At 59.8% G+C, this 55,873-nt stretch carries 58 protein-coding genes and 2 riboswitches (2 of these 60 cut by a window edge); of the genes, 28 read left to right on the forward strand and 30 right to left on the reverse strand.

Features of this window, described 5'->3' with window-relative positions:
* The 6 genes from HGP17_RS04970 to HGP17_RS04995 form a co-directional block, all read right to left on the reverse strand.
* Positions 1 to 947 carry the 5' portion of an acyl-CoA carboxylase subunit beta gene (locus HGP17_RS04970; protein ID WP_168806444.1) on the reverse strand. The gene continues 586 nt to the left of window position 1, outside the view, so the window shows 947 of its 1,533 coding nt (coding positions 1-947); its start codon is at positions 945 to 947; its stop codon lies off the left edge, out of view.
* A gap of 63 nt (positions 948 to 1,010) precedes the next feature.
* Positions 1,011 to 1,481: a hypothetical protein gene (locus HGP17_RS04975; protein WP_168806446.1), complete on the reverse strand. Its 471-nt coding sequence runs from the start codon at positions 1,479 to 1,481 to the stop codon at positions 1,011 to 1,013.
* A gap of 69 nt (positions 1,482 to 1,550) precedes the next feature.
* Positions 1,551 to 2,336, reverse strand: coding sequence for an ATP12 family chaperone protein (locus tag HGP17_RS04980; RefSeq protein ID WP_168806448.1), 786 nt, complete (start codon positions 2,334 to 2,336; stop codon positions 1,551 to 1,553).
* Between the two features lie 9 nt (positions 2,337 to 2,345).
* On the reverse strand, positions 2,346 to 2,999 hold the full coding sequence (locus tag HGP17_RS04985; protein ID WP_168806450.1) for an HAD-IA family hydrolase: 654 nt from the start codon (positions 2,997 to 2,999) through the stop codon (positions 2,346 to 2,348).
* The gene (locus HGP17_RS04990; protein ID WP_168806452.1) at positions 2,996 to 3,994 is read right to left on the reverse strand and encodes an RluA family pseudouridine synthase; all 999 of its coding nucleotides are present in this window, start codon (positions 3,992 to 3,994) and stop codon (positions 2,996 to 2,998) included. Before HGP17_RS04990 ends, HGP17_RS04985 begins: the two co-directional genes overlap by 4 nt.
* 185 nt (positions 3,995 to 4,179) lie before the next feature.
* Positions 4,180 to 4,713 carry a copper chaperone PCu(A)C gene (locus HGP17_RS04995; protein WP_168806454.1) on the reverse strand — a complete coding sequence of 178 codons (534 nt, stop codon included), beginning with the start codon at positions 4,711 to 4,713 and terminating at the stop codon, positions 4,180 to 4,182.
* A 168-nt stretch (positions 4,714 to 4,881) separates the two neighbouring features.
* A riboswitch (glycine riboswitch) is annotated at positions 4,882 to 4,965 on the forward strand.
* Positions 4,966 to 4,968: 3 nt separating this feature from the next.
* Positions 4,969 to 5,046, forward strand: a riboswitch (glycine riboswitch).
* 71 nt (positions 5,047 to 5,117) lie between these two features.
* Between HGP17_RS04995 and gcvT the strand changes: the two genes are divergently transcribed.
* The 5 genes from gcvT (at position 5,118) to HGP17_RS05020 (ending at position 10,562) form a co-directional block, all read left to right on the forward strand.
* Positions 5,118 to 6,254, forward strand: a complete 1,137-nt coding sequence (gene gcvT, locus HGP17_RS05000) for a glycine cleavage system aminomethyltransferase GcvT (RefSeq protein ID WP_168806456.1) — start codon at positions 5,118 to 5,120, stop codon at positions 6,252 to 6,254.
* Between the two features lie 25 nt (positions 6,255 to 6,279).
* Positions 6,280 to 6,642: a glycine cleavage system protein GcvH gene (gene gcvH, locus HGP17_RS05005; protein ID WP_168806458.1), complete on the forward strand. Its 363-nt coding sequence runs from the start codon at positions 6,280 to 6,282 to the stop codon at positions 6,640 to 6,642.
* The gene (gene gcvP / locus HGP17_RS05010) at positions 6,642 to 9,506 is read left to right on the forward strand and encodes an aminomethyl-transferring glycine dehydrogenase (RefSeq protein ID WP_168806460.1); all 2,865 of its coding nucleotides are present in this window, start codon (positions 6,642 to 6,644) and stop codon (positions 9,504 to 9,506) included. Before gcvH ends, gcvP begins: the two co-directional genes overlap by 1 nt.
* Before the next feature lie 149 nt (positions 9,507 to 9,655).
* Entirely contained in the window at positions 9,656 to 10,276 is a 621-nt protein-coding gene (locus HGP17_RS05015; protein WP_168806462.1) for an alpha/beta hydrolase, read from the forward strand.
* A gap of 1 nt (position 10,277) precedes the next feature.
* Entirely contained in the window at positions 10,278 to 10,562 is a 285-nt protein-coding gene (locus HGP17_RS05020; protein WP_168806464.1) for an addiction module antidote protein, read from the forward strand.
* Between the two features lie 33 nt (positions 10,563 to 10,595).
* Here HGP17_RS05020 and HGP17_RS05025 read toward each other — a convergent pair whose 3' ends face one another.
* From HGP17_RS05025 to HGP17_RS05065, 9 genes are all read right to left on the reverse strand, one after another.
* Positions 10,596 to 11,288, reverse strand: coding sequence for a transporter (locus tag HGP17_RS05025; RefSeq protein WP_168806466.1), 693 nt, complete (start codon positions 11,286 to 11,288; stop codon positions 10,596 to 10,598).
* Between the two features lie 130 nt (positions 11,289 to 11,418).
* Positions 11,419 to 11,808: a Fe-S cluster assembly scaffold SufA gene (sufA, locus tag HGP17_RS05030; RefSeq protein WP_168806468.1), complete on the reverse strand. Its 390-nt coding sequence runs from the start codon at positions 11,806 to 11,808 to the stop codon at positions 11,419 to 11,421.
* Positions 11,809 to 11,884: 76 nt separating this feature from the next.
* Complete coding sequence (locus tag HGP17_RS05035) at positions 11,885 to 12,265, reverse strand: SUF system Fe-S cluster assembly protein (protein ID WP_168806470.1); 381 nt, start codon at positions 12,263 to 12,265, stop codon at positions 11,885 to 11,887.
* Between the two features lie 11 nt (positions 12,266 to 12,276).
* Positions 12,277 to 13,518, reverse strand: a complete 1,242-nt coding sequence (locus HGP17_RS05040; RefSeq protein ID WP_168806472.1) for a cysteine desulfurase — start codon at positions 13,516 to 13,518, stop codon at positions 12,277 to 12,279.
* Between the two features lie 15 nt (positions 13,519 to 13,533).
* Positions 13,534 to 14,808 carry a Fe-S cluster assembly protein SufD gene (sufD, locus tag HGP17_RS05045; RefSeq protein ID WP_168806474.1) on the reverse strand — a complete coding sequence of 425 codons (1,275 nt, stop codon included), beginning with the start codon at positions 14,806 to 14,808 and terminating at the stop codon, positions 13,534 to 13,536.
* A 22-nt stretch (positions 14,809 to 14,830) separates the two neighbouring features.
* Entirely contained in the window at positions 14,831 to 15,586 is a 756-nt protein-coding gene (sufC, locus tag HGP17_RS05050; RefSeq protein WP_168806476.1) for a Fe-S cluster assembly ATPase SufC, read from the reverse strand.
* A gap of 71 nt (positions 15,587 to 15,657) precedes the next feature.
* Positions 15,658 to 16,020, reverse strand: a complete 363-nt coding sequence (locus tag HGP17_RS05055) for a hypothetical protein (RefSeq protein ID WP_168806478.1) — start codon at positions 16,018 to 16,020, stop codon at positions 15,658 to 15,660.
* Positions 16,020 to 17,489, reverse strand: coding sequence for a Fe-S cluster assembly protein SufB (gene sufB, locus HGP17_RS05060; RefSeq protein ID WP_168806480.1), 1,470 nt, complete (start codon positions 17,487 to 17,489; stop codon positions 16,020 to 16,022). Before sufB ends, HGP17_RS05055 begins: the two co-directional genes overlap by 1 nt.
* Positions 17,490 to 17,635: 146 nt before the next feature.
* Positions 17,636 to 18,802, reverse strand: coding sequence for a cysteine desulfurase family protein (locus HGP17_RS05065; RefSeq protein WP_168806482.1), 1,167 nt, complete (start codon positions 18,800 to 18,802; stop codon positions 17,636 to 17,638).
* A 233-nt stretch (positions 18,803 to 19,035) separates the two neighbouring features.
* Here HGP17_RS05065 and HGP17_RS05070 point away from each other — a divergent pair, with 233 nt between their 5' ends.
* Positions 19,036 to 19,713, forward strand: a complete 678-nt coding sequence (locus HGP17_RS05070) for an alpha/beta hydrolase (protein ID WP_168806484.1) — start codon at positions 19,036 to 19,038, stop codon at positions 19,711 to 19,713.
* 12 nt (positions 19,714 to 19,725) lie between these two features.
* Here HGP17_RS05070 and HGP17_RS05075 read toward each other — a convergent pair whose 3' ends face one another.
* Together HGP17_RS05075 and HGP17_RS05080 are read right to left on the reverse strand one after the other, a co-directional pair.
* A complete protein-coding gene (locus HGP17_RS05075; protein ID WP_168806486.1) occupies positions 19,726 to 20,244 on the reverse strand; it encodes a GNAT family N-acetyltransferase in 519 nt (172 codons plus the stop codon).
* A gap of 177 nt (positions 20,245 to 20,421) precedes the next feature.
* Positions 20,422 to 22,935, reverse strand: a complete 2,514-nt coding sequence (locus HGP17_RS05080) for a caspase domain-containing protein (RefSeq protein ID WP_168806488.1) — start codon at positions 22,933 to 22,935, stop codon at positions 20,422 to 20,424.
* 298 nt (positions 22,936 to 23,233) lie between these two features.
* On the opposite strand from HGP17_RS05080, the gene tyrS reads away from it, so the two are divergent.
* Positions 23,234 to 24,490, forward strand: coding sequence for a tyrosine--tRNA ligase (gene tyrS / locus HGP17_RS05085; protein ID WP_168806490.1), 1,257 nt, complete (start codon positions 23,234 to 23,236; stop codon positions 24,488 to 24,490).
* Between the two features lie 96 nt (positions 24,491 to 24,586).
* Here tyrS and HGP17_RS05090 read toward each other — a convergent pair whose 3' ends face one another.
* Entirely contained in the window at positions 24,587 to 25,432 is an 846-nt protein-coding gene (locus HGP17_RS05090; RefSeq protein ID WP_246703953.1) for an alpha/beta hydrolase, read from the reverse strand.
* A gap of 153 nt (positions 25,433 to 25,585) precedes the next feature.
* Between HGP17_RS05090 and HGP17_RS05095 the strand changes: the two genes are divergently transcribed.
* Positions 25,586 to 25,912, forward strand: coding sequence for a hypothetical protein (locus tag HGP17_RS05095; RefSeq protein WP_168806491.1), 327 nt, complete (start codon positions 25,586 to 25,588; stop codon positions 25,910 to 25,912).
* A 25-nt stretch (positions 25,913 to 25,937) separates the two neighbouring features.
* On the opposite strand, the gene HGP17_RS05100 is transcribed toward HGP17_RS05095, so the two are convergent.
* The gene (locus tag HGP17_RS05100) at positions 25,938 to 29,357 is read right to left on the reverse strand and encodes an AsmA-like C-terminal region-containing protein (protein WP_168806493.1); all 3,420 of its coding nucleotides are present in this window, start codon (positions 29,355 to 29,357) and stop codon (positions 25,938 to 25,940) included.
* A gap of 130 nt (positions 29,358 to 29,487) precedes the next feature.
* Here HGP17_RS05100 and HGP17_RS05105 point away from each other — a divergent pair, with 130 nt between their 5' ends.
* The 5 genes from HGP17_RS05105 to HGP17_RS05125 all read left to right on the forward strand — a co-directional run bounded on the left by HGP17_RS05105 (position 29,488) and on the right by HGP17_RS05125 (position 34,435).
* Positions 29,488 to 29,970 carry a peroxiredoxin gene (locus tag HGP17_RS05105; protein ID WP_168806495.1) on the forward strand — a complete coding sequence of 161 codons (483 nt, stop codon included), beginning with the start codon at positions 29,488 to 29,490 and terminating at the stop codon, positions 29,968 to 29,970.
* 4 nt (positions 29,971 to 29,974) lie between these two features.
* Positions 29,975 to 30,805, forward strand: a complete 831-nt coding sequence (locus HGP17_RS05110; RefSeq protein ID WP_168806497.1) for a ferritin-like domain-containing protein — start codon at positions 29,975 to 29,977, stop codon at positions 30,803 to 30,805.
* Between the two features lie 114 nt (positions 30,806 to 30,919).
* Complete coding sequence (locus HGP17_RS05115; RefSeq protein WP_168806499.1) at positions 30,920 to 32,230, forward strand: peptidoglycan DD-metalloendopeptidase family protein; 1,311 nt, start codon at positions 30,920 to 30,922, stop codon at positions 32,228 to 32,230.
* 197 nt (positions 32,231 to 32,427) lie between these two features.
* Positions 32,428 to 33,945, forward strand: coding sequence for a DEAD/DEAH box helicase (locus HGP17_RS05120; RefSeq protein ID WP_168806501.1), 1,518 nt, complete (start codon positions 32,428 to 32,430; stop codon positions 33,943 to 33,945).
* A gap of 67 nt (positions 33,946 to 34,012) precedes the next feature.
* Positions 34,013 to 34,435, forward strand: coding sequence for an NUDIX domain-containing protein (locus HGP17_RS05125; RefSeq protein WP_168806503.1), 423 nt, complete (start codon positions 34,013 to 34,015; stop codon positions 34,433 to 34,435).
* A gap of 3 nt (positions 34,436 to 34,438) precedes the next feature.
* Here the strand turns inward: HGP17_RS05125 and HGP17_RS05130 are convergent, their stop codons facing one another.
* Genes HGP17_RS05130 through HGP17_RS05160 form a run of 7 tightly spaced genes read right to left on the reverse strand, consistent with a single transcriptional unit; the run spans position 34,439 to position 40,116 of the window.
* A complete protein-coding gene (locus tag HGP17_RS05130) occupies positions 34,439 to 34,759 on the reverse strand; it encodes a TfoX/Sxy family protein (RefSeq protein WP_168806505.1) in 321 nt (106 codons plus the stop codon).
* Positions 34,760 to 34,762: 3 nt separating this feature from the next.
* Entirely contained in the window at positions 34,763 to 36,397 is a 1,635-nt protein-coding gene (locus HGP17_RS05135) for a molybdopterin-binding/glycosyltransferase family 2 protein (RefSeq protein ID WP_168806507.1), read from the reverse strand.
* On the reverse strand, positions 36,394 to 37,101 hold the full coding sequence (locus tag HGP17_RS05140; RefSeq protein ID WP_168806509.1) for an XdhC family protein: 708 nt from the start codon (positions 37,099 to 37,101) through the stop codon (positions 36,394 to 36,396). The genes HGP17_RS05135 and HGP17_RS05140 overlap by 4 nt, the downstream gene beginning before the upstream one ends.
* Entirely contained in the window at positions 37,101 to 37,430 is a 330-nt protein-coding gene (locus HGP17_RS05145; protein ID WP_168806511.1) for an XdhC family protein, read from the reverse strand. The genes HGP17_RS05140 and HGP17_RS05145 overlap by 1 nt, the downstream gene beginning before the upstream one ends.
* 7 nt (positions 37,431 to 37,437) lie before the next feature.
* Positions 37,438 to 38,685 carry a VWA domain-containing protein gene (locus HGP17_RS05150; protein WP_168806513.1) on the reverse strand — a complete coding sequence of 416 codons (1,248 nt, stop codon included), beginning with the start codon at positions 38,683 to 38,685 and terminating at the stop codon, positions 37,438 to 37,440.
* A 2-nt stretch (positions 38,686 to 38,687) separates the two neighbouring features.
* Positions 38,688 to 39,620, reverse strand: a complete 933-nt coding sequence (locus HGP17_RS05155; RefSeq protein WP_168806514.1) for a MoxR family ATPase — start codon at positions 39,618 to 39,620, stop codon at positions 38,688 to 38,690.
* A 19-nt stretch (positions 39,621 to 39,639) separates the two neighbouring features.
* Complete coding sequence (locus HGP17_RS05160) at positions 39,640 to 40,116, reverse strand: flavin reductase family protein (RefSeq protein WP_205925870.1); 477 nt, start codon at positions 40,114 to 40,116, stop codon at positions 39,640 to 39,642.
* A gap of 187 nt (positions 40,117 to 40,303) precedes the next feature.
* Between HGP17_RS05160 and HGP17_RS05165 the strand changes: the two genes are divergently transcribed.
* The 4 genes from HGP17_RS05165 to purB all read left to right on the forward strand — a co-directional run bounded on the left by HGP17_RS05165 (position 40,304) and on the right by purB (position 44,076).
* Positions 40,304 to 41,386 (forward strand): ABC transporter substrate-binding protein, encoded by a 1,083-nt coding sequence (locus tag HGP17_RS05165; protein ID WP_168806518.1) that lies wholly within the window; start codon positions 40,304 to 40,306, stop codon positions 41,384 to 41,386.
* Between the two features lie 80 nt (positions 41,387 to 41,466).
* Positions 41,467 to 42,153 (forward strand): ribulose-phosphate 3-epimerase, encoded by a 687-nt coding sequence (gene rpe / locus HGP17_RS05170; RefSeq protein WP_168806520.1) that lies wholly within the window; start codon positions 41,467 to 41,469, stop codon positions 42,151 to 42,153.
* Positions 42,154 to 42,247: 94 nt separating this feature from the next.
* A complete protein-coding gene (locus HGP17_RS05175) occupies positions 42,248 to 42,661 on the forward strand; it encodes a hypothetical protein (RefSeq protein ID WP_205925871.1) in 414 nt (137 codons plus the stop codon).
* A 113-nt stretch (positions 42,662 to 42,774) separates the two neighbouring features.
* Complete coding sequence (gene purB, locus HGP17_RS05180; protein ID WP_168806522.1) at positions 42,775 to 44,076, forward strand: adenylosuccinate lyase; 1,302 nt, start codon at positions 42,775 to 42,777, stop codon at positions 44,074 to 44,076.
* Here purB and HGP17_RS05185 read toward each other — a convergent pair.
* A complete protein-coding gene (locus tag HGP17_RS05185; RefSeq protein ID WP_168806524.1) occupies positions 44,057 to 44,572 on the reverse strand; it encodes a low affinity iron permease family protein in 516 nt (171 codons plus the stop codon). The two genes, purB and HGP17_RS05185, sit on opposite strands and share 20 nt — an antisense overlap.
* Before the next feature lie 88 nt (positions 44,573 to 44,660).
* Positions 44,661 to 45,458 (reverse strand): DUF2189 domain-containing protein, encoded by a 798-nt coding sequence (locus HGP17_RS05190; protein ID WP_168806526.1) that lies wholly within the window; start codon positions 45,456 to 45,458, stop codon positions 44,661 to 44,663.
* Positions 45,459 to 45,626: 168 nt separating this feature from the next.
* Between HGP17_RS05190 and HGP17_RS05195 the strand changes: the two genes are divergently transcribed.
* The 7 genes from HGP17_RS05195 (at position 45,627) to HGP17_RS05225 (ending at position 49,845) form a co-directional block, all read left to right on the forward strand.
* The gene (locus tag HGP17_RS05195; protein ID WP_168806528.1) at positions 45,627 to 46,181 is read left to right on the forward strand and encodes an alpha/beta hydrolase; all 555 of its coding nucleotides are present in this window, start codon (positions 45,627 to 45,629) and stop codon (positions 46,179 to 46,181) included.
* Positions 46,182 to 46,445: 264 nt separating this feature from the next.
* Positions 46,446 to 47,210, forward strand: coding sequence for a phosphoribosylaminoimidazolesuccinocarboxamide synthase (purC, locus tag HGP17_RS05200; protein ID WP_069613005.1), 765 nt, complete (start codon positions 46,446 to 46,448; stop codon positions 47,208 to 47,210).
* 17 nt (positions 47,211 to 47,227) lie between these two features.
* Positions 47,228 to 47,470: a phosphoribosylformylglycinamidine synthase subunit PurS gene (gene purS, locus HGP17_RS05205; protein ID WP_168806530.1), complete on the forward strand. Its 243-nt coding sequence runs from the start codon at positions 47,228 to 47,230 to the stop codon at positions 47,468 to 47,470.
* A gap of 8 nt (positions 47,471 to 47,478) precedes the next feature.
* Positions 47,479 to 48,036: an RNA 2'-phosphotransferase gene (locus HGP17_RS05210; protein WP_168806532.1), complete on the forward strand. Its 558-nt coding sequence runs from the start codon at positions 47,479 to 47,481 to the stop codon at positions 48,034 to 48,036.
* The gene (gene purQ / locus HGP17_RS05215) at positions 48,033 to 48,704 is read left to right on the forward strand and encodes a phosphoribosylformylglycinamidine synthase subunit PurQ (RefSeq protein WP_168806534.1); all 672 of its coding nucleotides are present in this window, start codon (positions 48,033 to 48,035) and stop codon (positions 48,702 to 48,704) included. The genes HGP17_RS05210 and purQ overlap by 4 nt, the downstream gene beginning before the upstream one ends.
* Before the next feature lie 124 nt (positions 48,705 to 48,828).
* Positions 48,829 to 49,236, forward strand: a complete 408-nt coding sequence (locus tag HGP17_RS05220) for a hypothetical protein (RefSeq protein WP_168806536.1) — start codon at positions 48,829 to 48,831, stop codon at positions 49,234 to 49,236.
* A 75-nt stretch (positions 49,237 to 49,311) separates the two neighbouring features.
* Positions 49,312 to 49,845 (forward strand): AAA family ATPase, encoded by a 534-nt coding sequence (locus tag HGP17_RS05225; protein ID WP_168806538.1) that lies wholly within the window; start codon positions 49,312 to 49,314, stop codon positions 49,843 to 49,845.
* 40 nt (positions 49,846 to 49,885) lie between these two features.
* Here HGP17_RS05225 and HGP17_RS05230 read toward each other — a convergent pair whose 3' ends face one another.
* Positions 49,886 to 50,131 (reverse strand): DUF1127 domain-containing protein, encoded by a 246-nt coding sequence (locus HGP17_RS05230; RefSeq protein ID WP_168806540.1) that lies wholly within the window; start codon positions 50,129 to 50,131, stop codon positions 49,886 to 49,888.
* Positions 50,132 to 50,236: 105 nt separating this feature from the next.
* Between HGP17_RS05230 and HGP17_RS05235 the strand changes: the two genes are divergently transcribed.
* The 4 genes from HGP17_RS05235 (at position 50,237) to HGP17_RS05250 (ending at position 55,043) form a co-directional block, all read left to right on the forward strand.
* Positions 50,237 to 51,655 (forward strand): PLP-dependent aminotransferase family protein, encoded by a 1,419-nt coding sequence (locus HGP17_RS05235; RefSeq protein WP_168806542.1) that lies wholly within the window; start codon positions 50,237 to 50,239, stop codon positions 51,653 to 51,655.
* Between the two features lie 120 nt (positions 51,656 to 51,775).
* Positions 51,776 to 52,390 carry an acyloxyacyl hydrolase gene (locus tag HGP17_RS05240; protein WP_168806543.1) on the forward strand — a complete coding sequence of 205 codons (615 nt, stop codon included), beginning with the start codon at positions 51,776 to 51,778 and terminating at the stop codon, positions 52,388 to 52,390.
* Positions 52,391 to 52,561: 171 nt separating this feature from the next.
* The gene (purL, locus tag HGP17_RS05245) at positions 52,562 to 54,793 is read left to right on the forward strand and encodes a phosphoribosylformylglycinamidine synthase subunit PurL (RefSeq protein ID WP_168806545.1); all 2,232 of its coding nucleotides are present in this window, start codon (positions 52,562 to 52,564) and stop codon (positions 54,791 to 54,793) included.
* A 16-nt stretch (positions 54,794 to 54,809) separates the two neighbouring features.
* On the forward strand, positions 54,810 to 55,043 hold the full coding sequence (locus HGP17_RS05250) for a BolA family transcriptional regulator (protein ID WP_004108912.1): 234 nt from the start codon (positions 54,810 to 54,812) through the stop codon (positions 55,041 to 55,043).
* On the opposite strand, the gene HGP17_RS05255 is transcribed toward HGP17_RS05250, so the two are convergent.
* A protein-coding gene (locus HGP17_RS05255; protein ID WP_168806547.1) for a hypothetical protein crosses the window boundary here: on the reverse strand, positions 55,029 to 55,873 show its 3' portion. 355 nt of this gene lie beyond the right edge of the window; only the last 845 of its 1,200 coding nucleotides appear in the window; the start codon falls outside the window, past its right edge; the stop codon is at positions 55,029 to 55,031. The two genes, HGP17_RS05250 and HGP17_RS05255, sit on opposite strands and share 15 nt — an antisense overlap.

Here is a 55,873-nt window from a genome sequence, read left to right on the forward strand (position 1 = left end):
CCCTCGATGCGGCCGAAACCGCAGACGATGTTCTTGGCGAAGCTTTCCTGGATTTCGAAGAAGTCGCCCTCGTCCGCCACCTTCAGGATCAGTTCCTTGATGTCGTAGGGCTTGTTGGCGTTGGCTGGGATCAATGTGTCGAGCGATGTATCGGGCTCGGTCACCGATTGATAAGATTCGATCTCGGGAAGAGCGGCCGTATTCGATTGCGGCAGGAAATCGATAAGGCGGCGCACCTGGAGAAGCGTGTCGACATCATTTTCATAGGCACCGTCGGCGATGGACGATTTCATGGTGTGCACCGCGGCGCCGCCTAGCTGCTCCGATGTCACGGTCTCGTTGGTGACGGTTTTTACCACATCCGGCCCGGTGACGAACATGTAGGAGGTATCGCGCACCATGAAGATAAAATCGGTCATGGCTGGCGAATAGACGTCGCCGCCGGCGCAAGGCCCCATGATGACGGAAATCTGCGGGATGACGCCGGAAGCCAGCACATTGCGCTGAAACACCTCGGCATAACCGCCAAGCGCTGCGACACCCTCCTGAATGCGGGCGCCACCGGCATCGTAGATGCCGATGATCGGCGCGCGGTTCTTCAGCGCCATATCCTGCACTTTGGTGATCTTTTCCGCATGTGCCTCAGAAAGAGACCCACCGAAGACCGTGAAATCCTTGGCAAAAATGAAAACCGTTCGACCGTTGACCGTGCCCCAGCCCGTCACCACGCCATCGCCGGCGAATTTGCTCTTTTCCATGCCGAAATCGGTCGAGCGATGCTCGACGAACATATCGAATTCCTCGAAGGAGCCTTCGTCGAGAAAAATGTCGATGCGCTCGCGCGCCGTCAGCTTGCCACGCGCATGCTGCGCATCTATGCGCGCTTGCCCGCCCCCCAGCCTTGCGATCTCGCGGCGACGTTCCAGTTCCTGCAGGATTTCCTTCATGCGGCCCTCTCTCCTTCACTGCCTGGGCTTAGCATGGCCCAGGCATGGTTTGAACCCGCAGGTTCAGTTTGCCAGCCGCGGCATGGTCAGCGAAAATATGGAGCGGACGCGAGCGGCAATATCTTCCGCCATCAGCTCGTCGACAGTCGCCGGGTCGGGTGCGGTTGTCTTTACGTCGAAAGACGCCATGGCGATGACCGGGCCGCCGTCAATTCCGGCGGCATCTATGTTGATCTTGGCACTGCTGCGGTCGCGATTGAACCCGCGAGCGTTGCGAACATCGGTCAGCCGAATGGTGAGTATGACGGGCGGGAGTTGCGCGCTATAGGTCGTTGCCGCGATAGCGGCATTCACCTTGTTGTTGACGGCGGCAATCAGCGCCGGCGAGACTGGCGGCAAGACCTTGTCGGCCACGACGGTGGCGCTACGAACGGCATAGGTCGGAGGTGGAGGGTCGACGGACCAGCTTGAGCAAGCGGCCAGTCCCATACATCCAACGAGCGCCAAAGCGACACCCGACCTCAACAACACCATGATACCCTGCCCGGCTTCCGAACTTGCAAGACGCGAAGATCGATATAAAGGACTGGAATTCAACAATATTCAACTGCGAAGAGCAGAAAAAACATCGGTTGCCGCCTGAAAATCCTCAAAACGCTGTGCACGACGCTGCTCTGCTTCTTCGTCGCTGCCCCAATGCTCGATCGTCCAATCTTCGTCGAGATGGGCGAGCGACCATACGTCGGAAAGCGATAAGAAACCTTCAGCAAAAGCAAGCGCGAGGATAGCCGATCCGGTCAGTGTCGTGATCGTATGCAGGCTCGCAAGTTCCATCGGCGTGTCGTATTTGCGCAAGGCAACAGCGAAAGCCGCGATAGCCTCGCCCGGCTGCTCCTGGTGCATCACGCCTTCAGCCAGGATGAAGCGCGCACCGATTTCTCGCGCCGCCCATTCGATCACCGGATTCCAGCGCTCTGACTGCCGTTCGACGAGCCGCTCAGGCCCGTCGGCGCGATAGCAAAGCAGATCGCTGCCGGAGAAGCGTACGATTTCGTCAAACACCGCGTCGTTTTCCGCCGCAACGCCATCAATCGCCGTGTTGACGAGACGGGTCAAAGGCATGGTCGCAGGGTCGATGACGTCTGTTTGACGCGCCCATTCGGCGGCAACGAGCTTGGCAAGGGCTTCCGTCGGCAGGGCTAGCGAATGCCGTGCCGGCGTCTTCACGATTTTGCCGTCAAGCGCGATGGCGTGACCGTCGTCACCCTTGCTGATCGTGACATCCTTGTAGAAGCGCTTGGGAAGCGGCTTCTTCATCTGGATCTGCGCACGGCGGATCGGGTCGGGATGGCTAAGTCCCTCGGAAAGATCGTTCAACAGGTCGCGCATGGCGTCACCTCAGAGAATATGGCTCAACAGGTCGTTCGGATGGTGGGCGATGGCATCGGCGCCGGCAGTCAGCAGTTCCTCGACGGAGGCATACCCCCAGGCGACACCGATCGCTGTCGCACCCGCCGCCTTCGCCATCTGCATGTCGTAGACCGCATCGCCGATCACGATCGTATCACGCGGATCCATGCCCGTCTCATCGCAGCATTCCGTCACCATCGCCGGATGCGGCTTTGACGGGCAATCGTCGGCAGTCCGCGAAACGATGAAATAGGGCGTAAACTCGTTGACCTCAAGAATGTGGGTCAGGCCGCGACGGGATTTACCCGTGACCGCACCGAGCAGAAGTTCGTCATGTGCAGCCAGCGTTTCGATCAGCGGCTTGATGCCATCGAAAAGCGGCGTCTGCATGTCGGCTTCATCCCGCACACCCGGGAAGATCGACTTGTAGTGCGCGGTCATCGCGATCGCTTCCTCGTCGACATGGGGCTTGTCCTGCATGCGGGCAATGGCGATGTCGAGCGAGAGGCCGATGATCGACTTTGTTACGGACACATCAGGGCGCTTGTAGCCGAAGGCGACGAAGGTTCGTGCCATGACTTCATGGATCAGCCGCACGCTGTCGACCAGCGTGCCGTCGCAATCGAAAAGGACAAGCTTCATTCGTCGTCCGGCTCCCCTGCCGATTCCATGTCAAATCCGAGAAGGTTCCAAGTCTGCACCATATGCGGCGGCAACGGAGCCGTTACGCGCAGGCGCCCGCCGCTCGGATGCGGGATATCGATATGACGCGCGTGCAGATGCAGGCGCTTCTGGACGCCGCCCGGAAAATCCCAGTTCGGATCGTCATCGAAATATTTGGGATCGCCGATGATCGGGTGGCCCATATTGAGCGCGTGAACACGCAGCTGATGGGTACGGCCGGTATAGGGCTCCATCTCGAGCCAGGCGAGGCTCTGGGCTGCCGTCTCAAGCACGCGGTAGTAGGAGATGGCATGATCCGCACCCTCTTCGCCGTGCCTGGCGATGCGCATGCGATCGCCATCGTGCGTCGCTTCCTTCACGAGCCACGTGGAGATCTTATCCTCGTGCTTGCGCGGCACACCCTTCACCAGAGACCAATAGGTCTTCTTGGTGTCGCGTTCGCGGAAGGCCGCGGTCAATTTCTGCGCAGCACCGCGCGTACGGGCAACGACGAGGACGCCGGACGTGTCACGGTCGAGACGATGCACCAGGCGAGGTTTTTCGCCCTTCTTGCTCGTCCATGCCTCCAGCATCTTGTCGATATGGCGCGTGAGGCCCGAACCGCCCTGCACCGCAAGGCCCGCCGGCTTGTTCAGCACGAAGACCTTGTCGTCTTCATGCAAGAGCATGCGCGCAAGAAGTTCGGCATCGCCCGAATGCTTCAATTCGCTCCCGGCGATCGGACCGTCCTTGACACCTTTGGCATCGACGTCGAGCGGCGGCACGCGCACCGTCTGTCCCGGCTGCACGCGCGCATCGGTCTTGACGCGGCCGCCGTCAACGCGCACCTGGCCCGAGCGCAACAGCTTTTGCAGCTGACCGAAGCCGAGCCCCGGAAAATGCACCTTGAACCAACGGTCGAGGCGCATGCCGGCCTCGTCAGGCTCGACCTTAATATGCTCAATCCCGGCCATTCTTCTTCTTTCAAACACCGCAGCATGCCCATGAGATGCCAAACGCGCGTCGGGCGGGGTCATGCGAATTCAAACGACGGGACGATTGGCCCCGCGGCCGGAGATATCCCGGCCTTTTGACGTGGCTTTAGAGCATTTCGACGAAAAGTGGAAACCGGAATTGCAGCGCCGAATAATTTTCTGGCTCAGTTTCCCTTTACCGATACAACGGGCAGATTGATGTCGATCATGCCTGCCTTGTCGAACATCAGCATAACGGGCACCGTCCCACCCTGTTTGAAGGGTGTCTTCACCTGCTTGAACATCATGTGCATCGTATTGGGCGAAAGCATCACGGTCGCGCCGGCGGGAATAGCGATACCACCCTTGATCTCGCGCATCTTCATGATCTCGCCGTCCATCTTCATCTCATGCAACTCAACCTTGCCTGCGGATGACGAGGTGACAGAGGTCAGCTTGTCGTCGGTCTTGCCCGTATTGTGGATGGTAATGTAGCCGCCGCCGACGGGCTGGCCGGGAAGCATGGCGCGAACATAGCCGCCGCTGATATCGAGATCACCAAGCTTGGCCGCGGCCGAACCGGACGGCGCCGCACCGGCATCCATATGCATCCCAGGCATGGCTTTCATCGCGCCGCTGTCCTCAGCCATAGCTCCGTTGAGCGGAAGCGAAAAAGCGCCGATCGAAATCAGCAATGCGGCGGCGTGGTTGCGGTTCATGTTCATCTCCTGCCCGTCTCCTCGATCGATGAGAAGGGATAGCCTCTCGCATCCCCGTTGCAAAGGCCCGTAATCATTGCCAAACGCAGGATTGAACGGCGCGACAAAAATTTGTTCAACGGCGACATTTGCCCCTTGCCATCTCGGACCTGGACCGGATAATGGCTCTCGACCTTGTTGGGAGAATCCGGTGCAAGCCGGTGCCGAAGGAGCAACCGCCCCGGAAACTCTCAGGCCAAAGGACCAGCAAGGGGCAGACGGAACTCTGGAGAGAAGCGCGCAAGCGTTCGCCGAAGGGATAACAATCTCAGGCAAGCAGACAGAGGGGGCTCATCGTCAGGCGCAACCGTGCCGAAATTGTGAGCTCTGCGCTTCAAAATGAGCGCGAAACCCGGAGGCGTCATTTGGACGAGACCGCTGCCCTCAAGACCACCCCTCTTCATGCCCTGCATGTGTCGCTCAGTGCCCGCATGGTGCCTTTCGCAGGCTACGACATGCCCGTGCAATATGCGCCCGGCGTGCTGAAGGAACATCTCTGGACCAGATCCTCCGCCGGCCTGTTCGACGTGTCGCATATGGGCCAGGTGACGATCCGCGCCCGTTCCGGCAGATATGAGGACGCGGCGCTGGCTCTCGAAAGCCTCGTGCCCGTCGACCTTCTCGGCCTCGCCGAAGGCCGCCAGCGCTACGGCTTCTTCACTGACGACAAGGGCGGCATCCTCGACGATCTGATGATCACCCATATGGACGACTATCTTTTCGTCGTCGTCAACGCAGCCTGCAAAGAGCAGGACTTCAAACATCTTCAAGACCATATCGGTGATAGCTGCGAAATTACTTTACTCGATCGCGCCCTCATTGCGCTTCAGGGACCGCGCGCCGTCGACGTGCTTGCCGAGCTTTGGGCCGATATCGCCTACATGAAATTCATGGATGTGCGCCATTGTCGTCTCCACGATGTCTCCTGCCTCGTGTCGCGCTCCGGCTATAGCGGCGAAGACGGTTTCGAAATCTCCGTGCCGGCTGACAAGGCCGAGGATATCGCCAAGCGGCTGCTGGAACACCCAGACGTGCAGCCGATCGGCCTTGGAGCCCGCGACTCCCTTCGCCTCGAAGCCGGCCTCTGCCTCTATGGCAACGACATCGACCAAACGACGACGCCGATCGAAGGCGCGCTGGAATGGGCCATTCAGAAGACTCGCAAAACGGGCGGCGCCCGCGCCGGCGGCTTTCCCGGAGCAGCTCGTATTCTAGACGAACTCGATGGCGGCACCTCGCGCCGCCGCGTCGGCCTGAAGCCCGAGGGCAAGGCGCCGGTGCGCGGCCATGCCAAGCTCTATGCCGATGTGGAAGGCAAGACCGAAATCGGTGAGGTCACCTCGGGCGGCTTCGGCCCGAGCGTCGAATCCCCCGTTGCCATGGGCTACCTGCCGACCGATTTCACGGCACCCGGCACCACCGTTTACGCTGAGGTTCGCGGCAAATATCTGCCTGTCGTCGTCAGTGCGCTGCCTTTCATCAAGCCTACCTACAAACGCTGAACGTCTTTTCCAGAGAGGATTACCCATGCTGAAATTCACCGAAGAACATGAGTGGCTGAAGGTTGAAGGCGATGTCGCAACGGTCGGCATCACCGCGCATGCCGCCGAGCAGCTCGGCGATCTCGTTTTCGTGGAATTGCCTGAAGTCGGCTCCAGCTTCTCCAAGGGTGGTGACGCGGCGACCGTCGAATCCGTCAAAGCCGCATCCGAAGTCTATTGTCCGCTCGACGGAGAAATCACCGAAGTCAACGAAGCCATCACCGCCGATCCTGCCCTCGTCAATTCCGATCCGATGGGTGCCGGCTGGTTCTTCAAGCTCAAGCTGAAGAATATCAGCGATCTTGATGGTCTTCTTGATGAATCCGGTTACAAGGAGTTGATCGGATAATGACGACGCCTACGGAATTCACGTTCACCGACTACCAGCCATATGATTTCGCCAATCGTCGCCATATCGGCCCGTCTCCCTCCGAGATGACCGACATGCTCAAGGTGATCGGCTACAAGAGCCTCGACGGCCTGATCGACGCGACTTTGCCGCCGGCGATCCGCCAGAAGGCACCGCTCGCCTGGGGCGCACCCATGACGGAGCGCGAGGCGCTCGACCGCCTGCGCGAGACCGCGAACAAGAACAAGGTTCTCGTTTCGCTGATCGGTCAGGGCTATTACGGCACGATCACGCCGCCGGTCATCCAGCGCAACATTCTGGAAAACCCTGCCTGGTACACGGCCTATACACCCTATCAGCCTGAGATCAGCCAGGGCCGCCTCGAGGCACTCCTGAACTACCAGACGATGATCAGCGACCTCACCGGCCTCGACGTCGCCAATGCGTCCCTGCTCGATGAAGCAACGGCTGCAGCCGAAGGCATGGCAATGGCGGAACGCGTCGCCAAGTCCAAGGCGAAGGCCTTCTTCGTCGACGCCGCCTGCCACCCGCAGACCATCGCGCTGATCAAGACCCGCGCCGAGCCGCTTGGCTGGACCGTCATCGTCGGAAATCCATTCACGGATCTGGATCCGGTCGACGTCTTCGGCGCGATCTTCCAGTATCCGGGCACGCATGGTCACCTCAACGACTTCAGCGGCCTGATCGCACGCCTGCATCAGACCGGCGCCATAGCCATCATGGCGGCTGACCTCCTGGCACTGACACTGCTGAAGTCACCCGGTGAAATGGGGGCGGATATCGCCATCGGTTCGTCGCAGCGCTTCGGCGTTCCTGTTGGTTACGGCGGTCCGCATGCAGCCTATATGGCCGTCAAGGATGCCATCAAGCGCTCCATGCCGGGCCGTCTTGTCGGCGTTTCCGTCGATGCACGCGGCAACCGCGCTTATCGCCTGTCGCTGCAGACGCGCGAACAGCATATCCGCCGCGAAAAGGCGACGTCGAACATTTGCACCGCACAGGTGCTGCTCGCCGTCATGGCTTCGATGTATGCCGTGTTCCACGGTCCGCAGGGCCTGAAGGCAATCGCCCAGCAGGTCCATCAGAAGGCCGTGCTGATGGCCAAGGGGCTGGAAAAGCTCGGCTACACCGTCGAGCCGGAAACCTTCTTCGACACGATTACCGTCGAAGTCGGCCACATGCAGGGTCTCATCCTGCGCGCGGCTGTCGCCGAAGGCGTCAACCTGCGCAAGGTCGGCGAAACGAAGATCGGCATCAGCCTTGACGAGCGCACGCGCCCGGCAACGGTGGAAGCGGTGTGGCGCGCCTTTGGTGGCGATTTCCGCATTGCCGATTTCGAGCCGTCCTATCGTCTGCCGAAGACCCTGCTGCGCACCAGCGAGTACCTGGCGCATCCGATCTTCCACATGAACCGCGCCGAAAGCGAGATGACGCGCTACATCCGTCGTCTGTCGGACCGCGACCTGGCCCTCGACCGCTCCATGATCCCGCTCGGCTCCTGCACCATGAAGCTGAACGCGACAGCGGAAATGCTGCCGATCACCTGGCCGGAATTCTCCGACATCCATCCTTTCGTGCCGGCCGATCAGGCACTCGGCTACCGCGAAATGATCGACGACCTGACGGACAAGCTCTGCGCCGTGACGGGCTATGACGCCTTCTCCATGCAGCCGAACTCCGGTGCGCAAGGCGAATATGCCGGCCTGCTGACCATTCGCAACTACCATATTGCCAATGGCCAAGGTCATCGCGACATCTGCCTCATTCCGACCTCCGCGCACGGCACCAACCCGGCCTCGGCACAGATGGCGGGCATGAAGGTCGTGGTGGTCAAGGTCAGCGACGACGGCGATATCGACATGGCCGACTTCCGCGCCAAGACCGAGCAATATGCCGACAACCTCTCCTGCTGCATGATCACCTACCCTTCGACGCACGGCGTGTTCGAAGAGACGGTGAAGGAGATCTGCGATCTCGTGCACAAGCATGGCGGTCAGGTCTATCTCGATGGCGCCAACATGAACGCCATGGTCGGCCTCTCGCGTCCCGGCGATATCGGCTCCGACGTCAGCCACCTGAACCTGCACAAGACCTTCTGCATTCCGCATGGCGGCGGCGGTCCTGGTATGGGTCCGATCGGCGTCAAGGCGCATCTGGCAACTCACCTGCCCGGCCATCCGGAAACGGACGGCCGCAGCGGCGCGGTCTCGGCGGCAGCCTTCGGTTCGGCCTCCATCCTGCCGATCTCCTGGAGCTATTGCCTGATGATGGGCGGCGAAGGCCTGACGCAGGCAACGAAGGTGGCGATCCTCAACGCCAACTACATCGCTGCCCGCCTGAAGGGCGCTTACGACGTGCTCTACAAGTCCAAGGACGGACGTGTAGCGCATGAATGCATCATCGACACCCGCCCGCTGGTCGCAAGCGCCGGCGTGACCGTCGACGATGTCGCCAAGCGGCTGATCGATTGCGGCTTCCACGCCCCGACTATGAGCTGGCCTGTTGCCGGCACGCTGATGATCGAGCCGACCGAATCGGAAACCAAGGCCGAGCTTGACCGCTTCTGCGAGGCAATGCTGGCGATCCGCGAGGAAGCCCGCGCCATCGAAGACGGCCGGATGGACAAGGCCAACAACCCGCTGAAGAACGCTCCGCACACGGTGGAAGACCTCGTCGGCGAATGGGATCGTCCCTATTCGCGCGAGCAGGCCTGCTTCCCGCCGGGCGCTTTCCGCGTGGATAAATACTGGTCTCCGGTCAACCGTATCGACAATGTCTATGGCGATCGCAACCTGATTTGCACCTGCCCGCCACTGGAGTCCTACGCCGAAGCGGCAGAATAGGATTTTCCGCGAAAAAGCGAAGCGGTTCAGTCGCTTCGCTGGAAACAGACATAAATCTATTGTGAAACTTGTCTATGAAAGCGCCGCGCGTCCGAAAGGAGGCGCGGCGTTTTTCGTAACGCGGCAATGGGGCCCTGGAATTCAGATTTATGCCGGAACAACCGGAATTTCATTTCGTCGTCGGGCGAGCAGGACACTCGTCCCGCCCGCTGCTTCTGCTGCATGGCAGTAGCGGCGATGAAACGTCGTTGGTCCCTCTTGCCGACGCCATCGCGCCTGAACGGACCTATCTTTCGATGCGCGGTCAGGTGCCTTGGGAGTCGGGCTTCGCCTTCTTCTGCCGCAACCCGGATCGCAGCCTGGACTACGTCGATCTCTATGATCGCACGAACGCTATCTGTCGCTTCATCGAAACGGCATTGGCGGATGGAACGCTTGAGCAACCGCCCGTGCTCCTCGGCTTTTCCAATGGCGCGATCATGGCGGCGTCCATTTTCCTCCGGCAACCTCGATTGACAGCAGCCGCAATTCTGATGCGGCCGCTCTCGCCGGTGCCGGACATGAATTTCCCGTCTCTCAGCGGGCTGCCGATCCTGATCACATCGGGCGATCATGATCCACGACGCCAGCGTGGCGATGCCGAACTCATCAGAAATCAATTTGAAAATGCCGGCGCGGATGTCAGCGCACATGTGCTGGCGACCGGTCACGACCTGCATGAGGACGAGACCGGGATCATCCGCGATTGGCTCATACGGAAAGGCTTGTGACATGAACCAGGAGAATCCCCTGAGCACCGACAACCCCGACACCTATATCGCTGCCGCCTTCGCGACCGATGATCCCGCGTCGATTGCCAAAGCGCTGGGCGAAGTCGCCCGCACGCGCAATATGAGCAAGCTTGCCAAGGATGTCGGCATGAACCGTTCCGCCCTCTACCGGGCACTCAGCGGTGACGGCAATCCGGAATTCGCGACAATCCTCAAGGTCGTCAAAGCGCTCGGGCTCAAGCTGACGCCGGTTCCGGCCGCGCATTGTGAATCCGCAACGCTTTGAAGTTGACGCCCGCAACGCTCGGCTTGGGCATGGTCAGCCGATCAACTCCTCCAAGGTCAGAAGGATTAGAAAGCCCGCAAAGAACATCGCCGTCACCCAGGGGCGATCCGGCGTTTCATGGGCTTCGACCAGCAATTCCTCGGTGACGAGATAAAGTAGCGCAATCAGTCCGAACGCAAAGAAGCCTGTAAGAACTGGGCCGGGCAATGACGCGATCGGCGTTCCAAGCAGGGCACCGATCGGCAGCAACAGCGCAAGTGCGGCCGTTACTGTGACGATCTTCGTTCTGGAGCGGACGCTCTCACCCAGTTCGTTCGCCACGGTCAAGCCAAGAAACAGCACTTCGAGCGTCAGCGCGATGGTCAGCAGCAAGCCGACCTTCGGGCCGGCAGCAAAGCCGATGCCAAGTACGAGGCCGTCGATTAGGATGTCGATGCCGATGGCGGCCAACAGGCCGACCGGTCCCTTGGCCCAATCCTCCAGTTGCTTGACCAGCAGCATCACAGCCACGCCGATCACGCCGCCAATCACCGTTGCGAGAGGATAGCCGCGATGCATCACATCGGGCAAAATTTCCCCGGCAGCCGCGGCAAACACCACACCGGAGGCAAAATGCTGGATTGCGCTGACGAGATTGGGGCCGGGCCGCGTATTCACCGCAACCGCGGCACCAACAATGGCCGCGGCAGCCGGGATCAGCGTGTAAACCCATGCCGCAGCCACCATAAGATCCCCCTTGCGCGCCCTGTCGACTTTATCCGGTTCAACCGGTTAGCCAAGGGGACGGCGAGACGATCCTCGGCATGCATGGATCAAAGCATGAAATGCAGCCGCACGAAATATGATGAAGGGCGCTTTAGGCGGGTTGCGCAGCCTGTCGCTGAGCCGCAAGCGCTGCCAGATCGGCAGGCTTCAGTTCGACGGACTCACCGCAACCGCACGCCGATGTCTGGTTCGGATTGGTGAAGATGAAGCCGGAGCGCAGCGTCGTCATCTCGAAGCCCATTTCCGTGCCGAGCAGATAGAGTACGGCAGACGGTTCGACCCAGACCTTCGCGCCATCGCGCTCGATCAGGTCGTCCTTCGCGTTCGGCTCGGTCACCAGGTCGATGGTATATTCCATGCCGGCGCAGCCGCCCTTTTTGATGCCGACGCGAACGCCCTTGGCATCGGGACCGGAGTTACCGACGATCGCCTTGACGCGGGCTGCTGCCGCATCCGTCATGCTCATGACTGCAAAGCCCATGGGCTCATTCTCCTTCCGCAACCGGGGTCAAGATCCGGCGCTTCGAGTCTTAATGTAAAGCCGGCGGCTTAAAGCTTCAATACCAGCCGACAGCGACCTGCGCTTCTTCCGACATGCGATCCGGCGTCCAGGGCGGATCGAAGGTCATGCTGACGTCGACACCGGAAACACCTTCGACAGCGCCGACAGCATTCTCGACCCAGCCCGGCATTTCGCCGGCAACCGGGCAACCAGGTGCGGTCAGCGTCATGACGATCTTCACCATGCGGTCGTCTTCGATATCGATCTTGTAGACCAGACCCAGCTCGAAGATATCGGCGGGAATTTCCGGATCGTAGACCGTCTTCAGCGCCGAGATGATGTCGTCGCTGAGGCGCGCAACCTCATCTTCCGGAATGCTGGAATGCACGATCCCATCGCGCACATCGATCTTCTGTTCGCTTTCGTCGAGTGACATCGCTTGCCTCCTTAGGCAAAGAATTTCCGCGCATATTCCAAGGCATCCGCCAAGGCATCCACCTCGGCGCGCGTATTGTACATGCCGAACGATGCACGGCATGTGGAGGTAACGCCGAAGCGTTTCAAGAGCGGCTGGGCGCAATGGGTGCCGGCGCGAACGGCGACACCCTGCCGGTCGATCACCATCGAGACGTCGTGCGAGTGAATTCCCGCAAGCTCGAAGGAGAAAATACCGCCCTTGCCGGGCGCCGTACCGATGACGCGCAGCGAATTGATATCGCGCAGCCGCTCTGCTGCATAGGCGGCGAGATCGGCCTCATGGCGGGCAATCGCCTCGCGGCCGATACTGTCCATATAGTCGAGCGCATAGCCAAGACCGATCGCCTGAACGATCGGCGGCGTTCCCGCTTCGAAGCGATGCGGCGGCTCGTTATAGGTGACGTTTTCCTCGGTGACGTCGAAAATCATCTCGCCGCCGCCCTGGAACGGCCGCATCTGCGCAAACCGCTCCTTCTTGCCGTAGAGAACGCCGATACCCGAGGGGCCATAGAGCTTGTGACCGGTCATGACGTACCAGTCGCAATCGATATCCTGCACGTCGACAGGCATATGCACGGCACCCTGCGAGCCGTCGATCAGAACCGGAATGCCGCGCTCATGGGCGATGCGGCAGACTTCCTTGACCGGAACGACCGTCCCGAGCGCATTCGACATATGTGTGATGGCGACGAGCTTGGTGCGCTCGGTCAGGCTCTTCTCGAATTCCTCGATATGGAAGGCGCCCTCGTCGTCGACGGGCACCCAGACGAGCTTCGCACCCTGCCGTTCCCTGATGAAATGCCAGGGAACGATATTGGAGTGATGCTCCATGATCGAGACGACGATCTCGTCACCGTCGCCGATTTCGGGCATGCCCCAACCATAGGCAACCGTGTTGATCGCCTCTGTCGAGTTCTTGGTAAAGACGATCTCGTCCACCGACGGCGCATTCAGGAAGCGGCGCACCTTTTCGCGAGCCGCCTCATAGGCTTCCGTCGCTGCATTGGACAGAAAGTGCAGGCCGCGATGCACGTTCGCATATTCGTTGGAATAAGCATGCGAGATGGCATCGATGACGACCTGCGGCTTCTGCGCGGAGGCGCCATTGTCGAGATAGACCAGCGGCTTGCCATGCACCGTTTTCGCCAGGATCGGGAAATCCCGGCGAATGGCTTCGACGTCATAGGCCGTTGCCGGCACGATCTTGTCCACGAGCTTTGCCTCCAATCAGGCGTGCTTTTCCAGCCAGCCGGAGATAACGCCTTCCAGCGCCTCGACCAGGGCTTCGTCTTCCAGTTCCTCGACGATCTCCGCTACGAAGGCGTTGACCAGCATCGCACGAGCCTTGTTCTCGGGAATGCCGCGCGCCATCAGATAGTAGAGATGGTTCTTGTCGATGTCGGCAACGGTCGCGCCGTGGCCGCACTGAACGTCGTCGGCGAAGATTTCGAGCTCTGGCTTCACCGAGAACTCGGCATCGTCGGACATCAGCAGCGTGTTGCAAGCCATCTTGGCGTCGGTCTTCTGCGCGTCCGGCGCGACCCGGATCATGCCCTGAAAGACGCCGCGAGCGCGATCGAACACCACGTTGCGGATAACTTCCGTGGAGCCGGTGTTCGGAACATCATGGCCGAGCACCATCGTCACGTCCGTATGGGTATCGCCACCAAGCAGGTTGATGCCGCGGAGCGTCAAATCCGCGCCCTCGCCTACTACCTTGATATACAGTTCCTGACGAACAAGCTTGCCGCCAGCATTGATGACAAACAGCTTCAGCTTGGCATCTTCTCCGAGATCGATGCGAAGCTGGCCGAGATGGGTGTCTTCGCTGCCCTGCTCCTGCAGGATGATCCAGGTGATTTCAGAACCCTTGCCGATCTTGACTTCGCTGACCGACGAAACCAATGCGGCAGCACCTTCGACCGCCTGGTGACGCTCGATCAAGGTCGCCTTGACGTCGGCGCCGAAAGAAACAGGCAAACGGCTATGGATCTGACCACCGGCATGCACAAACTGCACCTCAAGCGGCGCATCGAGTTCGGTGCCATCGGGCAGGTCTATGACATAGCCATCCCGCACGAAGCTGGCATTGATGCGCCCGATGGCGTCATCCTTGCCGAGGGCCTCCAGACCGGCGGCAGCCGCGCCGTTGACCAGGCTGTCGGCATAGCGTCCGACCGTCAGGTTCTTAACCGTAGCCTTCTCGCTTGCCTTGCCCTGGATGACCGTGAGAACCGAAGCTCCCTCGACCGTCGGGGCGAGCGCTTCGGCGAGACCCTTGCCGATGTCGCTCGGCACGAGACGCAGCAGACTCTTGAAATCGGTATAGTGCCAGGCCTCAATCCGGCGCGTCGGCAGACCGGCTGTCTTCAGCTCCTCCAGCAGGCGATCGCGGACGGCGAAAACTTCGCCGTCGCCGGGCAGATCGCCCATCTGGTCGTTATACGCCTCGATCAGCGCCGTCTCGGCTGCCGTCAGGCGGTTCGTCGTCTGAATATTCATCGACGTGTCCTTTCCGCCTCGATCAGGCTGCAGCACCGATGATGTCGGCATAGCCGTTGGCTTCGAGTTCGTGCGCCAGCGTCTTGTCGCCGGACTTGATCACCTGGCCCTTGTAGAGGACGTGGACGGTGTCCGGAACGATGTAGTCGAGCAGGCGCTGGTAGTGGGTGATAACGATCACGGCGCGATCCGGAGAGCGCAGGGCATTGACGCCATCGGCAACGATCTTCAGCGCGTCGATGTCGAGACCGGAGTCGGTTTCGTCGAGGACGCAAAGCTTCGGCTCGAGCAGCGCCATCTGCAGGATTTCGGCACGCTTCTTTTCACCGCCGGAGAAGCCGACGTTCAGCGGACGCTTCAGCATGTCCATGTTGATCTGCAGCTTGGCGGCAGCATCCTTGACGCGGCGGATGAAATCCGGCGTCGTCAGCTCTTCTTCGCCGCGCGCCTTGCGCTGTTCATTAAGGGCAACCTTGAGGAACTGCATCGTGGCGACACCCGGAATTTCGACCGGATATTGGAAGGCGAGGAAGATACCCTTGGCGGCGCGCTCGGCAGCGTCGAGCTCGAGAATGCTCTCGCCGTTATAGATGATGTCACCCTCGGTGACTTCGTAATCTTCGCGGCCGGAGAGGATGTAGGAGAGCGTCGACTTGCCGGAGCCATTCGGGCCCATGATGGCGGCGACTTCGCCTGCCTTCACCGTCAGGTTCAGGCCGCGAATGATCTCGGTGCCGTCTTCGGCGATGCGGGCATGCAGGTTCTTGATCTCAAGCATATTCGTTTCCTTCGTCCCACCCTGGTGATCGGCGATCGAACCAACGGTGACTTTCCTATATAGATTTACCGTTATTCAGCCGGTTCAAAACTCTGCGTCACGACAATCGCACCAACGATATTGCGATTGAATTCAGCGAGTTCCTCTGCCGGCACCCAAAGCTCTTGATGCTCGCGTCCGCCAACGATCTTTCGCTCAAAGCGGGACACATAGTCGGTATTTACATCGAAGCGTGTCACATATCCGCGCCGCGAGCCGACCTTCGTATTCCAGTCTCTCGCAATCTGCGCGGCATACTCTTCATTGGTGACCGGGTAGAAAATCGGTTGATCCGGCAGGCGTGGCGGGAACGATTTCCAGCCACTCTCCTCGATCAGCTTAAGTTCTTCCAGTCCAACAGGGCGAAAGAGCGTGACAGTGTCCGCATTCGTCATCACCCAACACTGCCTTCGAGCGAGATGCCGATCAGCTTCTGTGCTTCGACGGCAAATTCCATCGGCAGTTCCTGCAGCACTTCCTTGACGAAGCCGTTGACGATCAGCGCGATAGCCGCTTCGGTGGGGATGCCACGCTGCAGGCAATAGAACAGCTGATCCTCGGAGATCTTCGACGTCGTGGCCTCATGTTCGAACTGCGCCGTCGAGTTCTTGGCTTCGATGTAGGGCACGGTGTGCGCGCCGCACTTGTCGCCGATGAGCAACGAGTCGCACTGCGTGAAATTGCGCGCATTCGACGCCTTGCGGTGAGCCGAAACCTGACCGCGATAGGTGTTCTGCGAAACGCCGGCAGCGATACCCTTCGAGACGATGCGGCTCGACGTGTTCTTGCCGAGATGGATCATCTTCGTGCCGCTGTCGACCTGCTGATGGCCGTTCGAAACCGCGATCGAGTAGAACTCGCCACGGCTGTCATCGCCGCGCAGGATGCAAGACGGGTACTTCCAGGTGATCGCGGAACCGGTCTCGACCTGCGTCCAGGAGATCTTGGAGCGAGCGCCGCGGCAATCGCCACGCTTGGTGACGAAGTTGTAGATGCCGCCCTTGCCTTGCTTGTCGCCCGGATACCAGTTCTGCACCGTCGAATACTTGATTTCGGCGTCATCGAGCGCAACCAGCTCGACGACGGCAGCGTGAAGCTGATTTTCGTCGCGCTGCGGCGCCGTGCAGCCCTCGAGATAGGAGACGTAAGCACCTTCCTCGGCGATGATCAGCGTGCGCTCGAACTGGCCGGTGTTCTTCTCGTTGATGCGGAAGTAGGTCGACAGCTCCATCGGGCAACGAACGCCCTTCGGCACGAAGACAAACGAACCATCGGTGAAGACGGCCGAATTCAGCGTCGCATAGAAATTGTCGGAGGTCGGCACGACAGAACCGAGATACTTGCGCACCAACTCCGGATGCTCGCGGATGGCTTCCGAGATCGACATGAAGATCACGCCGGCCTTCTTCAGCTCTTCCTTGAAAGTGGTCACGACCGAAACGGAATCGAACACCGCATCGACGGCGATCTTCGGCTTCTCAACGCCGGCGAGGATTTCCTGTTCGCGCAGCGGAATACCGAGTTTCTCGTAGGTCTTCAGCAGCTCCGGGTCGACTTCGTCGAGCGACTTCGGTCCGGCGAACTTCTTTGGCGCGGCGTAATAGTGAATGTCGTTGAAGTCGATCTTCGGGTAGTCGACGCGAGCCCATACCGGCTCCTCAAGCGTCAGCCAGCGCCGATAGGCCTCAAGGCGCCATTCCAGCATCCAGTCCGGCTCCTGCTTCTTGGCGGAGATGAATCGGATGATGTCTTCGGAAAGGCCCTTGGGAGCCTTTTCCACCTCGATCGTGGTTTCGAAACCATACTTATACTGGTCCACGTCGATCTGGCGAACCTGATCGACCGTTTCCTGGACTGCAGGCATTTCGTTCTCCAATCTCGCCGGATCCAAGGTCCGGCAGCTTGTCAACGTTGCGGCAGACTTATGTCTGCCCCCTATGTAGTCGGCCAAAAGGGACTTTTCATCCCGCTTGGCAAGCGGAAATTTCGGTTTCCGCAAAATTGTGGCCGTCAGGCCGCCGCCCCCGCCAGCTTGCGTCTTCCCGCAATCCGGGCAAACGCGGCGATTGCGCGATCGATATCGGCATCCGTTGTCGTCGGCCCCAGAGATATGCGCAGCGCCCCGAGCTTGGGATCGCATCCCATCGCCACAAGCACATGGCTTTCCCCGACCTTGCCCGACGAACAGGCAGATCCGGCCGATATGGCGACACCTTCGAGATCGAACGCAATCTGCCCGGTTTCCGATTTCAGCCCCGGAAGCGTGAAGAAGCTGGTGTTCGGAACGCGGAGACCCTGCTCTCCATGAATGATGACATCCGGCGCACTCTGCCGCATGCCTTCCTCAAGCCGATCCCGCAATCGAGCGATCGCGGCATTGCGGCCTTCGAACTCGTCGAGCGCTGCGGCGGCTGCCGCACCGAAGCCGATAATGGCAAGGGTATTTTCCGTGCCCGAACGATGGCCCTTCTCCTGGCCGCCGCCATGGATCAACGGCTTCGGCATAAGCACCTCACCGCGAGAGACCAGCGCGCCGACGCCTTTGGGGCCGCCGATCTTGTGCGACGACACGATCACGAAATCCGCGCCGATGGCATTGATGTCGAGAGGAATGCGGCCGGCTGCCTGAACTGCATCCACGACGAGGAGACCGCCCACGGCTTGAACGAGCTTTGCCGCCTCTGCGACAGGCTGCACAATTCCGGTCTCATTGTTGGCGAGCATGATCGCGACCATGGGCAGGCCGCTCGCCTTGTCATGGACCGACAGCATCTCCTCCAGCGCAGCAAGATCGACGGTGCCATCCGAGGTCACTGGTATTTCGCTGATATCGTCCTTGGCAAACCGGCCGCCTTCACGCACGGCAGGATGCTCGACGGCGGATATATAAAGACGGCTGACGACAAGCGGCGTGCGCCCCATGCGAAATTCCGGCGTCAGCACCATATTGGCTGCCTCTGTGGCGCCGCTGGTAAAGACGACATGAGCCGGTTCCGTGCCCGTCAGACTTGCGACCTGCCGGCGCGCGGCCTCGACAGCCGCGCGGGCTGCCCTACCTTCGCCATGAACGGAATTGGGGTTGCCTTGAATATCCATCGAGCGCAGCATTGCTTCGCGAACCGCCGGATGGAGCGGTGCGGTAGCATTCCAATCGAGATAAAGGCGTGTTGCAGCCATAATCTTCTTCCTGCGCGACTTTGCTTTGCTGCGGCCGGCTCATTTTCCTTGAAATTTCAGCCTAGCATGCCTTATGACACGTTCCACAAACCGTTGCGCAAACAACGCGCGGAACACCGCATCAAGTTTCGAATTGTTCTAAACTGCGTTCTAGAAAAGATGAGCGCATTCGTCAAGTCAACTTGCTGCGTGCCTTTAGGTTTGAACGCAGAAAAAGAAGAGCCGGAGTATCGATGCCTGAAGTAATTTTCAACGGCCCCGCTGGTCGCCTTGAAGGCCGCTATCAACCCTCCAAGGAGAAGAGCGCCCCGATCGCGATCATTCTTCATCCCCATCCGCAGTTCGGCGGCACGATGAACAATCAGGTCGTCTACCAGCTCTTCTATATGTTCCAGAAGCGCGGGTTTACAACGCTCCGCTTCAACTTTCGCGGCATCGGCCGCAGCCAGGGCGAATTCGACCACGGCGCCGGCGAGCTTTCCGACGCGGCATCGGCGCTTGACTGGGTGCAGAGCCTTCATCCGGATTCCAAGAGCTGTTGGGTTGCCGGCTATTCCTTCGGCGCCTGGATCGGCATGCAGCTTTTGATGCGCCGCCCGGAAATCGAAGGCTTCATGTCGATCGCACCGCAGCCGAACATCTATGACTTCTCCTTCCTGGCGCCCTGCCCGTCGTCCGGCCTGATCATCAACGGCGACGCTGACAAGGTTGCTCCGGAAAAGGACGTCAACGGCCTCGTCGAGAAGCTGAAGACCCAGAAGGGCATCCTGATCACGCACAAGGTCGTGCCGGCCGCCAACCACTTCTTCAACGGCCAGGTCGAAACGCTGCTCGGCGAATGCGAGGATTATCTCGATCGGCGCCTCAACGGCGAATTGGTGCCGGAGCCGGCAGCCAAGCGCATCCGCTGAGACAAGCGGCCGTTACCGAGACATACTAAAAGTTGGACACGTGATCCCGTCGATTGTCATCGACGGGTGATCTTTCATGCCGATCTTGCGTAGAACGCGCTGTGACGCGGCATTTTCTGGATGGGTAAAGGCAATGAATCGCCGGCCCACACCGCGAGCGAAAAACCATTGAGCCAGCGCCCCGGCAATTTCGGTCGCATAGCCATTGCCCCAGGCATCCTTCCGAATCGAATAGCCAAGTTCGAATTCGCCGCGTCCATCCTCATCGTGGAAGCGAGAAAATCCGGCACGTCCGATGAAGCGACCGTCGTCTCTTTTGAGCATTTTGTATTTCGTCACGCCATCGCGCGCCTGCTCGTCGAACCAGCTTTTCAGCCTCTCCTCGGCTTTCTCCTGCGTCCATGGCGCAGCACCCGAGAGATAGCGCGTCGTGTCGATCGTCGAATGTAGCTGCCGAATCAGCTCCGCGTCACTCTTGCCCCACATCGTAAGAACAAGGCGCGGAGTTTCGAGTATCATGGTGTCGCTCATCTGCCTGCCTGCTTTCATGACGGAGTTGTAGCCCTACAATCGATGCGGCGGCGCCAACTGGCACCGCCCGATCTGTGTCTGCTAAACCTATGGGATCATTTCAACAAGGCAACCAATCGGCGACCCGAAATGCCGGGACCCGCCGAAGCAGGTCCTATTATTGCTTCACATCGCCGCTCAGTGACACGGCGGCAGGCCCGGAACGCCGCAGGTCTTCTTTTCCGGAGGTTTCTGTGCAGCCGGAGGCGCTTTGGCCTGTTGTTGCACGGGTCTCGGCTGCGCTTGCGGCTGAGGCCTCGGTTGAGCCTTCGCCTCTGGAGCCGGCGCCCTCGCCTGCACAGCGACATGCGGCACTGGCTTAGGCTGCGCTACCACCGGATTGGCCTGACGAGATGGCTGTGCTGCGGCATGGGCCTGATTGTTCATCTGCGGCCGGGCGTTGTTCGTTACCCTAGGCTGAACCGGAGCCTTGGCAACAACGGCCGGCGTCGCGGGCTTGGCCGCTTGGCTATGAACCACGGGGTTCGGTGCAGTCGCCACGACATTCGGTTTTGCATTCTTGCCAGCCTGAGCAGCCGGCGTCTTCGCCGGTTGATTTTGAGTCTTTGCCACAGGCGCATTGCCTGCAGGCGCCGGCAGCTGCGTCTTGGAACCGCGAAGCGCGTGAAGCTTTGTGTTGGCGCCTTGTTGGGCAGGTTCAACCTGTTTTGTTTGCGCTGTGCCAGGATTGTTTGGAAGCTTGGCTCCCGCCGGCAGAGGCTGTCCATTGGCAGCACCCGGAAGCGCATGGGCATTGGCATTCGTCCCCTGCTGCGCAGGTTGAACCGCAACAGCGGGATTGTGAACCGCATTGGGCGTGGGCTGAGGCGATTGAGCCTGCTTGCCTTGCACCGAGCCGGAGTTTGTGGGCAGCTTGCCGTCTGCCGGTAGTGGCTGCCCATTGGTGCCGGGCAACACGTGAGCGACGGCATTTCCTGTCTGTGGCTGACCCGAAGGTGCAACCGCAGCGCCAGTTCCGGGCGCAGCCTTGGCCGCTGCCGCAGGGTTCTGCTTCTGTAGCACCGCAGCTTTCTTTTGAACCGAGGGCGGCAAGGCGACATGCAACGCCGCAGCCCCCGCACCGGCAACAACGGCCGCCCCAACCAGCTTCTGCCCGCTGGTCAATCCTGGAGCAGCGGGCGCTGCACCATTATCGTTGACGGTCGTGTTGTTGACCGTCGTATTGTTGACGACAGTGTTGTTCACCACGGTATTGTGGATGTTGTTGAAGATGATGTCGTTTTCCGGCGGCGCAACGTCCCGTGGCGGCTCGACCCAGCGGGCAACCGGCACGTAAACGGGCGCCGGCAACACGTAAAGATCGACGGACGGCTGCGGCGGCGCGAGTTCCACGAAATCCGATGGCGGCGGCGCCAGGAAAACAACCGGCGGCGGCGGTGCATAGCCGAAATCCGCATCGTCAAAATAAAGAACGGGACGATCGACATAGACGATCTCAGGCGGCGGCGGTGGCGGCACATCGTATTCGATGACGGTAAACGACGGTGGCGGCTCAAGCGCAGCCTCGAAATGTTCCAGGCGCCGGCGCGCATCCCAGACATGCGGGCCACGTGGATAACGTCTCAGATAGGACCAATAGGCCTCCGGCGAATCGGCCCGCCATGTCTCGCGCCACGTAATCGCCTCCCTGCGTGCGGCGATGATGGCTCGAACGCGCTTTGCCATGGAATCGTTCGGATAGGCGGCGAGGAAATCCTCGTATCCACTCAGCGTGTCACGATCGAGCGCAGCGAAATAGGCATCACGCTCATCGAAGTCGCGAATGGCCTTCGTGCGAATGGCCGCATTGTCGTAGCTCGCCACCTGAGGCGCCGGCGCATCGGGACCGCGATCGAAGAAGGTGAAGGCATTCTTGAATTTAGACGCATCCCAGGAGATTTCGGCTCCCTTCGTGAGATCCCCAACGCGCAGACGGGTTCGATCAAAGATATCGTCGAGCGGCAGACCGCCGACACGGATCATCTCCGCCAGTGCATGGGCATAGGAGCCATAGGGACCGGCCTCCTGCGGCGCGACGGTTCCGGGCGCGGCATTGAAGGCAATCAGCTGATTGGCGTCCGGATCGACCAGCGCCAGCCCGCCGGCCAGCGGCTCGTTGGATCGCACGAACGGATTGGCCCGCGCGGCGTCGAGAACGACAATGCTGCCGCGATTGTTGATGGCCGCCAGCGACTTGGTGAAGTCCGTCATCCGCAACGCTTCCACCGGCACATCGGTGGCATTGGCGATCTGCGCATCGACGGGTACGAAGTAATTGTCACCCTGATACTGCACTCCATAGCCCGCGAGATAGACGAAGACGACGGTGTTCGGTCCCGACGCATTCGCCTTCGTCAGAAAGTCGCGCATCGCGTCGCGCAATCCGTTCTGGTCGAGATCGCGTGCGCCGATCACATCGAAGCCGGCTGCCTGCAGCGTCTGCGCGATCAAGCCGGCATCATTGGCCGGCGTCGGCAAGGCGCCCGCCTTGTAAGCCGCATTGCCAACGACAAAGGCTATTCGCTTTTCAGGAGAGTTTTGGGCTCTAGCCGGGTTCACGGCGGCGATACCGGCCAGAACAAAGACCGCGGCAAAAAATGCCCAGATCGTCTTTTTGGACGACAATCCCATCATCGACAGCAGAGGTGACATACCGGTTTCTTTCGCGAAACATGAGGCACACAAGGGATCAACAAGAAATGACTAGGATTTGATTTTGGCGAATGCGCGGCATATTCCCGGCGGCGCGAAGGCGATGTTACGGCGTCGTCACATTGAGATGCACGCTGTCACAAAACCTCGCTTTCCCGCCCCTATAGCGCGAAACCTGGTCTGCGCCGGACACCAAAGTGGTGACGCGCCGATAAATCAATGCTAAACGCCCCCGCACCCTTCAACTTTAGTGAATTCACCGCATTGCCAATCGATGCGGCTTCGAGAGACCAAAATCATGGCTGAGTTCAAATCCGATTTCCTGCGCACCCTTCAAGAGCGCGGCTTCATTCATCAGATTTCCGATGAAACGGGCCTCGACGATCTGTTCGCCAAGGAAACCGTGACAGCCTATATCGGCTTCGACCCGACGGCTTCGAGCTTGCATGCCGGGTCGCTCATCCAGATCATGATGCTGCATTGGATGCAGGCCACGGGTCACCGCGCAATTTCGCTGATGGGCGGCGGCACCGGCATGGTCGGCGACCCCTCCTTCAAGGAGGAGTCGCGCCAGTTGATGACGATCGACACGATCGAAGGCAATATCGCCTCGATCAAGCGCTGCTTCTCGAACTACCTGACCTACGGCGAAGGCCCGAAGGACGCGTTGATGATCAACAACGCCGAGTGGCTGCGTTCGCTGAATTACCTCGAATTCCTGCGTGATGTGGGCCGCCACTTCTCGGTCAACCGCATGCTGTCCTTCGACAGCGTGAAGACGCGCCTGGACCGCGAGCAATCGCTGTCGTTCCTCGAATTCAACTACATGATCCTGCAGGCCTACGATTTCGTCGAGCTCTCCAAGCGCTACGATTGCCGTCTGCAGATGGGTGGTTCGGATCAGTGGGGCAACATCGTCAACGGCATCGACCTTGGTCACCGCATGGGGACGAAGCAGCTCTTCGCGTTGACCTCGCCGCTGTTGACCACGGCATCCGGCGCCAAGATGGGCAAGTCCGCCACCGGAGCCGTCTGGCTCAACGCCGACCTGCTCTCTGCCTATGACTTCTGGCAGTACTGGCGCAACACCGAGGATGCCGACGTCTCGCGCTTCCTCAAGCTCTACACCACGCTGCCGATGGATGAGATCGCACGCCTCTCCGCGCTCGCCGGCTCCGAGATCAATGAGGTCAAGAAGATCCTCGCGACCGAAGTCACCGCTATCCTTCACGGCCGCGCCGCCGCCGAGCTGGCGGCCGAGACGGCTCGCAAGACCTTCGAGGAAGGCGGCCTGTCCGAAAACCTGCCCACAGTCGACGTGCCTGCGGCCGAACTCGAAGCCGGCATCGGCCTTCTCTCGCTGATCGTCCGCGCCGGTCTTGCTGCATCCAACGGCGAGGCGCGCCGCCATGTGCAGGGCGGCGCAGTCCGCATCAATGACGAAGCTGTCAGCGACGAGCGCAAGGTCATCGGCACCGGTGAAGTCACCGCCGATGGCATCATCAAGCTGTCGCTCGGCAAGAAGAAGCACATCCTTATCCGCCCGGCCGTTTGAGTAGCTGGACATAGAAAACCAACCAAGGCCGGCGCTCCCTCGCCGGCCTTTTTCATGACGCCAGCTTGAGATCGACGAGCCGATTAAGACGATCGATCAATCTTCCGCCGCAGCACGGCTCCAGTTCTCGGAGACCATACGCAGAAAAGGCAGGATCGCTGCGCCCAAATGTGCTGGCTTGTCATAGGGAATGCCGTGCCCAACATCTGCGATCGTTTCATAGCGAAGGAGTGGATTGAGTGCCTGCAGCTTGCTTGCCGTCTCCAGCGAGACAACACCCCTGTCCCCGATGACCAGAAGGATCGGAGCACTGATATGTTGGACGAGCTCGCAATAATCTGGATTTGGCGGTGTCAGTACTTCGAAAGCGGAGATACAGGTCTGCAGCCTTGCATCGACCAGGCATTCTCGAACTTCAGTCGACCGTGTCGGATGCCTGAGACGGGCCTGCGCAAGCAATTCAGCCCTTTCCGACATCAGGGATCGCCGATGATCCCCAGCAATATCGCTCTCAAAAACCTCTCGCTGCCATTCGGGACTGATGAAAGTGGGATCGACAAGAACGAGACCGGCTATTGACCGCCCGAGGTTTGCAGCTACGACCGCCGCCGTCATGCCGCCCATCGAGTGGCCAAGCAGGATGGGAGCCCGCAGCTTCAATTCCTTCATGAGCCCGGCGACGTCGCCAGCCAGATCGGAATATGAGTATCCGATGCTCGGGGCACTGGATTTCCCATGACCTCGCGCATCGGGTAAAACGACATCGAAGCTGTTTTCCAGCGAGCATGCCAAAGGCGCCAGACAGGCGCCGTTGCCCAGCAATCCATGCAGTGCGACAAGCGGAGGATGATCGCCACCGGTCCGGATGTAATGAATGTCGACGCCATTGACGTGGCAGTTACCGGTAGCCCAACGCATGGAATTGGATTTGTGCTGATTCATGTTTGCAGCGTGCCATATCCGCACCAAAGCGTCATCACCGGTCAGCGGTTACTCAGATTGCGGCTGAGCGTTGAGCAAATTTTCTCACTCCTGTGTCGGCTCACAGCACATGAGTTCGTCCTCTGTCGGTATCTGAAACACTGGAGGTGGATTATGGATGAAACGCCCGTCATCAAAACAAGGGCCAAGGGCCGAAGCTCGACGCAGAGCATGTTGATCCCGAGCGAGGAAATGGTCGCGCGCGCCTTGCAGGCTGCCGCACCGGGTCAACTGTCCGATTTGGGGAACATCAGGAAAGCGCTCGCCGAGCAATACGGCGCCGACGCCTGCTGTCCTGTCACCGTTCAAAGACATCTGGTCCGGATCAGCGAAACCGGCTCTGCGCCATTCTGGCGCGTCGTCGCCCCCGACCAACCATTCGCCCGGCGCATGAGTGGCGGGCCGGACCGCATACGTCAGCAGCTGGCGGCCGAAAAATGAAAGATCGAGCCGCCGCCCGACCCTATCAGAATTCGAATATCTGCCTGAACACACCCGGCGCAATGATCGACAGCGGGTTGATTTGCATATTCGGCTTCTCGAAACTGCCGGTCAGCCGGAACGTGATGCCGATCAGACCGCGGTCGCTGCCATTGCCGAGAATGAAGCCGACAATCGGAACCTCGGCGAATAGCCGGTTGAGGCCATAGGCCGGCATGAAGGTCCCGGTCATGTCCATCTTGCCATTAGCATCCTTCAACGTCCCCTGGAACGTCGCGCCGAGCTGGACGCCACGCACCACGCCGTTTTCGATTGAAAGAGCGCCATCGCGCAGCACCAGGCGCGCAAAGCCTCGTTCGAAGCTCTGGGAACGCGTGTCGATATTCTGCTTCACGGCCGCATTCAGGCTCTTTCCATTCTTGCCGCTCGGTGTCGAAACGATCGTGGACAGCTTCTTTTCATCGATGATGGCGAAGTTGCGAAGATCCAGCGAACCGTCCCAGTCATCCTGGCCGACCGAGCGCAGGGAGAGGTTCAGCAGCCCGCCCTTCAGATGCTTGTAGAGATCGGTGAAGCGCGCGACCGCACCGGCGTCGCCGCTGGTGATGCGGATCACGCCATTGCTGCCCTTGCTCATCTGGGTGACGAAAGCCTCGCCACTGCGGGTCACGCCTGCGAAATCGACCGCCGTCGTCTTGCCACCCGAAATCGAATAGACGCCCTTGAGATTGCCGATCGCCTCGTCGTTAAAGCCGATGACCTTGTCGAGATTGGCCCGAACCGTGGCGCTCGCCGCATCGCCATCCCCGCCGCTTTGCTTGCCGCCGGAAGATGATGTTTTCAGTCGCGCCAGAATAGGGCGAATGTCGGCTGAATTGCCCGAAATCACCACATCATAGCCGCCTGACTTGCTGTGCTTGAGCGACAGTCCGAAATCGTCGAGCGCCGAGAGCTTGACGCTATCGAAGTTCGCGGACGACAAACCGCCCTTGCTGATCATCAGATCGCCGCTCACCCCGAAGCCGTCGCCTTTCAGCGTGAAGTTCTTGAGCGCTGTCTGGTTATCGGGACCAGAGGCTTCGAATTGGGCGCTTGCCGGTATGCCGCTTCCCTTCGACCAACCGATCCATGGTACCGTGAGCGCTGCTTTGCCGAGATCGACCTTCACGCCCTGACGATCGTCATCGATGCGCGTCAGTTCGACCTTGACGGGCCCGTCGATCATGTCGCGCAGGCCGGGCAATACGGCGTTTCGCTGCGTGTCGGTCAGCGTCGCCGTGATCACGCGGGCGCGCTTGGCCGTCGACTTGCTGTCGGTCGGCTCCACCATATCGATTTGCGCGGGAATTCCGTCGATCTGCGCCTGAGCCTGCAAATTGACCGATTGCGGATCGGCATCGATCTCCCCGGTCAGGTTGGTGATCTTGCGATTGTTCATCGGCTTCAGCAGGTCGACATTCGTCAGCGCCAGCTTCGCCTGCCAATCCGGCGGCGGGGGCTTCTGGTCGGCAATCAGGCCGATGCGGGCATCGACCTTGGCAACGATCTTGCCGTTGAAATCCTCAGGCTTGAATTCCGTACGCTGGAGAACCTCCAGCGGCTTATAGCTCAGCAACTCGCCGACGGAATCGCCGGTGCCAGAAATTGCGAGGTCGAGATCGGCCATCAGGGGCTTGTCGTAGGTCGCCGGAATAGAGAAGCTGCTATCGTTCAGCGTCACCTTGCGCCCCGTCGGGAAATACGAGGTCGCGGTCGCGATCTGCACGCCCATAGTCGGGCCGGTCAGATCGAACTGCGCCTTCGTATCGCGCAACGGCGGGATGTCTCCCGGCACGTTGAGACGCGCGCCATCGACATCGAAGGCAATGTGCAGCTCATTCTTGCCGAGCTGCAATTTGCCCGTCTGCGACGCCTCCCTCAGCCGTCCGGCCGGAATGAACACCGATATGACCGCATTCGTGATCGAGCCGCCAAAGAGGTTCTTCTCCACCCATTCTCTTGGCTTTGATGCCATCCAGAACGGCCACATCTGCTTCACGACAGTGGTATCGAGCTTGTCCGCCTGCGCGCCGAAACTAATTTCCGGCGAGCTGTCGCCAAGCTTGATATGCAGCGAGCCGAAAAGCGCGCCCTGCGGTGTCGATATGCCGATCTTATCGAACTGAAATTCCTTGGTGGATGCCAGAAAACGCCCGGTGGCCTGACCGTCGAAACTGACGGGCTTTTCGCCGGAGATCGACGATGCGGCAACGCCGTTTTTGATCAGGAAATCGATGCCAAATCCCTTGCCGGCATTCGCATCGACATGGTCGAGATCGATCAGCGCTCCCGAAAACGGCACCATAGTTCCCACGAACTGGGCGCTCGATGGCGCAATCTCGAGCGTCTGATGCTCGAAGTTATAGGCAAGATTGACGCTGCCCTTCGACAGATCCTGCGGATCGCGGTCCATATAGAGCACGCCAGGCAGCACATCGATGGCGGCTTCCAGCTTCGGATCGACCCCGGGACTGGCCTTGACGGCCGACAACGTCACATCCGCAAAGCTCATCAGACCCTGACGTGGCGTGCCGTTCGGATCATAGGCCATGGTCAGCGGCTTCAGGTCGAGATTGGAAATTTTCGCGACCAGCGAAGATGTATGGCCAACCTCCTGTTGTGCCGCCTTGATATCAAGGACCGCAACCGAACCGTTGACGGCGATCTGTCCATAAAGATGGAGCGAATTCGGCTCGCTACGCTCGAAGGTAAGATTATCGACCACCAGCGAAATCGGATCGGCATCCTGCCGCGCGAACTTTACGGAGAACCCGGAAATGCGCACTGAGTTCGTCCCACCCCGCTGGACGAAGCGCTCGAGGAAATCGAGGTTGTCAAACGCGGCGGTCAATGCTTTCGGAAGAGCATCCACGCGCAACGCCGTAATATCAACCGGATCCCCCTGCGGCAGCAGCGACGTATCGAGAGCGATTCCCTCGGCCGCCACGCTCGCCACCTCAACCCGCCCTTCAACGAGGGCCAGCGGATCAAGCTCCATATTGACCGCGGACATGGTCGAAAGATGCTTGCCGCTCTCCTGATCGATCACGTTGACGTCATGCGCCTCGAGCGCAAGCCGCAAACCGGATGTGAAGCGGACCACGGTCGTGCCGACCTCCGCCTTGTATCGTGGGCCAATCGCCTTATCGAGCGCGGCCTGCGCCTTCAGCGATAGCGGCTCATCGAAGATACCGCTTTCGATCGTCGCGATCAGCGCGCCGAAGATGATGGCCAGAAATGCAAAGAAAACCAACGTCATGCGGCAGACATGCCAGACGTGAGAACGGTTGCGGCGAGAGCGCTCGGGCACATGCACGATCAACGGATCATCGACCTGAGCAGACGGCAGATGGTCGAGTGACACGAGATCCTTTTTGCGGAATGTTACCTTTTCGCCTCGGATCACTCCTGTGCGTCCCTTTCGTTCTCAGCAATTTTGTTGGTGACGCCGCGTCCCATGTGGACGCCATGCCGGATCAGTATATATGGCTCACCGGGTGTGTCATCTAAAAAACCGGCGAAAGAAAGGTTTTCCCGTGACGGAAGCTGCTCAAATTGAATTGAATGTTGGCGACAACGCTCCCGATTTCGATCGTCCACGCGATGGCGGCGGCCGCATTGGCCTTGCTGATTTTGCAGGAAAGCCGTTGGTCCTCTTCTTTTACCCAAAAGATGACACCACGGCGTGCACCGCCGAATCGATTTCCTTTACCGCGCTCGCTGCCGATTTCGCCGCGCTTGGCGTTGCCATCCTCGGCATATCGCCGGATACGGTGAAGAGCCACGATAAATTCGTGAAGAAACATTCGCTGTCCGTTCCCCTTGCGTCGGACGAGGACCAAGCGATGGCGAATGCCTATGGCGTGTGGCGCGAAAAGAGCATGTATGGCCGGACCTACATGGGCGTCGTGCGCTCGACCTTCCTGATCGGTGCCGACGGCCGCATCGCCAGGATCTGGGACAAGGTCAAGGTTGCCGGGCACGCGGACGATGTTCTTGCCGCGGCAACGGAGCTTTGAGGGCATGGCAGGCACCGCCGAAACGATCACCTCGCTACGCGGCGGTGCCATTGCCGCCATCCGGTCTCCCGATCTCGATCGCAAGACCGGTTTGGCGCAGGAATCGGCAACGCGCTGGTTTGCCCGCACGCTCTCCCTGCGCTCGCCGCTCGATCCGCCATTGGCAGATCGTCCCGGCAGACCTGAGCGTCCCGAACTGGTTCCGCCGAAACACATGGAGAAGCGCTCGCTGCACACGCTCAAGGGCCGCATCGCGCTCTTGCATGCCATTGCCCATATCGAGCTGAATGCCGTCGATCTCGCGCTAGATATCGTCGCGCGCTTTGCCACAGAGCCCGTTCCGAATTCCTTCTTCGACGGCTGGATGCAGGTCGCCTTCGAAGAGGCCAAGCATTTCCGCATGGTACGCGAGCGATTGCGCGAGCTTGGCGCCGATTACGGCGACCTTCCCGCTCATGACGGCCTCTGGCAGGCAGCCCACGCCACCAGAACGGATCTGACCGCCCGCCTGGCGGTCGTGCCGCTGATCCTCGAGGCACGTGGCCTAGACGTAACGCCGGCACTCCAGGCGAAAATGCGCGAGACGGGCGATCTGGAAAGTGCAGCCGTGCTCGACGTCATCTACAATGACGAGAAAGGCCACGTTGCCGTCGGCGCCAAGTGGTTTCGCTTCCTATGCGCCCGCGAGAAGCGCGATCCCGCACGCACCTTTCAGGAGCTGGTGCGCGCCAATTTCCGCGGCTCGCTCAAGGCGCCTTTCAATGACATCGCACGGGCAGAGGCCGGATTGACGCCCTCTTTCTACCGCTCGCTCACATCCACAAGCAACGCTTAATATATTAAGGCGAAAGCGTTTTCCGGGATCTAGCCACGACAAAGAAAGTATTCGTTAACCATAATGGCGTGTACTTCCAATGGGTGTCAAAAGGCATCGATTGGGAGAGTCTCGGTGACAGCAATGCCTCAGAACCGGGTTTTCGGCAAGCAACAGCGGCAACACACGATCATCCTCGCCAGCGGCGACATGGTGCGTCATATGACCGTGCGCCCGTGGATGGCCGCACTTGCCGTCTGCGTGGTCGGTCTGTTTTCGATCGGCTATCTCCTCGCAACGTCCTATCTCGTGCTGCGCGACGATCTGATCGGCGCGACGATGGCACGCCAGGCGCGGATGCAATATGATTACGAGGATCGTATCGCCGCCTTGCGCGCACAGGTCGATCGCGTCACGTCACGTCAGCTCCTCGATCAGCAGGTTGTCGAGCAGAAGGTCGACAAGCTCATCGAGCAGCAGCAGCAACTCTCCTCGCGCGGCGGCAAATTGAATGCCCTGCTGGATCGAGCCGAAAGCTCCGGCCTGACGGACAAGGGTTCTCATGACGATGCGAACGCTCCGGCCGGCAAGAATGAGCACGCCCAGCTGACCGCTCCGAAGGCCATCGACAAGATTCTCGCCGGCGGCAAGACTTCCGACGTTGCCCCCGATAACTCCACCCTCGCCTATGTTCCCGCCCCTGAAACGGTCGCCGACCGCGCCGACCGTGTCTTCTCCAAAGTGACCCTTTCGCTGAAGCACATCGAGCAGGATCAACTCACGCGCATCCGCAATCTCACCGCCGACGCCTCCGACACGGCAAACCAGATCCAGTCGATCATGCACAATGTTGGGGTGAAAGTGCCGGACGCTGTTGCAAGTACTGAAGATGAGGATGGCGGCGTTGGCGGCCCCTATGTGGCGCCGGAAAATGTCGATCAGTTCGAACAGTCCATGGCGGATCTGGACACCGCATTGACGCGTCTGGAAACGGTTCGCGGCGCTGCCGAAAGCCTGCCTTTCCGCAACCCGGCGCCCGGCAAGCTCATTACCAGCCCGTTCGGCAACCGCAAGGACCCGTTCTTCGGGACGCTTGCGCTCCACACCGGCACCGATTTCCATTTTAGCCCCGGCGAAAAGATCAAGGCGACGGCACCGGGTAAAGTGGTCTCCGCCGGCTGGACCGGCGGTTACGGCAACATGGTCGAGATCGATCATGGCGACGGCATATCCACGCGCTACGGCCATATGGAACAGGTGTTGGTGAAAGCCGGCGACAAGATCGGCATGGGCGATGTCATCGGCCTCGCCGGTAGCACGGGGCGTTCGACGGGAACGCATCTGCACTACGAGGTTCGCGAGAACGGGCATCCCGTGGACCCCATGTATTTCATCAATGCCGGAACGAAGCTTGCAAGTTACATCAACGGATTGGGCGCAATTTAGCCGCCGAATTTGTGACAAACCGGCAACAAACATGACACTAATCTGAAAATTGCGTCACGAAATAGCTTCAGGCCGGCTGAAGCCTCTGCTTTCCTTGACTTCCTAGGTATTTGGTTCTATGTCGCGCTGCATTCCGGCACGTTCTTGCGTGTCGATTCATAGTGTTCGACCGAACCAAGACGGAACTAGTTTTCCCTTTGACAACATTTGCTGACCTTGGCTTGAGCCAAAAAGTCCTTTCCGCGGTGACTGACGCGGGTTACACGACACCGACTCCGATCCAGGCCGGAGCCATTCCATTTGCGCTTCAGCGCCGCGATATCTGCGGCATTGCGCAGACGGGAACCGGCAAGACGGCCTCTTTCGTGCTGCCGATGCTGACCCTTCTCGAAAAGGGCCGCGCCCGCGCTCGCATGCCGCGCACGCTGATTCTCGAGCCGACGCGCGAACTGGCAGCTCAGGTCGCCGAGAATTTCGAAAAATACGGCAAGAACCATCGCCTGAACATCGCACTGCTGATTGGCGGCGTGTCCTTCGAAGACCAGGACCGCAAGCTTGAGCGTGGCGCCGATGTGCTGATCTGCACGCCCGGCCGCCTGCTCGATCACTTCGAACGCGGCAAGCTGCTGATGAGTGCCGTGGAGATCCTGGTGATCGACGAAGCCGACCGCATGCTCGATATGGGTTTCATCCCGGATATCGAGCGTATCGCGAAGCTGATCCCGTTCACGCGTCAGACGCTGTTCTTCTCGGCAACCATGCCCCCGGAAATCCAGAAGCTGGCCGACCGCTTCCTACAGAATCCGGAGCGCGTCGAAGTTGCGAAGCCGGCATCGACGGCCAAGACCGTGACGCAGCGCTTCGTAGCCTCGCATGGCAAGGATTACGAAAAGCGCGCCACGCTGCGCGATCTCATCCGCGCCCAGACGGATCTCAAGAACGCAATCATCTTCTGCAATCGCAAGAAGGATGTTTCCGATCTTTTCCGCTCCCTGGATCGTCATGGCTTCTCCGCCGGCGCCCTGCACGGTGACATGGATCAGCGCTCGCGTATGACCATGCTGCAGAATTTCAAGGACGGGAACCTGCAGCTGCTCGTTGCTTCCGATGTCGCAGCGCGCGGCCTCGACATCCCCGACGTCAGCCACGTTTTCAACTTCGATGTTCCGATCCATTCGGAAGATTATGTTCACCGTATCGGCCGTACCGGCCGCGCTGGCCGCTCTGGCGCCGCTTTCACGATCGTGACGAAGCGCGACACCAAGCATGTCGACGCGATCGAGAAGCTGATCGGCGAGGATGTGCAGTGGTTGAGCGGCGACCTGTCGTCGCTTCCGCCGGCAGACGAGAGCAATGATGATAATCGTTCCTCGCGCCGTCGCGACACCAAGGGCAAGGGCCGCGATCGGGATCGCAGCCGCGGAGGCCGGAGTGCCTCGAGTCATAAATCTGATATCGACGTCGAGGATAATGGCGTCGTAGCGATCGAAGCAGCACCAGCAAAGGCCGAAAGCGTGAGAAACGAGCGCAAGTCTGAGAACAACAACAAGTCCCACAACGGTTCTCGCAACAATAATCGCCCCTTCCCCGCTGCAAACGACGACAATCGCGAGCGCCGTAATCGCTACCGCGACCACGATGACGGTCCGACACCGGTTGGTTTCGGTGACGACATCCCTGCTTTCATGCTGATCGTCGCGAACGCCAAGGCCTGATAGATCCTCTAGAACACGCAGCGGAGTCCCGTGTGGTCACCGTTGCCGTAACAGCGGGATCCAAGCATTGGGCAAGCCCGGTATCGATTTCCCTGGATTAGGAACTGGTCTGGCAATTCTGCGGGACGGTAAGATATTGCTTTATCGGCGCCTGAAAGCGCCGGAAGCAGGCTTCTGGAGCATCGTCGGCGGCAAGGTCGACCATATGGAACCAGCCGCCAAGGCAGCCATCCGCGAAGCGGAAGAGGAAAGCGGCCTCTCGATCGGACAAATCGAATATCTTTGCACAGAAGAAGTGATGGTCGAGGCTGATCGCCAGCACTGGATCTCGCTGATCTATGTCTGCCGTGATTTCTCCGGCGAGCCGCGATTGGTGGAGCCCGACAAGCTCTCTGACTTCGGCTGGTTCGGCCGTGCCGAATTGCCGTCTCAGCTTTCCGATTTTGCCAAGGCAACCATCGCGCATCTCAGCGAAGACGATTTGCGCTGAAACTTATTTGTCTGCGCGCAACGCAGCCTCATAGGCAAGCCCCACCCAGCGCGCCATCACATCCGGATCGTCGAAGGCGTCATCGGGAACCGACCAGTAGGGCATGTTCACCGCCTTGCCTTTCTTGCCCTCATAGGCCCAGCGGCGCGCGCCGGCAGCCTCGAACTCCGAGGCGCTGACATCATCAGCCTTTAGGAGGATCTCGTCGCCCACCTCGAGCGCCAGGATCCTGCCCATGTGATAAATACCCTTGCCGCCAAACATCCGCTTGATCGTGATCGGCCCAAGCGACTGAAACATCTCCTCGATATCGGTATTATCCATTCCCTACCCCTTCAGAACACCACCAGCCGCAACGACAGCCTCCGGCGTGTCGACATCGAGATGTGCCGCCTCGCCAATGTCTACATCAATCACCGCAAGCCCCGAGGTTTCGATGATGTGGCGTGCGCCGACATCGCCCTCGAGCCGCATCACCGCGCTGAAAACCGAGCGCGGCAGGATGACGGGATTGCCGCGCTTGCCACCCGATACCGCCCTGACGATTGCCTGACCGTTGGCTTTGCGGAAGGCGGCAATAAGCGTTTTCAGATCGTCTCCAGTCACGCCGGGCATGTCGGCCAGCATGACAAGCACGCCGTCCGCTCCCTGCGCGACTTGCGTCCCGACGCCTGCCACAAGCGAACTTGCCATGCCGGAAGCATAGTCCGGATTATAGACCCGCTCGACCGCAAGATCGCCGAGCGCTCGCTCGATATCGTCCCGTCGATGCCCGGTCACCGCGACAGTCGCCGAGGCGCCGCTTTCGATCGCCGTCAATGCCGACTTGCGGATCAATGGCACACCATCGAATTCGGCCAGCAGCTTGTGGGAGCCACCGTCGCCCATACGGCTGGCCTTCCCGGCCGCCAGCAATACGATGGCAACAGAGATCTGCGCGGCAGGCTTGGCGGCGATGTCGCGCGGCCGTGGCCGGGATTGAATTTCCATCAGCAATCCTCCGACACCCATACCGCTAATATCTCTGGAACTCGGTCGTTCGCCGGCTAATATGCGGTTCAACACCCAGTCGAAACCGTTTTCCTTCGGGCTGCGCGCGCATCCGGGCGCGCCCATGATATGCACCTCGCCAAGCTTGCCGAGCACCAGAAGATTACCCGGATCGACGGGCATTCCGACCTGTATGACCTCGCCACCCGCAAGCCGGATCGCCGCCGGAATGACATCGTCGGCATCGATCACGGCGGAGGCGCCGAACACGATCACCAGCTTGGGCAGTTGATCCGGCACCTCGACCGCACGACAGATGGCGTCGGCAACGGCGCTCGCCTGATGAGCCACCCGCTCCTCTCGCTGCAGCACGCTGCCCGACGACTGCAATCGCTGTGAGAGAATGCGCGTCGTCTTGTCCATCACGCCGGCCTTCAGCGAAGGCAGCTGCGTTGCGACAAGCGAGACGGCATGGGGCTGGAACGGCTTGACCTCGAAAACCACCATGCGCCGAAGAATCTCGATACCTTCTGCAACTTTCGTTGCCGCAACCGCGAGCGGAATGATCTTGAAGGTGGCCACCATATCGCCTGCACGGACGGACACATGATCGTCAAGACAAGCCAGGGTAATCGCCGGATCGACGCCATTCAGCCGGTTGACCGCCTCACGATTTGCGGCGAACAGCCCATCGACAGCGCTGTGGACGTTGACACGGCCGGTCGCCGCCGCCGAGAAGGTCAGATGATCGGGCGCAACCGCCTGTGCGAGCTGTTCGGCTGCCTCATCCTCCAGCAGATCGCCGGCTTCGATGCGCGCGGCAATCACGCGATCGATCCCGGCGGCAACCAGTCGCTCCAGATCGATACGGTCCAGCCTATGCCCTTTGCCGAAACTGGCATCGGCCAATCGAACCGAATGGGCAAGCACCGTCCCTTCCGCTTCAGCTGTCTGAAATTCTCCAAAAATCATGGCCTTACGCCCTTGGGCAAAGAAACATCGCGACCGCGAAGCGACCCGACGATCTCGGCCAGAATGGCAACGGCGATTTCCGCCGGGTTCGCTGCACCGATCGGAAGCCCGATCGGCGCATGGATCCGAGCAAGATCGGCATCCGACACACCCTCGCGTTTCAAACGCTCCAGTCGGCCGGCATGGGTCTTACGGCTGCCGAGAGCGCCGACGTAAAAACAGCCCGTCCTCAAAGCCTGGATGATCGGCTCGTCATCGATCTTCGGGTCATGCGTGACGGCGACCAGGGCCATATAGCTGTCGAGCGGCCGCTCCTTCAGCGCGTCCACCGGCCAGTCGGCAATCAGATCGATACCTTCGAAGCGCTCCGGTGTGGCAAAGGCAGTGCGGGGATCGATGATGGTTATGTCGAAGCCGGCCAGCGCCGCCATGCGCGCCAGAACCTGGCTGATATGCACGGCACCGATGACGACGATGCGCGGCGGCGGCAGATGAACGTTGAGAAAGACACTCTTTCCGTCGATAGTCACCGCCGAGGATTTGCCCGAACGGAAAGCTGCCGCAACGGCATCGGCCAATGATCCTTCCAGTCCGTCGCCTTCGACAATGAGCCTGTCCGACCCTCCGGTGAGATCCGTAACAAGGATCGCCGCCTGCCGCTCGCGGCGCAAACTATTCAGTCGCGCCAGTATCTGACGATCCATCAGGCAAGCCTCTCGACATAGACACGGATGCGACCACCACAGGAGAGGCCGACGCGCCACGCTGTCTCATCGGCAACACCGAATTCGAGCATCCTGGCTTCTCCGCCTTCGATCACATCGAGCGCTTCCGTAATGACCGCACCTTCCACGCAGCCACCGGAAACGGAACCGTGGAAATTGCCTTCACCATCGATCACGAGATGACTGCCGGCCGGGCGCGGTGCCGAACCCCAGGTCTCGACAACGGTCGCCATCGCCACGTTGCGGCCTGCGGACGCCCATTCCTCCGCAATGACAAGCGGATCCAGATTTTCGTGTAGATCGGACATCGGTGCCTCATTGCTTGCCGAGAAACCGCTTGGGATCATAGGCACCCGCGCGGCCGGCCGTAAGGGCCGATACAAGATCGGCCAGAGATAATAGATTGTGAACGGGACGGAATTCGTCAACATGCGGCAGCATGGCTTTTACGCCACGCGCACGCGCCTCGAAGCCGTCGAAGCGCAGGAGCGGGTTGAGCCAGATCAGCCGCCGGCACGAGCGATGAAGTCGATCCATCTCCTGCGCCAGCAACTCGACGCCTTCGCGCTCGAGGCCATCAGTAATCAAAAGTACGATCGCGCCCTGCCCAAGCACCCGCCGGCCCCATAGCCGGTTGAACTCCTTGAGCGTTTCGCCGATCCGCGTCCCGCCGGACCAGTCGCGGACCGCTGCGGCACATTCGTCCAGCGCCTGATCCGGATCCTTGTGGCGCATCGCCCGGCTAACGTTCGTCAGGCGCGTGCCGAACAGGAACGTATGAACGCGACGACGACGCTCCGTCAGCACATGCAGGAAATGCAGGAAGATGCGAGTGTACTGGCTCATCGAACCAGATATATCCGCCAGCACGACAAGCGGCGGCTGGATGTCTCTTGGTTGGCGAAAACGCGGCAGGATCAGCGAGCCGCCCGTGCGCAAGGCAGATCGCATCGTCGCGCGCGGATCGACCTTGGCGGATCGGCGAGATGGCTGAAAACGGCGTGTGCGTACCCGGTCGAGCGGCAACTCGAGCTTGGCGAGTTCCTTCTTTGCAAATGCGATCTCAACCGCCGACATCTGAGCGAAATCCAGCCTGCGCAGGACTTCGCTGCCCGAAGTCGTGAAACGGGCATCGATCTCGATATCGGGCGTCTCACGCTCAGGACGCCGATTATCACGACTGCCCAACAGCGCATCGGCGGCACGCGTTTCGCCGGGTTTTGGCTTTTCCTTTTCCCGATTATCGGGCGCGACAGGAGACATCATCGCGATCATCTTGGAAACCAGATCGCGCGAGCGCCAGAAAAGCCGAAATGCCTCGTCGAAAACCGCAATATCCTCGTGCCGCTTTACGAAGGTCGAACAGAGAGCCGCATGGAATTCGTCACGCGAGCCGATGCCGATGGCCTCGACGGCCTCGATCGCATCCGCAATGGCGCCGGGTCCGATCTTCAAACCGGCTTTGCGAAGTGCGCGCCCGAACAGCACGATATTGTCAGCCAGCCGTCCATCACCCGGCGGTGACTGAGCGGCCACAAGACTATCCCGCGCGCCAGTCTGCATTCTCAGCCCGCCGCCCGCAGCTCGGATTTCATCTCGTCCAACACACGTTTGCCCTCGCTGCCCTGGATGCGTGCAATATCGTCCTGGTATTTCAGCAATGTTCCCAGCGTGTCGGAGATCGTTTCAGGATCGAGCGCCAGCCGATCGAGTTCCGTGAGCGCGTTGGCCCAGTCAATCGTCTCGGCGACGCCCGGGTTCTTGTAGAGATCCAGCGTGCGCAGCTTCTGGACATAAGCGACGATCTGGCATGACAAGGCGTCGTTACAGCCGGGCACCTTGCGACGAATGATGTCCAGTTCCTGCTCCGCCTGCGGGTAATCGACCCAATGATAGAGGCACCGCCGTTTCAGGGCATCATGAACTTCACGCGTCCGATTGGTGGTGATGATGACGATGGGCGGCTCTTGCGCGCGGATCGTGCCGAGTTCCGGTATGGTGACCTGAAAGTCGGACAGCACTTCGAGAAGAAAAGCCTCGAAGGCTTCGTCTGTTCGGTCCAGTTCGTCGATCAGAAACACAGGCGCACGCCCACCGACATCGGACAGCGCCTGCAGCACCGGCCGACGAATGAGGTATCGCTCCGAGAAAATATCCGCCTCGATGCGATCGCGGTCTGTCAGACCCGATGCTTCGGCAAGACGAATTTCCAGCATCTGCGCCGGGTAATTCCATTCATAGACGGCCGAGGATACATCGAGCCCCTCATAGCATTGCAAGCGAATGAGCGGCCGGTCGAGCGCTTTCGACAAGACCTTGGCGATCTCCGTCTTGCCGACGCCGGCCTCGCCCTCGAGAAAGAGAGGCCGCTTCATCTTCAACGCAAGAAAAAGCACGGTGCCAAGCGCGCGGCCGGCCAGATAATCGTGAGCTGCAAGCAAAGCCATCGTCTCGTCGATCGAGCGAGGCAGCGAAGGTGATGATGTCTGATCCGCCATGATAACTCCCTTGGAGGAGTTATAGCGTGTGATAGCCTCTGTTCATATACAGCAATGCCGGCTTCGCTTCACTGTAGCGCACGGCCATCACTTCACCGAAGATGATATTGTGCGTCGAAGCCTGCTTCATTTCAACGACACGGCAATCGAAGGCGGCAAGCGCATCCGTCAGGACCGGCGCTCCGGTAGCAAGCGTTTCGAACGTACCGGCGGCAAAACGCTCATCGACCGTCAGCGGCGTCTTGCCCGAAAAGGCGTCGGCCAGGGATTGATGATGTGCACCGAGCGTATTCAGGGCGAATATGCCGCTCCTGAAGAAGATCTCGTTTTTTACATTGCTATTGTTGAGGCAGATCAAAACGGTGGCAGGACTGTCCGAGAGGGAGCAGGCAGCTGTGATCGTCACGCCACGACGCTCACCGCCGAGGGCGGTTGTCACCAGCTGCACATGACCCGCATAGCGGCTCATGGCATCGCGATAAAGCGCCGGATCCATACGCTGCCTGTCTAGCACCACCGTCTCCATCTTTCCCTGATATGCCGTCTTTTCCTCAATATGGCGGCCAGGTGTTAGCTTTTCTACAATAGCATTATTGAAAACAGAGCGATTTTGCTGCTTTTTCTTTGACGATGGCCTTCAGGTGGATAAATAGAGCAGAAAAATTGTCCGGGATAATTCATCGATGAACGTTCTGCGTCGCCTTCCGCTTCTTTTTGCGCTGCTTTCGGCGGCCGGAAGCAGCTACGCCGCAGGAATCCACATTGGTGTCGTGGCACCGCAGGATGGCAATTTCGGCACATTGGGCGCTGAGGTCACCACCGGCGCCAATTTCGAGATCCAGGCGCAGAAGGATACGGCAACCGTTGTCGACGAACCCTGCACAGAGGATGGCGGCCGCGCTGTCGCCGAGGCACTGATTGCCGCCAAGGCCCAGGTCGCGATCGGCTTTCTCTGCACGGAAACGCTGGAAGGCGCTTTGCCGCGCCTCAAGGATGCTGGCATACCGGCAATCACCGTCTCCGTTCGCTCCCGCATTTTGATGGAAGATGCACTGAAGAACGGCTGGCCGCTCTTCCGCCTCGCACCGGTGGATAGCGCGGAGGCCGCCATGGCCATCAACACCATCCTGAAAGACTGGGCGGCCGACCCGTTGGCCCTGATTGACGATGGCACCATCCATGGTCGGGAACTGGTCGGCGCCATCCGCAGCGCGCTCGAAGAAAAAGGGCTTAAGCCGGTCTTTACCGATACCTACCGCCCCGGCCAGGATCAGCAGATCGCACTGGTGCGCCGCTTGAAGAAGGCCGGCGCCGCGCGCGTCTTCATCGGGGGTGATCGCAGCGACGTCGCCGTGATCGCCCGCGATGCTAAGAGCGAGAATATTCCGCTCGCGATCGTGGGCGGCGATGCCATGCGCGCCGCCGATCAGCCCGTGCCGCTTTTGCCCGGCGTTCAGGCGATCGCCTTGCCAGATTACGCAAGCCTGCCGGCATCACAGGAAACGGTACAGGCCATGCGCTCCGGCGGCATAGAGCCCGACGGCTATATCCTGCCTGCCGCCGCCGCCGCCGAGATTGCCAGCCAGGCAGCCGACCGCGCCAAGGCTGCGAACAAGCCGATAGCCGACGCCCTCATTGGCAATGCGTTTCAGACGGCGATCGGTCCGATCACATTCGGACAGAACCACGAATTGACTGAAAATCCCTATCGCCTGCTCGAATGGCGCGGCAATGCCTTTGCGCCGGTAACGCCGCCATCGAACTGAAACGAGCCGTTCGACCGGTTGTTTGCCCGCGGCAGCGGTGCTAATCCATGCACGAAAAATCAGATGGAGTCTCGCTATCCATGACCTTGCCGATCCGCATTGCCCCTTCCATTCTCGCCGCCGACTTCGCCAAGCTTGGACAGGAAGTCAAGGATGTGACCGAGGCCGGAGCCGACTGGATCCATCTCGACATCATGGACGGTCACTTCGTCCCGAACATTTCCTTCGGTGCGGATGTCATCAAATCGCTGCGCCCGTACACGACGGCAACGTTCGATTGCCATCTGATGATTGCGCCGGCCGATCCCTATCTCGAGGCGTTCGCCAAAGCCGGTTGCGATCGCATCACGGTTCATGCCGAAGCCGGCGTGCACCTGCATCGTTCGCTGCAGACCATCCGCCATCTCGGCAAGAAGGTCGGCGTTACCCTCAACCCGGCAACACCGCTTTCCATACTGGAAAACGTACTCGACGATATCGACCTCATCCTGATCATGTCCGTGAACCCGGGCTTTGGTGGCCAGAAGTTCATCCCGGCCATGGCCGACAAGATCCGCAGCGCCAAGTCCCTGATCGGTGACCGGCCGATCGAGCTGGAAGTCGACGGCGGCGTTTCCACGGAAACCGCCGGCCTGATTGCAGCTGCGGGCGCCAACGTCTTTGTTGCCGGCTCGGCCATCTTCAAGGGAGAATCGGTCGATGCCTACCGGCAGACGATCGGTGATCTCAGAGCCGCAGCCGAACGAGGCCGCGTTGGATCAAACTAATCCAACCGCCATCCTGAAAGCGACGGCCCGAAAGCGGACCGTCGCATCCTACTGCCTTGGAATTTCATACGGTGCGGTCTGCTGGGGCGCAGCCATGACCGTGTCGGTATTTGCAGCGCTTTATCTGCGCAACGGCCTTCTGACGAGCCACATTACCGCCCTCGCCCTCGTCTACTTTTTCGGTAGCGCGATTTCCTGGCTTATCATGGTGCCGCTGGCCGACCGTTTTGCCAGAAGCCGCCCGGTGAGCGCACGTTTTGCCGCGTTCTTCCTTGCTCTATCGCTCGGCACCGTCGCCATGACGGCATTTCTCTTTGCCATGGATTACCGCTGGTTTTACTCGCGCTGGCACGCGCCGTTCGGCTCGCTGATCTGGATATTCCAGTTCCTGTTTACAGGTGCCAGCGCCGTCTATCAGTTCGCCGTGCTCGGCCTCAGCCTGTTCCTGCCGTTCGGCCTGCTTTTCCTGATCGCCGCATCCGTCTATCTTGCACGCGCCAGGCGTTGAGGCGAAAGATCGCCCCGACAACATTGTGCCCATGAAACATTGTGATTGCCGCCCGTCTTTGTTATGGGGGCGCCAAGTTCTCCCGTTCCGTTAGCCAAGAAAGTTTTGAGCCCATGATCCCGCGCTACTCCCGACCGGAAATGGTCGCCATCTGGTCGCCCGAAACCAAGTTTCGCATCTGGTTCGAGATCGAAGCCCATGCCTGCGACGCGCTGTCCGCTCTCGGCGTCATTCCGAAGTCTGCCGCCGAAACCATTTGGGAAAAGGGTGGCAAGGCCACGTTCGACGTCGCGCGCATCGACGAGATCGAAGCCGTCACCAAGCACGACGTCATCGCTTTCCTGACGCATCTTGCGGAGATCGTCGGTCCCGACGCTCGTTTCGTCCATCAGGGCATGACCTCGTCCGACGTGCTCGACACCTGCTTCAACGTTCAGCTCGTCCGCGCCACGGATCTGCTGCTCGCTGATATCGACAAGCTGCTGGACGCCCTGAAGCGCCGCGCTTTCGAGCATAAGGACACCGTCACGATCGGCCGTTCGCACGGCATCCACGCCGAGCCCATCACTTTCGGCATCAAGCTGGCGCTCGCCTATGCCGAATTCGAGCGCTGCAAGCAGCGCCTGATCGCGGCCCGCGAGGAAGTCGCCACCTGCGCCATTTCCGGCGCCGTCGGCACCTTCGCCAATATCGATCCCCGCGTCGAGGAACACGTCGCCGCCGCACTCGGCCTGAAGCCGGAGCCGGTGTCCACGCAGGTCATCCCCCGCGACCGTCATGCCATGTTCTTCGCGACGCTCGGCGTCGTCGCCTCTTCGATCGAGCGTCTTGCCACCGAAATCCGCCACCTGCAGCGTACCGAAGTTTTGGAAGCCGAGGAATATTTCTCGCCCGGCCAGAAGGGCTCTTCGGCGATGCCGCACAAGCGCAATCCGGTTCTCACGGAAAACCTGACGGGTCTTGCTCGCATGGTTCGCTCTTACGCCATGCCGGCCATGGAAAACGTTGCACTCTGGCATGAGCGCGACATCTCGCACTCCTCGGTCGAACGCATGATCGGACCGGACGCCACGGTCACGCTCGATTTCGCGCTGGCCCGCATGACGAGCGTCATCGACAAGCTTCTCGTCTATCCGGAAAACATGATGAACAACCTGAACAAATTCCGCGGACTTGTTCACTCGCAACGCGTACTGCTGGCGCTGACCCAAGCCGGCGTTTCCCGCGAGGATTCCTATCGTCTGGTTCAACGCAACGCCATGAAGGTCTGGGAACAGGGCAAGGACTTCCTGGAGGAGCTGCTTGCCGACCAGGAAGTACGCGCCGCGCTATCCGAAGAAGACATCCGCGAAAAATTCGACCTTGGCTATCACACCAAGCACGTCGATACGATCTTCAAGCGGGTTTTCGGCTAGACGCCGCCGTCTTGGATTGATTGCGATTGGAAGCGGTGCGGCTGTCGCGCCGCTTCTCTTTTTTCACGGCGGATTTCTTCACAATCGTGGCACCGCCGTCGCTGACCTTGCCACCCGCGTCATTCAATTGCTCTTCGTGGCGCTTCGCGGCCTTTTCGACAAGCCTGTCGAGATGTTTCAAATCCTCTTCGTCGAGGTTCTCAATTCCGACAAAGCGATCCTCGGCGGCGCTGGTCAGGATCAACTCGTTGAGCTTGGCTTGAATGGCGCGCGTATCACGGGTCTGGGCGTTCTGCAGCAGGAACACCATCAGGAAGGTGACGATCGTCGTGCTGGTGTTGATCACCAGCTGCCATGTATCGGAATAGTCGAAAATCGGCCCTGTGACGCCCCACAATATGACCGAGAAAAGTGCCAGCACGAATATGCTGGGCTTGCCGGTCCATTCGGACACCGTGACGGCGAAACGGGTGAAGATATGCGTAAGCCAAGCCATGATCCGCATCTCCATGATGATGCGGATCAAACGTCAAAACTCTGTCGCGGTTCCACCGGCCGATGAGAACCGAGGAAAGCCGGATCGGCTACTCCCGAACCACCAGCTTGCGGTAGAGATGCCAGGATGCGTGGCCAAGAACGGGCATCACGACGGCGAGCCCGGCAAAGACCGGGATCGTGCCGATGACGAGCAGTCCCGCCACGATCAAACCCCAGACAGCGATCGGCACCGGATTGGTCAGCGTTGCCCGGATGCTGGCGTCGATCGCGGCGACGACACCGACGTCCCGGTCCAGCAATAGCGGAAAAGTCACGACCGTCGTTGCCAATGCAACGAGCGCAAAGAGGAATCCTGCAAGATCGCCCCAGAACATCATCGCCCTGCCTTCGGGCGTCGTCGTCACGCTCGACAGGAAGGAGGAAAGTGTTGGCGGCACGCCATCGCCGAAATAGATGAAGTAGATATTCTGGGCCACGAATAGCCATACGATGAACAGGCCGAGAAGCATGAGGCCGGCGACGATGATCGATGGCAGGGCCGGTGAAAAGCGAACATCGAACGCATGGCTCCAGGACGTATCCAGCCCTTGCTCCCGGCGCTTGCTGATTTCATAGAGGCCGATGGCGGCCAACGGGCCGAGCAGCGCGAAGCCGGACATCAGCGGAAACAGCAATGGCAGCAGATTCTGGTCTGTGCTCCAGATCGCGAGCGCAATGCCCGCTATCGGGTACATCAGGCATAAGAAGACGTAATGAGATGGTTTTTCGCTGAAGTCGTTCAGCCCTAGCTTCAGGGCGTCAACGAGATCGGCAATGCCAATCTTGCGGATGGCCGGACGCGTGAATACGCGATCCGCGCCAGCCATGACGTGAAAGTCCGTCATGATGCTCTCCTCCTCAACCGTGGTGCTCGGCTGGCGGTGCAAGATGGCGGCAAATTGGTGGCCGACATCGTCATTCGCTACCGGCAAAGGCGATCCTAGCAAATTTTGCCGCAATTGTCGCCTTTTTCCCTTGACACTTGGGTTCACCTTTTCCACATCGGCCCCATCATGAAAGTCTCCGACGCAGATATCCTCATTATTCCCGGTTACACCAACTCAGACGCCGATCACTGGCAGACGCGCTGGGAGCAGAAACTCTCGACCGCCCGCCGTGTTGAACAGGCAGAGTGGTCGAAGCCTGTGCGCGACGATTGGGTGGCCCGCATCGCCGAAGAGGTGAATGCTTCGGAGCGCCCTGTCGTGCTCGTGGCGCATTCTCTCGGCATTCCCTCTGCGATCCATGCCATCCCGCATTTTCGCAACAAGGTTGCCGGTGCCTTCTTCGTCGCGCCGCCTGATGTCGCCAATGCCACGATCCGGCCAAAGCATCTGATGACCTTCGGCCCCTACCCGCGTGATCCCTTGCCGTTTCCCTCGGTCACGATCGCAAGCCGGAACGATCCCTTCGGCAGCTACGAGCATGCCGACGAGATTGCCAACAGCTGGGGTTCGCTCCTGATCGACGCCGGGGAATCTGGCCATATCAACAGCGAATCCGGTCACGGCCCATGGCCCGAAGGCACGATGGTTTTTGCGAAATTCCTGAGCCAGTTGAAACCATAATCGCACAGCGTGCATCGAATGGAGGCGAGGCAAGCCCTCATAAGCCTGTGAAGTAACAGGCACCTTCATTCCATCGTTAGATAAAAGCCTGTAAAACAGGTCATGACAGGATCCCGATTCCCAGCAATGGTGCCCCGCCAAGGCCGGAATTCCGAGGAAGGAGGCGCAGGCGGATTGTGAATTCGCTTCTTATCCGTTATGGGGACGCCCACACACGATCCACTTGCGCTGTCCCATGAGCGCCAAAGACAGAGAACAATACCAATGAACCGTCGCCGCCGTATCTACGAAGGCAAGGCCAAGATCCTTTATGAAGGACCTGAGCCGGGCACGCTGATCCAGTTCTTCAAGGACGACGCTACCGCCTTCAACAAGAAGAAGCACGAAGTCATCGATGGCAAGGGTGTTCTGAACAATCGCATCTGCGAGTATATTTTCAGCCATCTGAACAAGATCGGCATTCCCACCCATTTCATCCGCCGCCTCAATATGCGCGAGCAGCTGATCAAGGAAGTGGAGATGATTCCGCTCGAGATCGTCGTGCGCAATGTCGCGGCCGGTTCGCTCGCCAAACGCCTCGGTATCGAGGAAGGCGTTGTCCTGCCGCGCTCGATCATCGAGTTCTATTACAAGTCCGACGCGCTCGAGGACCCGATGGTTTCCGAAGAGCACATCACGGCTTTCGGCTGGGCCAATCCGGCGGAACTCGATGACATCATGGCGCTTGCCATCCGCGTCAACGACTTCATGACCGGCCTTTTCCTCGGCGTCGGCATCCAGCTCGTCGATTTCAAGATCGAATGCGGCCGTCTGTTCGAAGGCGACATGATGCGCATCATCCTCGCCGACGAGATCTCCCCGGACAGCTGCCGTCTCTGGGATATCGAAACCCGCGAGAAGATGGACAAGGATCGCTTCCGCCGCGACATGGGCGGCCTGCTGGAAGCCTATTCCGAAGTCGCTCGCCGCCTCGGAATCATCAATGAAAACGAACCCGTGCGCGGCACGGGACCGGTTCTCGTCAAGTAAGTTCAGGAAGGACAATCGTGATCAAGGCTCGTGTAACCGTCACGCTGAAGAACGGCGTTCTCGATCCGCAGGGCAAGGCAATCGAAGGCGCTCTCGGTGCACTCGGCTTTGACGGCGTCCACCAGGCCCGCCAAGGCAAGGTCTTCGACCTTCAGCTGGAAGGCACCGACAAGGCCAAGGCGGAAGCGGACCTCAAGGCGATGTGCGAAAAGCTCCTCGCCAACACCGTCATCGAGAACTTCAGCATTTCGATCGACTGACACCGTTGATGGCATCCACGAAACTCCAGACCGACATCTCGAAGTTCATGAGCTACGTGCTGAGGCATGCGCCCCATGAAGTCGGCTTGCATCTGGATTCGGAAGGTTGGGTGCCTTTCATCGATCTGAAGAAGGCCGTCCTGGACCGCTTCGATGTAAGCGAGGCCGATATCCTGGAGGTGATCGCTTCCAATCCCAAGAAGCGCTTCACATTGATGGATGATCGCATCCGTGCGGCGCAGGGTCATAGTGTCGCTGTCGACCTGGCCTTGATCGCATCAGTGCCGCCATCGACGCTGTTTCACGGAACAGCGCTCGAGAGCTGGCCAGCTATTCAGGCGTCGGGATTGAAGAAGATGCAGCGCCATCATGTTCACCTGTCACCGGATGTGGAGACAGCCAAAATCGTCGCAACGAGACGGAAGGGTGATCATATCATCCTCGAAATCGATGCGGCGCGCATGCATGCGGAAGGTCATTCTTTCTTTGTCAGCGACAATGGGATATGGCTCACCGATCACGTTCCAAGCCAGTATCTTTCGCCTCTTGCGGGACCAGCATCATGAAATCAGCAGTCGTCCAACTTCCCGGCCTCAATCGCGATCGCGACATGATCGCGGCACTGACCAAGATTTCCGGTCAAGCACCGGTAACCGTCTGGCAGACAGAGACCGAGATTCCGGATGTCGACCTGATCGTCATTCCCGGCGGTTTTTCCTATGGCGACTATCTGCGATGCGGCGCGATCGCAGCGCGCATGCCGATCATGCAGGCGATCAAAGACAAGGCAGACAAGGGCGTGAAAGTTCTCGGCGTTTGCAACGGCTTCCAGATCCTGCTTGAGGCCGGCATGCTTCCGGGCGCCTTGATGCGTAACTCCTCGCTGAAATTCGTCTGCCGCGAAGTGAAGCTGGAAGTCGTCAATGCCGAGACGGATTTTACCGCGGCTTATGCCAGGGGCCAGATCATCCGTAGCCCTGTTGCGCATCACGACGGCAACTATTTTGCCGATGCCGACACGCTGAAGGCGCTAGAAGATAATAGCCAGGTGGTCTTCCGCTACGCCGAAGGCACCAATCCGAACGGATCGGTCAACGATATCGCCGGCGTCGTAAACGCCAAGGGCAATGTGCTCGGCATGATGCCGCATCCGGAGAATCTGATCGAGGCGGCCCATGGCGGCAGCGACGGTCGCGGGCTTTTTGCATCCGCACTTGGCGTGATCGCCGCTTGATGAAGGGCTGAACGGCCATCGGAACCATAAAATCGGCGTCTTTGCATAGAACAGCGAAGACACCGAAAAGTGACTTGGCGATATGCGGCACGCAAGCCCTGAACGCCTTATTGGAAAGAGATTGATGCGCGCTCGCCTTCTGACAGGACTTTCTTCTGCCGCTGCCATCGCGATGGTTGGGTTACTGGTGACATCGTGCGGCCCGAAGCCGCCAAGCATCAGCGCGACGGATCATAGCGCCCTGTCGACAATGGAGCGTGTCATGCTGAGCGCCAGCACCTGCTGGTTCAAGTCGTCAGATCCGAGCTTCAGCGGCTATCAACTCTCTCCCGAACTCAATTCCTTTACCGGTCGGCCGCGCATCCTCGTGGTCGACAAGAAGCATCCGACCGGCCGGCCGTCGCTTGTTGTGCAGGCGGAAGGTAGCCCTGCACAGCTGCAGGCCTTCGGTCCGATGATGAGCGGCGCTTCAGGCGGCCGCATCACAGGTGACGTCAATCGTTGGGCTGCAGGGTCGAAGAGCTGCACCTAAGCAATACCCTGATCTGTTCAATCTGCAACATCCCAGCCGACGCATGACGTTCCTTCAACAATAGGGGCTAATGCCATGGACAGATTTGTCATTCTTTCGGGCTGCTCAGGCGGCGGTAAATCGACGTTGCTGGAGGCTTTGAGATTGCGTGGGCACCACGTCATCGAGGAGCCGGGACGGCGTATCGTCGCTCAGGAGCTGGCAGGCGGCGGCTCCGCCTTGCCGTGGGTCGATATCGAAGCATTCATTCGCCGGGCAATCGATATGTCGCTCGCCGATCGGCAGGCCGCAGCAGCGCTCCCCGGTACCGTCTTCTTCGACAGAGGGTTGATCGATGCCATATCGGCGCTCCGGCATGTCACGGGAGAGCCAGCCTTGACTACCTATGGCCCAATGCACCGCTACAACAGCCATGTCTTTCTCACGCCACCATGGCCGGAAATCTATGTTGGTGATGGCGAACGCAGACACGGGCTCTCGGAAGCGATCGCCGAATACGAGCGTCTGATCACCGACTACTCGGCTCTCGGTTACGAAGCCCACATATTGCCCAAAACCAGCGTCGCAGAGCGCGCCGATTTCGTGCTTGCGACCCTCGGTCTAAACTGAAGGCTGCCCCATGCGGGCTAAAGCAGGCAGCGCGATCCGATCAATCCCAGAAGAACGATTTGTTGACTTCTTTCATTGCCTGCCGGCGCGTCAGCCCGATGTCACGCAACTGTTCGTTGGTCAACTCGCGCAGGACATAACGGCCCTCGCGCGTTTGCCTCCACGATAGGAAGGATGCCCAGAGGCGCATCGTCAGGCGCGGCTTTGGCTGAGCCGCTGTGTTATCGCGACCCAAGGCGGGAGCTTGTCCCGCCTCGGTCGAGCAGATTGTATCGATTGTACTCATTGCATCGCTCTCGTGATAGTGACAAATATTGGCGTACCGAGCCAAACAGTACAATTGACACTTAGTATTGACTCCGAACGCGATGCAATCTAGGAAATTGTCATTATGACAAATTGGCTCCCTGACATTTCGAGCGGCAATGGACCGGTCTATATCCGCGTTGCCGACTGCATCGAGAACGCGATTACGCATGGTGTCTTGCCGCCCGGCACGAAGCTGCCGCCGCAGCGCAATCTTGCCTATGACATTGGCGTTACCATCGGCACGGTGAGCAGGGCCTATGCGCTCGTGCATGAGCGCGGCCTGGTGGCGGGTGAAGTCGGACGAGGCACCTATGTGCTGGAGCGCTCGAACGGCAAACAGATCGAACAGGTGGATCCGATCACTCAGGCGCTTGCCGGCACGCGCGGCTTGAACACGCCCGACGCCAAAATCCGCTTCGATACGACGGCTGCGCCGGATATCGGCCAGGGCGGCATCATCGGCAAACTCTTTGCGGATATCAGCACAGAGCATCAGGCCGAGATTTCCTCCTACTCCCGGAACTTCCCGACAAGCTGGTTCGAAGCCGGAAAGATCTGGCTTGCCCGCAATGGCTGGATCCCCGATATAGATACGGTCGTACCGACGCTGGGTGCCCATGCCGGCGCCATAGCCGTCATTTCGGCCGTTACCTCACCCGGTGATAAGATTGTCTTCGAGAATCTGACCTATACCCAGATCAGCCGCGCCACCCGTCTTCTCGGACGGCGCTCGGTATTGGTCGATTCCGACGAGCACGGCATGATTCCGGACGAGTTCGAACGGCTGTGCCAACAGCAGCATCCCCGCCTCGCCTTCCTGATGCCGACAGCGCATAATCCCACACTGGTGACAATGCCTGAGGCTCGTCGTCGCGCCATCGCGGCAATTGCTCGCCGCCATAGCGTCTGGCTGATCGAGGATGATCTTTACGGCGGCATGACCGGCGATGAGAATCCGCTGATGGCGGCTATCGCACCCGAGCGCACCTTTGTCGTCAGCAGCCTGTCGAAGTCGGTGACAGCCGGCGTGCGCGGCGGCTGGGTCGCCTGCCCGCCGCATTTCGCCCAACGCATCAAGGTCACGCACAAGATGACGACGGGCGGTCTGCCCTTCATTCTCGCGGAGACCTGTGCCCGTCTGGTGCTTGATGGTCATGCATTGGATCTACGCCGCAAAGCGGTCGAGGAAATCAAGGCGCGCGAGCAGATTGCACGGGAAGCATTGGCAGGCTTCGAGTTCAACTCGCATCCGCATCTGCCGTTTCTGTGGCTGAAATTGCCGGAGCCATGGCTGTCAGGCACGTTCAAGAACGCAGCGATTGGAGACGGCGTTCTGATCGACGACGAAGATGAATTCAAGGCCGCGCGCATGGAAAAAGTCTATCATCGCGTCCGCGTTGCTTTCTCATCGCCAAAACAACGGGAAGATGTCACGGCAGGCTTCATGACACTGCGACGGTTGCTGGAAAACGGTTCGTCCGGTTACGATAGTCACATTTAAGCAAGCCTTGCCGCTTATTGACAACGGAATAGCAAGATTCCGATTGCGTTTTGCCGACACTTAGCAACCTACTAGTCCCTCAGAAATACTAAAGATTCGCCCGCCAGCCAGGGGGAGTGCATGGCTATAGATCGCGTTTCAGCATGCAATTTAAGCAAGCGTTTAGTGACGAGTTTTCTGGCAGTCAGTTCCATCTTCATCGTAGGCAATTCTGTCGCAACCGCTGCCGATCAAGTGACGACCGCGCCTCCTGTCAAGATTTTCGACGAACTCCGTTTCGGCGCAAGCGGCTCCATCCAGAGCGGCTATGACCACGAAAAGGGCGTGTTTCCGGAAGTTCAGGTGCTCTTCAATCCGTTCGGCTACAATCCGACGGCCGATTGGAAGGACCAACTGGCCCATCCTCGCATCCATGTGGGAACGTCGATCGGAACAGCCGGTTCGGCGACACAGGTCTATGGCGGTCTCTCTTGGACGCTGACGCACAGCAACGGCATCTTCACGGAAGTCGGCTTCGGCGGGACGGTCCATACCGGCAATCTCGACAATTGGCAGGACCACGGCCCGATGCTCGGCTGCCGCCTGCTGTTCCACGAATATGCCGGCCTCGGATATAATTTCGACAGCCACTGGAACGTCATGGCTCAGATCGCCCATTCGTCGCACGCTAATCTCTGCGATGGGCCGAATGGCGGCATGACTCGTGCCGGCGTCATGGTCGGCTACAAATTCTGACCTTCTGTGAGCGGCCTCAATGGGCTGCTCGTTTAAAACTCGGAAATGAATGCCGGCGTCTTGTGAACGCCGGTGATTTTCCTGTCGCACGACAGGGAGACTTGCGCTAAAGAGACCCCGATCCCCTGACCGGCCTTCAAACCCTTTACAGGCAAGGACCCTCGAGCGCCCATGACCATTTCCAATTCGATCCAGATCACCCCCGAACTGATTGCCGCCCACGGCCTCAAGCCGGATGAGTATCAGCGCATTCTGGATCTGATCGGCCGCGAGCCCTCCTTCACCGAGCTCGGCATTTTCTCGGCCATGTGGAACGAGCACTGCTCGTACAAGTCTTCCAAGAAGTGGCTCCGCACGCTGCCGACCAAGGGACCGCGCGTCATTCAGGGTCCGGGCGAAAATGCCGGTGTCGTCGATATCGATGACGGCGACTGCGTCGTCTTCAAGATGGAGAGCCATAACCACCCGTCTTACATCGAGCCTTATCAGGGTGCTGCGACCGGCGTCGGCGGCATCCTGCGCGACGTCTTCACCATGGGTGCCCGCCCGGTTGCTGCCATGAACGCACTGCGCTTCGGCGAGCCGGATCACCCGAAGACCCGTCACCTCGTCTCCGGCGTCGTTGCCGGTGTCGGCGGCTATGGCAACTCCTTCGGTGTTCCCACGGTCGGCGGCGAAGTAGAGTTCGACGCACGCTATAACGGCAATATTCTCGTCAACGCCTTTGCGGCGGGCCTTGCCAAGTCCAACGCGATCTTCCTCTCGGAAGCCAAGGGTGTCGGCCTGCCGGTCGTTTATCTCGGCGCCAAGACCGGCCGTGACGGTGTCGGCGGCGCGACCATGGCATCGGCTGAATTCGACGAATCGATCGAGGAAAAGCGCCCGACTGTTCAGGTCGGTGACCCCTTCACCGAGAAGTGCCTGCTGGAAGCCTGCCTGGAACTGATGCAGACGGGCGCCGTCATTGCCATCCAGGACATGGGTGCAGCCGGTCTCACCTGCTCGGCCGTCGAAATGGGCGCCAAGGGCGACCTCGGCATCGAGCTCGATCTCGACAAAGTGCCGGTACGCGAAGAGCAGATGACGGCCTATGAAATGATGCTATCGGAAAGCCAGGAGCGCATGCTCATGGTGCTGCAGCCGGAAAAGGAAGCCGTCGCCAAGGCGATCTTCGTCAAGTGGGGCCTGGATTTCGCCATCGTCGGCAAGACGACCGACGATCTGCGCTTCCGCGTCATCCATCAGGGCGAGGAAGTCGCCAACCTCCCGATCAAGGATCTGGGCGACCAGGCGCCGGAATACGACCGTCCGTGGCGCGAAGCCGACAAGCGTGCCGCCCTGCCCGCCGATCTCGTCGCCGCGCCGGAAGACTATGGCCAGGCCCTGCTGAAACTCGTTGGCTCTGCCAACCAGTCCAGCCGCCGCTGGGTCTACGAACAGTACGACACGCTGATCCAGGGCAACTCGCTGCAGCTTCCCGGCGGTGACGCCGGCGTCGTCCGCGTCGAAGGTCATCCGACCAAAGCCCTCGCCTTCTCGTCCGACGTCACGCCGCGCTATGTCGAAGCCGACCCGTTCGAAGGCGGCAAGCAGGCTGTGGCCGAATGCTGGCGCAACATCACGGCAACCGGCGCCGAGCCGCTGGCCGCGACCGACAATCTGAACTTCGGCAATCCGGAGAAGCCCGAAATCATGGGCCAGTTCGTCGGCGCCATCAAGGGCATCGGCGAAGCCTGCCGCGCACTTGATTTCCCGATCGTCTCCGGCAACGTCTCGCTCTACAACGAAACCAACGGCGTCGCGATCCTGCCGACCCCGACCATTGCCGGCGTCGGCCTGCTGCCGGACTGGAAGACGATGGCTCGCATCGGTTCCGCTTCGGAAGGTGACCGCGTCCTGATGATCGGCCTTGACGGCAGCCATCTCGGCTCGTCGATCTATCTGCGCGATATCATTGGTTCCACCGACGGTCCGGCCCCGGAAGTCGATCTCTTTGCCGAACGCCGCAACGGCGATTTCATTCGCTCCGCCATCCGCAACGGCCAGGTCACGGCTTGCCACGACATTTCGTCCGGCGGCCTCGCGCTTGCTCTGGCGGAAATGGCGATGGCATCTGGCAAGGGTCTGCGCATCGATCTCGGTGAATGCAGGACGCTGCCGCATGCGGCACTTTTCGGCGAAGATCAGGCTCGTTACGTCATCACTGTTCCGGCCGATGTCGCCGATTTCGTCTGCATCAATGCGGAGAGCGCCGGTGTGCCCTTCCGCCGTCTCGGAACCGTCGGCGGCGACGCACTTGCGATCGATGGCCTGTTAACGCTTCCGGTTGAACAGTTGCGCGATGCGCATGAATCGTGGTTTCCTGCCTTCATGGATGGCGGCGCGCTCGCCGCTGCTGAATAATCGAGGTAGACCACTCATGCCCATGAACCCCGGCGATATCGAAGACATGATCAAGGCCGGCATTCCCGGCGCCAAGGTGACGATTCGCGACCTGGCCGGGGATGGCGATCATTATGCAGCCGAAGTTGTCGCGGAAGCCTTCCGCGGCAAGAGCCGCGTACAGCAGCACCAGATGGTCTATGATGCCCTGAAGGGTAATATGGGCGGCGTGCTGCACGCCCTGGCGCTGCAGACGTCAGCGCCCGACTGACGCTGCCTGAACATCGACGCCGGAGTTGAACGTCAGCTCCGGCAGGTTTTTCGGCGAAAACGCGGCAAAACGTTCGGCCTGTAATGGGCCTGCGGTCATCAGGGTGAAATCGAACATTGCCCGCATGTCTGGTCCGAGCACATATTGCCGATGGACCCGCAGGAAATCGCGCTTGATCTTCTTGTAATGCTTCTCCGAAAGCATCTGCTTGAAGCGCACGAACAGGATTGAAGCCTGCCGTGCATCCGGGTGCCCACAGACGGCCGCGACCTTGGTCTTATAAAAATGGATCGCATCGGTCAGACAGTGAACGTCCAGCCAGAATATATTGGTGCAGCGTGCGATGAGACCGACGCGCGAGCGCAGAACCGTTGCGGGGCGCATGAGCGCGCATTGCAGGATGGCGCTTCCAAGCGTGGCAAACACCACGCGCTTCCCGTCGAACAATTCAGGTTCGCGCTCCAGCAAAAGACCGACGACGTGTGTTGCTACTGACGATCCCATGCTGTGCGAGGATATGACGATCTCGTCGGCACCCGGCTCATCCAGCGCCTGGCGCACGCTAATGGCACATGCCTCCAGCCATTGTTCGCCGCCGAGCCCGGTCAGACCGGCCATAGCGACCGCCATTTCCCAGTCGGAAAAGAGATGCAGCGTATGCAGCTTTTCGGCCTGCGGCAGGAAACCATAAACAAAGAAGGCCACGGCCAGTGCTATGCTGCCGATATGGCTCCAGCCCGGCAGCCCGAAGATGAACGGCGTGAATGCAATCAAAAGGCTGAGTAGCAGCCCGACCAGCATCAGCATAAAGGGAAAGATGAAGAAAAGGC

Source organism: Rhizobium sp. P38BS-XIX (assembly GCF_012641435.1).
Lineage (GTDB): Bacteria > Pseudomonadota > Alphaproteobacteria > Rhizobiales > Rhizobiaceae > Rhizobium.

What these genes read in the sequence shown, in the direction of transcription:
- HGP17_RS04975 (WP_168806446.1), bottom strand. Translation starts at nt 1,481, where the DNA reads ATGGTGTTGTTGAGGTCGGGTGTCGCTTTGGCGCTCGTTGGATGTATG.
- HGP17_RS04980 (WP_168806448.1), bottom strand. Translation starts at nt 2,336, where the DNA reads ATGCGCGACCTGTTGAACGATCTTTCCGAGGGACTTAGCCATCCCGAC.
- HGP17_RS04985 (WP_168806450.1), bottom strand. Translation starts at nt 2,999, where the DNA reads ATGAAGCTTGTCCTTTTCGATTGCGACGGCACGCTGGTCGACAGCGTG.
- HGP17_RS04990 (WP_168806452.1), bottom strand. Translation starts at nt 3,994, where the DNA reads ATGGCCGGGATTGAGCATATTAAGGTCGAGCCTGACGAGGCCGGCATG.
- HGP17_RS04995 (WP_168806454.1), bottom strand. Translation starts at nt 4,713, where the DNA reads ATGAACCGCAACCACGCCGCCGCATTGCTGATTTCGATCGGCGCTTTT.
- gcvH (WP_168806458.1), top strand. Translation starts at nt 6,280, where the DNA reads ATGCTGAAATTCACCGAAGAACATGAGTGGCTGAAGGTTGAAGGCGAT.
- gcvP (WP_168806460.1), top strand. Translation starts at nt 6,642, where the DNA reads ATGACGACGCCTACGGAATTCACGTTCACCGACTACCAGCCATATGAT.
- HGP17_RS05015 (WP_168806462.1), top strand. Translation starts at nt 9,656, where the DNA reads ATGCCGGAACAACCGGAATTTCATTTCGTCGTCGGGCGAGCAGGACAC.
- HGP17_RS05020 (WP_168806464.1), top strand. Translation starts at nt 10,278, where the DNA reads ATGAACCAGGAGAATCCCCTGAGCACCGACAACCCCGACACCTATATC.
- HGP17_RS05025 (WP_168806466.1), bottom strand. Translation starts at nt 11,288, where the DNA reads ATGGTGGCTGCGGCATGGGTTTACACGCTGATCCCGGCTGCCGCGGCC.
- sufA (WP_168806468.1), bottom strand. Translation starts at nt 11,808, where the DNA reads ATGGGCTTTGCAGTCATGAGCATGACGGATGCGGCAGCAGCCCGCGTC.
- HGP17_RS05035 (WP_168806470.1), bottom strand. Translation starts at nt 12,265, where the DNA reads ATGTCACTCGACGAAAGCGAACAGAAGATCGATGTGCGCGATGGGATC.
- sufD (WP_168806474.1), bottom strand. Translation starts at nt 14,808, where the DNA reads ATGAATATTCAGACGACGAACCGCCTGACGGCAGCCGAGACGGCGCTG.
- sufC (WP_168806476.1), bottom strand. Translation starts at nt 15,586, where the DNA reads ATGCTTGAGATCAAGAACCTGCATGCCCGCATCGCCGAAGACGGCACC.
- HGP17_RS05055 (WP_168806478.1), bottom strand. Translation starts at nt 16,020, where the DNA reads ATGACGAATGCGGACACTGTCACGCTCTTTCGCCCTGTTGGACTGGAA.
- sufB (WP_168806480.1), bottom strand. Translation starts at nt 17,489, where the DNA reads ATGCCTGCAGTCCAGGAAACGGTCGATCAGGTTCGCCAGATCGACGTG.
- HGP17_RS05065 (WP_168806482.1), bottom strand. Translation starts at nt 18,802, where the DNA reads ATGGCTGCAACACGCCTTTATCTCGATTGGAATGCTACCGCACCGCTC.
- HGP17_RS05070 (WP_168806484.1), top strand. Translation starts at nt 19,036, where the DNA reads ATGCCTGAAGTAATTTTCAACGGCCCCGCTGGTCGCCTTGAAGGCCGC.
- HGP17_RS05075 (WP_168806486.1), bottom strand. Translation starts at nt 20,244, where the DNA reads ATGAGCGACACCATGATACTCGAAACTCCGCGCCTTGTTCTTACGATG.
- HGP17_RS05080 (WP_168806488.1), bottom strand. Translation starts at nt 22,935, where the DNA reads ATGTCACCTCTGCTGTCGATGATGGGATTGTCGTCCAAAAAGACGATC.
- tyrS (WP_168806490.1), top strand. Translation starts at nt 23,234, where the DNA reads ATGGCTGAGTTCAAATCCGATTTCCTGCGCACCCTTCAAGAGCGCGGC.
- HGP17_RS05090 (WP_246703953.1), bottom strand. Translation starts at nt 25,432, where the DNA reads ATGAATCAGCACAAATCCAATTCCATGCGTTGGGCTACCGGTAACTGC.
- HGP17_RS05095 (WP_168806491.1), top strand. Translation starts at nt 25,586, where the DNA reads ATGGATGAAACGCCCGTCATCAAAACAAGGGCCAAGGGCCGAAGCTCG.
- HGP17_RS05110 (WP_168806497.1), top strand. Translation starts at nt 29,975, where the DNA reads ATGGCAGGCACCGCCGAAACGATCACCTCGCTACGCGGCGGTGCCATT.
- HGP17_RS05130 (WP_168806505.1), bottom strand. Translation starts at nt 34,759, where the DNA reads ATGGATAATACCGATATCGAGGAGATGTTTCAGTCGCTTGGGCCGATC.
- HGP17_RS05135 (WP_168806507.1), bottom strand. Translation starts at nt 36,397, where the DNA reads ATGATTTTTGGAGAATTTCAGACAGCTGAAGCGGAAGGGACGGTGCTT.
- HGP17_RS05140 (WP_168806509.1), bottom strand. Translation starts at nt 37,101, where the DNA reads ATGGATCGTCAGATACTGGCGCGACTGAATAGTTTGCGCCGCGAGCGG.
- HGP17_RS05145 (WP_168806511.1), bottom strand. Translation starts at nt 37,430, where the DNA reads ATGTCCGATCTACACGAAAATCTGGATCCGCTTGTCATTGCGGAGGAA.
- HGP17_RS05150 (WP_168806513.1), bottom strand. Translation starts at nt 38,685, where the DNA reads ATGCAGACTGGCGCGCGGGATAGTCTTGTGGCCGCTCAGTCACCGCCG.
- HGP17_RS05155 (WP_168806514.1), bottom strand. Translation starts at nt 39,620, where the DNA reads ATGGCGGATCAGACATCATCACCTTCGCTGCCTCGCTCGATCGACGAG.
- HGP17_RS05160 (WP_205925870.1), bottom strand. Translation starts at nt 40,116, where the DNA reads ATGGATCCGGCGCTTTATCGCGATGCCATGAGCCGCTATGCGGGTCAT.
- HGP17_RS05165 (WP_168806518.1), top strand. Translation starts at nt 40,304, where the DNA reads ATGAACGTTCTGCGTCGCCTTCCGCTTCTTTTTGCGCTGCTTTCGGCG.
- rpe (WP_168806520.1), top strand. Translation starts at nt 41,467, where the DNA reads ATGACCTTGCCGATCCGCATTGCCCCTTCCATTCTCGCCGCCGACTTC.
- HGP17_RS05175 (WP_205925871.1), top strand. Translation starts at nt 42,248, where the DNA reads ATGACCGTGTCGGTATTTGCAGCGCTTTATCTGCGCAACGGCCTTCTG.
- purB (WP_168806522.1), top strand. Translation starts at nt 42,775, where the DNA reads ATGATCCCGCGCTACTCCCGACCGGAAATGGTCGCCATCTGGTCGCCC.
- HGP17_RS05185 (WP_168806524.1), bottom strand. Translation starts at nt 44,572, where the DNA reads ATGGCTTGGCTTACGCATATCTTCACCCGTTTCGCCGTCACGGTGTCC.
- HGP17_RS05190 (WP_168806526.1), bottom strand. Translation starts at nt 45,458, where the DNA reads ATGACGGACTTTCACGTCATGGCTGGCGCGGATCGCGTATTCACGCGT.
- HGP17_RS05195 (WP_168806528.1), top strand. Translation starts at nt 45,627, where the DNA reads ATGAAAGTCTCCGACGCAGATATCCTCATTATTCCCGGTTACACCAAC.
- purC (WP_069613005.1), top strand. Translation starts at nt 46,446, where the DNA reads ATGAACCGTCGCCGCCGTATCTACGAAGGCAAGGCCAAGATCCTTTAT.
- HGP17_RS05210 (WP_168806532.1), top strand. Translation starts at nt 47,479, where the DNA reads ATGGCATCCACGAAACTCCAGACCGACATCTCGAAGTTCATGAGCTAC.
- purQ (WP_168806534.1), top strand. Translation starts at nt 48,033, where the DNA reads ATGAAATCAGCAGTCGTCCAACTTCCCGGCCTCAATCGCGATCGCGAC.
- HGP17_RS05220 (WP_168806536.1), top strand. Translation starts at nt 48,829, where the DNA reads ATGCGCGCTCGCCTTCTGACAGGACTTTCTTCTGCCGCTGCCATCGCG.
- HGP17_RS05225 (WP_168806538.1), top strand. Translation starts at nt 49,312, where the DNA reads ATGGACAGATTTGTCATTCTTTCGGGCTGCTCAGGCGGCGGTAAATCG.
- HGP17_RS05230 (WP_168806540.1), bottom strand. Translation starts at nt 50,131, where the DNA reads ATGAGTACAATCGATACAATCTGCTCGACCGAGGCGGGACAAGCTCCC.
- HGP17_RS05235 (WP_168806542.1), top strand. Translation starts at nt 50,237, where the DNA reads ATGACAAATTGGCTCCCTGACATTTCGAGCGGCAATGGACCGGTCTAT.
- HGP17_RS05240 (WP_168806543.1), top strand. Translation starts at nt 51,776, where the DNA reads ATGGCTATAGATCGCGTTTCAGCATGCAATTTAAGCAAGCGTTTAGTG.
- purL (WP_168806545.1), top strand. Translation starts at nt 52,562, where the DNA reads ATGACCATTTCCAATTCGATCCAGATCACCCCCGAACTGATTGCCGCC.
- HGP17_RS05250 (WP_004108912.1), top strand. Translation starts at nt 54,810, where the DNA reads ATGCCCATGAACCCCGGCGATATCGAAGACATGATCAAGGCCGGCATT.